The organism is Leclercia sp. UBA1284 (genome assembly GCF_002308415.1).
GTDB classification, from domain to species: Bacteria; Pseudomonadota; Gammaproteobacteria; order Enterobacterales; family Enterobacteriaceae; genus Enterobacter; species Enterobacter pneumoniae.
In genome coordinates this window covers 1-57,671 of the sequence record NZ_DBUS01000004.1, presented here as the reverse complement: position 1 = coordinate 57,671, position 57,671 = coordinate 1, and the positions used below count along the sequence as shown (strand labels likewise).

General features: G+C 54.9%; 52 protein-coding genes and 1 riboswitch (1 of these 53 running past the window's edge). Of the genes, 28 read left to right on the top strand and 24 right to left on the bottom strand.

What is annotated here, in order from left to right; genetic code table 11:
• Together rhaA and rhaB are read right to left on the bottom strand one after the other, a co-directional pair.
• A protein-coding gene (gene rhaA, locus B3511_RS01780; RefSeq protein WP_207292642.1) for an L-rhamnose isomerase crosses the window boundary here: on the bottom strand, positions 1 to 69 show its 5' end (the start). 1,191 nt of this gene lie to the left of the window's left edge; the window shows 69 of its 1,260 coding nt (coding positions 1–69); the start codon lies at positions 67 to 69; the stop codon falls past the left edge of the window.
• A complete protein-coding gene (gene rhaB, locus B3511_RS01775) occupies positions 66 to 1,535 on the bottom strand; it encodes a rhamnulokinase (protein WP_286772237.1) in 1,470 nt (489 codons plus the stop codon). The genes rhaA and rhaB overlap by 4 nt, the downstream gene beginning before the upstream one ends.
• Before the next feature lie 301 nt (positions 1,536 to 1,836).
• On the opposite strand from rhaB, the gene rhaS reads away from it, so the two are divergent.
• The 4 genes from rhaS to yiiM all read left to right on the top strand — a co-directional run bounded on the left by rhaS (position 1,837) and on the right by yiiM (position 5,107).
• Positions 1,837 to 2,673, top strand: a complete 837-nt coding sequence (gene rhaS, locus B3511_RS01770; RefSeq protein ID WP_286772236.1) for an HTH-type transcriptional activator RhaS — start codon at positions 1,837 to 1,839, stop codon at positions 2,671 to 2,673.
• A 71-nt stretch (positions 2,674 to 2,744) separates the two neighbouring features.
• Positions 2,745 to 3,593: an HTH-type transcriptional activator RhaR gene (rhaR, locus tag B3511_RS01765; RefSeq protein ID WP_263616684.1), complete on the top strand. Its 849-nt coding sequence runs from the start codon at positions 2,745 to 2,747 to the stop codon at positions 3,591 to 3,593.
• A gap of 152 nt (positions 3,594 to 3,745) precedes the next feature.
• A complete protein-coding gene (gene sodA / locus B3511_RS01760; protein ID WP_003861999.1) occupies positions 3,746 to 4,366 on the top strand; it encodes a superoxide dismutase [Mn] in 621 nt (206 codons plus the stop codon).
• A gap of 66 nt (positions 4,367 to 4,432) precedes the next feature.
• Positions 4,433 to 5,107 (top strand): 6-hydroxyaminopurine reductase, encoded by a 675-nt coding sequence (gene yiiM, locus B3511_RS01755; protein ID WP_286772228.1) that lies wholly within the window; start codon positions 4,433 to 4,435, stop codon positions 5,105 to 5,107.
• A 100-nt stretch (positions 5,108 to 5,207) separates the two neighbouring features.
• On the opposite strand, the gene cpxA is transcribed toward yiiM, so the two are convergent.
• Both cpxA and cpxR read right to left on the bottom strand, forming a co-directional pair.
• A complete protein-coding gene (gene cpxA, locus B3511_RS01750) occupies positions 5,208 to 6,581 on the bottom strand; it encodes an envelope stress sensor histidine kinase CpxA (RefSeq protein ID WP_040078000.1) in 1,374 nt (457 codons plus the stop codon).
• Positions 6,578 to 7,276 (bottom strand): envelope stress response regulator transcription factor CpxR, encoded by a 699-nt coding sequence (cpxR, locus tag B3511_RS01745; protein WP_040078001.1) that lies wholly within the window; start codon positions 7,274 to 7,276, stop codon positions 6,578 to 6,580. Before cpxR ends, cpxA begins: the two co-directional genes overlap by 4 nt.
• A gap of 150 nt (positions 7,277 to 7,426) precedes the next feature.
• Here cpxR and cpxP point away from each other — a divergent pair, with 150 nt between their 5' ends.
• From cpxP to B3511_RS01715, 6 genes are all read left to right on the top strand, one after another.
• Positions 7,427 to 7,927 (top strand): cell-envelope stress modulator CpxP, encoded by a 501-nt coding sequence (gene cpxP, locus B3511_RS01740; protein ID WP_040078003.1) that lies wholly within the window; start codon positions 7,427 to 7,429, stop codon positions 7,925 to 7,927.
• 153 nt (positions 7,928 to 8,080) lie between these two features.
• Positions 8,081 to 8,995, top strand: coding sequence for a CDF family cation-efflux transporter FieF (fieF, locus tag B3511_RS01735; protein ID WP_286772227.1), 915 nt, complete (start codon positions 8,081 to 8,083; stop codon positions 8,993 to 8,995).
• Between the two features lie 165 nt (positions 8,996 to 9,160).
• Positions 9,161 to 10,123 (top strand): 6-phosphofructokinase, encoded by a 963-nt coding sequence (pfkA, locus tag B3511_RS01730; protein WP_040078006.1) that lies wholly within the window; start codon positions 9,161 to 9,163, stop codon positions 10,121 to 10,123.
• 131 nt (positions 10,124 to 10,254) lie between these two features.
• Positions 10,255 to 11,244 carry a sulfate ABC transporter substrate-binding protein gene (locus B3511_RS01725; protein ID WP_286772225.1) on the top strand — a complete coding sequence of 330 codons (990 nt, stop codon included), beginning with the start codon at positions 10,255 to 10,257 and terminating at the stop codon, positions 11,242 to 11,244.
• Between the two features lie 105 nt (positions 11,245 to 11,349).
• On the top strand, positions 11,350 to 12,099 hold the full coding sequence (locus B3511_RS01720; RefSeq protein ID WP_207292638.1) for a CDP-diacylglycerol diphosphatase: 750 nt from the start codon (positions 11,350 to 11,352) through the stop codon (positions 12,097 to 12,099).
• Between the two features lie 73 nt (positions 12,100 to 12,172).
• The gene (locus B3511_RS01715) at positions 12,173 to 13,477 is read left to right on the top strand and encodes an SLC13 family permease (protein WP_207292637.1); all 1,305 of its coding nucleotides are present in this window, start codon (positions 12,173 to 12,175) and stop codon (positions 13,475 to 13,477) included.
• A 36-nt stretch (positions 13,478 to 13,513) separates the two neighbouring features.
• On the opposite strand, the gene tpiA is transcribed toward B3511_RS01715, so the two are convergent.
• Positions 13,514 to 14,281, bottom strand: a complete 768-nt coding sequence (gene tpiA, locus B3511_RS01710) for a triose-phosphate isomerase (protein ID WP_286772224.1) — start codon at positions 14,279 to 14,281, stop codon at positions 13,514 to 13,516.
• A 111-nt stretch (positions 14,282 to 14,392) separates the two neighbouring features.
• Entirely contained in the window at positions 14,393 to 14,989 is a 597-nt protein-coding gene (locus B3511_RS01705; RefSeq protein WP_207292636.1) for a DUF1454 family protein, read from the bottom strand.
• 113 nt (positions 14,990 to 15,102) lie between these two features.
• Here B3511_RS01705 and B3511_RS01700 point away from each other — a divergent pair, with 113 nt between their 5' ends.
• The gene (locus tag B3511_RS01700; protein ID WP_040078013.1) at positions 15,103 to 15,522 is read left to right on the top strand and encodes a DUF805 domain-containing protein; all 420 of its coding nucleotides are present in this window, start codon (positions 15,103 to 15,105) and stop codon (positions 15,520 to 15,522) included.
• On the opposite strand, the gene fpr is transcribed toward B3511_RS01700, so the two are convergent.
• From fpr to B3511_RS01680, 4 genes are all read right to left on the bottom strand, one after another.
• Complete coding sequence (gene fpr / locus B3511_RS01695) at positions 15,523 to 16,269, bottom strand: ferredoxin--NADP(+) reductase (RefSeq protein WP_040078014.1); 747 nt, start codon at positions 16,267 to 16,269, stop codon at positions 15,523 to 15,525. It lies immediately after the preceding gene.
• Between the two features lie 95 nt (positions 16,270 to 16,364).
• Positions 16,365 to 17,375: a class II fructose-bisphosphatase gene (glpX, locus tag B3511_RS01690; RefSeq protein ID WP_212478592.1), complete on the bottom strand. Its 1,011-nt coding sequence runs from the start codon at positions 17,373 to 17,375 to the stop codon at positions 16,365 to 16,367.
• 123 nt (positions 17,376 to 17,498) lie between these two features.
• Positions 17,499 to 19,007: a glycerol kinase GlpK gene (glpK, locus tag B3511_RS01685; RefSeq protein ID WP_040078016.1), complete on the bottom strand. Its 1,509-nt coding sequence runs from the start codon at positions 19,005 to 19,007 to the stop codon at positions 17,499 to 17,501.
• 21 nt (positions 19,008 to 19,028) lie between these two features.
• Positions 19,029 to 19,874 carry an MIP/aquaporin family protein gene (locus B3511_RS01680; protein WP_040078017.1) on the bottom strand — a complete coding sequence of 282 codons (846 nt, stop codon included), beginning with the start codon at positions 19,872 to 19,874 and terminating at the stop codon, positions 19,029 to 19,031.
• 400 nt (positions 19,875 to 20,274) lie between these two features.
• Between B3511_RS01680 and zapB the strand changes: the two genes are divergently transcribed.
• The 3 genes from zapB (at position 20,275) to B3511_RS01665 (ending at position 21,659) form a co-directional block, all read left to right on the top strand.
• Positions 20,275 to 20,514, top strand: coding sequence for a septal ring assembly protein ZapB (gene zapB, locus B3511_RS01675; RefSeq protein ID WP_040078018.1), 240 nt, complete (start codon positions 20,275 to 20,277; stop codon positions 20,512 to 20,514).
• 93 nt (positions 20,515 to 20,607) lie between these two features.
• Positions 20,608 to 21,276, top strand: a complete 669-nt coding sequence (locus B3511_RS01670) for a hypothetical protein (RefSeq protein ID WP_286772222.1) — start codon at positions 20,608 to 20,610, stop codon at positions 21,274 to 21,276.
• Positions 21,273 to 21,659 (top strand): hypothetical protein, encoded by a 387-nt coding sequence (locus tag B3511_RS01665; RefSeq protein WP_286772221.1) that lies wholly within the window; start codon positions 21,273 to 21,275, stop codon positions 21,657 to 21,659. The genes B3511_RS01670 and B3511_RS01665 overlap by 4 nt, the downstream gene beginning before the upstream one ends.
• Positions 21,660 to 21,697: 38 nt before the next feature.
• Here B3511_RS01665 and rraA read toward each other — a convergent pair whose 3' ends face one another.
• From rraA to priA, 7 genes are all read right to left on the bottom strand, one after another.
• On the bottom strand, positions 21,698 to 22,183 hold the full coding sequence (rraA, locus tag B3511_RS01660; protein WP_046886212.1) for a ribonuclease E activity regulator RraA: 486 nt from the start codon (positions 22,181 to 22,183) through the stop codon (positions 21,698 to 21,700).
• A gap of 92 nt (positions 22,184 to 22,275) precedes the next feature.
• Positions 22,276 to 23,202, bottom strand: a complete 927-nt coding sequence (gene menA, locus B3511_RS01655) for a 1,4-dihydroxy-2-naphthoate polyprenyltransferase (protein ID WP_207293890.1) — start codon at positions 23,200 to 23,202, stop codon at positions 22,276 to 22,278.
• 64 nt (positions 23,203 to 23,266) lie between these two features.
• Positions 23,267 to 24,598, bottom strand: a complete 1,332-nt coding sequence (hslU, locus tag B3511_RS01650) for an HslU--HslV peptidase ATPase subunit (RefSeq protein ID WP_040078025.1) — start codon at positions 24,596 to 24,598, stop codon at positions 23,267 to 23,269.
• Positions 24,599 to 24,607: 9 nt separating this feature from the next.
• Entirely contained in the window at positions 24,608 to 25,138 is a 531-nt protein-coding gene (gene hslV, locus B3511_RS01645; RefSeq protein WP_003862036.1) for an ATP-dependent protease subunit HslV, read from the bottom strand.
• Between the two features lie 94 nt (positions 25,139 to 25,232).
• Entirely contained in the window at positions 25,233 to 26,231 is a 999-nt protein-coding gene (gene ftsN / locus B3511_RS01640) for a cell division protein FtsN (protein WP_286772211.1), read from the bottom strand.
• An 82-nt stretch (positions 26,232 to 26,313) separates the two neighbouring features.
• Positions 26,314 to 27,339, bottom strand: coding sequence for a DNA-binding transcriptional regulator CytR (gene cytR / locus B3511_RS01635; RefSeq protein ID WP_286772210.1), 1,026 nt, complete (start codon positions 27,337 to 27,339; stop codon positions 26,314 to 26,316).
• Between the two features lie 136 nt (positions 27,340 to 27,475).
• Positions 27,476 to 29,671 carry a primosomal protein N' gene (gene priA, locus B3511_RS01630; protein ID WP_286772209.1) on the bottom strand — a complete coding sequence of 732 codons (2,196 nt, stop codon included), beginning with the start codon at positions 29,669 to 29,671 and terminating at the stop codon, positions 27,476 to 27,478.
• 201 nt (positions 29,672 to 29,872) lie between these two features.
• Here priA and rpmE point away from each other — a divergent pair, with 201 nt between their 5' ends.
• Positions 29,873 to 30,085 carry a 50S ribosomal protein L31 gene (gene rpmE, locus B3511_RS01625; RefSeq protein ID WP_040078031.1) on the top strand — a complete coding sequence of 71 codons (213 nt, stop codon included), beginning with the start codon at positions 29,873 to 29,875 and terminating at the stop codon, positions 30,083 to 30,085.
• A 332-nt stretch (positions 30,086 to 30,417) separates the two neighbouring features.
• Positions 30,418 to 31,098, top strand: a complete 681-nt coding sequence (locus B3511_RS01620; protein WP_046886217.1) for an oligogalacturonate-specific porin KdgM family protein — start codon at positions 30,418 to 30,420, stop codon at positions 31,096 to 31,098.
• Between the two features lie 69 nt (positions 31,099 to 31,167).
• On the opposite strand, the gene metJ is transcribed toward B3511_RS01620, so the two are convergent.
• A complete protein-coding gene (gene metJ / locus B3511_RS01615) occupies positions 31,168 to 31,485 on the bottom strand; it encodes a met regulon transcriptional regulator MetJ (protein WP_007369220.1) in 318 nt (105 codons plus the stop codon).
• A gap of 277 nt (positions 31,486 to 31,762) precedes the next feature.
• Here metJ and metB point away from each other — a divergent pair, with 277 nt between their 5' ends.
• From metB to katG, 4 genes are all read left to right on the top strand, one after another.
• Positions 31,763 to 32,923 (top strand): cystathionine gamma-synthase, encoded by a 1,161-nt coding sequence (metB, locus tag B3511_RS01610; RefSeq protein ID WP_040078034.1) that lies wholly within the window; start codon positions 31,763 to 31,765, stop codon positions 32,921 to 32,923.
• Between the two features lie 2 nt (positions 32,924 to 32,925).
• Positions 32,926 to 35,358, top strand: coding sequence for a bifunctional aspartate kinase/homoserine dehydrogenase II (locus B3511_RS01605; protein WP_046886218.1), 2,433 nt, complete (start codon positions 32,926 to 32,928; stop codon positions 35,356 to 35,358).
• A gap of 258 nt (positions 35,359 to 35,616) precedes the next feature.
• Positions 35,617 to 36,504: a methylenetetrahydrofolate reductase gene (gene metF / locus B3511_RS01600; RefSeq protein WP_040078036.1), complete on the top strand. Its 888-nt coding sequence runs from the start codon at positions 35,617 to 35,619 to the stop codon at positions 36,502 to 36,504.
• Positions 36,505 to 36,650: 146 nt separating this feature from the next.
• The gene (katG, locus tag B3511_RS01595) at positions 36,651 to 38,831 is read left to right on the top strand and encodes a catalase/peroxidase HPI (RefSeq protein ID WP_286772206.1); all 2,181 of its coding nucleotides are present in this window, start codon (positions 36,651 to 36,653) and stop codon (positions 38,829 to 38,831) included.
• Positions 38,832 to 38,884: 53 nt separating this feature from the next.
• Here the strand turns inward: katG and gldA are convergent, their stop codons facing one another.
• The 4 genes from gldA to argE all read right to left on the bottom strand — a co-directional run bounded on the left by gldA (position 38,885) and on the right by argE (position 46,192).
• Positions 38,885 to 39,988, bottom strand: coding sequence for a bifunctional L-1,2-propanediol dehydrogenase/glycerol dehydrogenase (gene gldA / locus B3511_RS01590; protein WP_286772205.1), 1,104 nt, complete (start codon positions 39,986 to 39,988; stop codon positions 38,885 to 38,887).
• Between the two features lie 158 nt (positions 39,989 to 40,146).
• Positions 40,147 to 41,880, bottom strand: coding sequence for a phosphoethanolamine transferase CptA (locus tag B3511_RS01585; RefSeq protein ID WP_286772204.1), 1,734 nt, complete (start codon positions 41,878 to 41,880; stop codon positions 40,147 to 40,149).
• A 205-nt stretch (positions 41,881 to 42,085) separates the two neighbouring features.
• Entirely contained in the window at positions 42,086 to 44,737 is a 2,652-nt protein-coding gene (ppc, locus tag B3511_RS01580; protein WP_286772203.1) for a phosphoenolpyruvate carboxylase, read from the bottom strand.
• Positions 44,738 to 45,040: 303 nt separating this feature from the next.
• On the bottom strand, positions 45,041 to 46,192 hold the full coding sequence (gene argE / locus B3511_RS01575) for an acetylornithine deacetylase (RefSeq protein ID WP_040078042.1): 1,152 nt from the start codon (positions 46,190 to 46,192) through the stop codon (positions 45,041 to 45,043).
• An 88-nt stretch (positions 46,193 to 46,280) separates the two neighbouring features.
• Between argE and argC the strand changes: the two genes are divergently transcribed.
• The 4 genes from argC to oxyR all read left to right on the top strand — a co-directional run bounded on the left by argC (position 46,281) and on the right by oxyR (position 50,760).
• On the top strand, positions 46,281 to 47,285 hold the full coding sequence (argC, locus tag B3511_RS01570; RefSeq protein ID WP_040078044.1) for an N-acetyl-gamma-glutamyl-phosphate reductase: 1,005 nt from the start codon (positions 46,281 to 46,283) through the stop codon (positions 47,283 to 47,285).
• Between the two features lie 6 nt (positions 47,286 to 47,291).
• Entirely contained in the window at positions 47,292 to 48,068 is a 777-nt protein-coding gene (gene argB / locus B3511_RS01565) for an acetylglutamate kinase (RefSeq protein WP_006808651.1), read from the top strand.
• A 74-nt stretch (positions 48,069 to 48,142) separates the two neighbouring features.
• A complete protein-coding gene (gene argH / locus B3511_RS01560; RefSeq protein WP_286772201.1) occupies positions 48,143 to 49,516 on the top strand; it encodes an argininosuccinate lyase in 1,374 nt (457 codons plus the stop codon).
• Between the two features lie 326 nt (positions 49,517 to 49,842).
• The gene (gene oxyR / locus B3511_RS01555; protein ID WP_040078048.1) at positions 49,843 to 50,760 is read left to right on the top strand and encodes a DNA-binding transcriptional regulator OxyR; all 918 of its coding nucleotides are present in this window, start codon (positions 49,843 to 49,845) and stop codon (positions 50,758 to 50,760) included.
• Here oxyR and sthA read toward each other — a convergent pair.
• A complete protein-coding gene (gene sthA, locus B3511_RS01550) occupies positions 50,743 to 52,143 on the bottom strand; it encodes a Si-specific NAD(P)(+) transhydrogenase (protein WP_040078049.1) in 1,401 nt (466 codons plus the stop codon). The genes oxyR and sthA overlap by 18 nt on opposite strands.
• Positions 52,144 to 52,339: 196 nt before the next feature.
• On the opposite strand from sthA, the gene fabR reads away from it, so the two are divergent.
• Both fabR and B3511_RS01540 read left to right on the top strand, forming a co-directional pair.
• Complete coding sequence (fabR, locus tag B3511_RS01545) at positions 52,340 to 52,984, top strand: HTH-type transcriptional repressor FabR (RefSeq protein WP_040078051.1); 645 nt, start codon at positions 52,340 to 52,342, stop codon at positions 52,982 to 52,984.
• Positions 52,984 to 53,343, top strand: coding sequence for a YijD family membrane protein (locus B3511_RS01540; RefSeq protein WP_046886226.1), 360 nt, complete (start codon positions 52,984 to 52,986; stop codon positions 53,341 to 53,343). The genes fabR and B3511_RS01540 overlap by 1 nt, the downstream gene beginning before the upstream one ends.
• A gap of 5 nt (positions 53,344 to 53,348) precedes the next feature.
• On the opposite strand, the gene trmA is transcribed toward B3511_RS01540, so the two are convergent.
• A complete protein-coding gene (trmA, locus tag B3511_RS01535) occupies positions 53,349 to 54,449 on the bottom strand; it encodes a tRNA (uridine(54)-C5)-methyltransferase TrmA (protein ID WP_286772200.1) in 1,101 nt (366 codons plus the stop codon).
• Between the two features lie 104 nt (positions 54,450 to 54,553).
• A riboswitch (cobalamin riboswitch) is annotated at positions 54,554 to 54,728 on the top strand.
• 67 nt (positions 54,729 to 54,795) lie between these two features.
• Between trmA and btuB the strand changes: the two genes are divergently transcribed.
• Together btuB and murI are read left to right on the top strand one after the other, a co-directional pair.
• On the top strand, positions 54,796 to 56,649 hold the full coding sequence (gene btuB / locus B3511_RS01530) for a TonB-dependent vitamin B12 receptor BtuB (protein ID WP_286772198.1): 1,854 nt from the start codon (positions 54,796 to 54,798) through the stop codon (positions 56,647 to 56,649).
• Positions 56,594 to 57,445 (top strand): glutamate racemase, encoded by an 852-nt coding sequence (gene murI / locus B3511_RS01525; RefSeq protein ID WP_040078055.1) that lies wholly within the window; start codon positions 56,594 to 56,596, stop codon positions 57,443 to 57,445. Before btuB ends, murI begins: the two co-directional genes overlap by 56 nt.
• Positions 57,446 to 57,671: the final 226 nt, after the last annotated feature.

Genomic DNA, 57,671 nt, shown 5'->3' with positions numbered 1-57,671 from the left:
GACATCCACGCCCACGGCGGCGAAACGCTGTTTAGCCAGTTCCCAGGCTTGTTCTAATTGAGTGGTCATGCGCAAAGCTCCTTTGTCAGTCGGTTTTGCTGAAACTGTGCCCGGTAGCGGGCAATTTCATGGCAGGAATTAGGGGTGAACGTGGTGAGGTTGTCGTTGTGACTGACCAGCGTTCGGAATTCATCGACGCTACGCAGCTCATCCAGGGTCATGAGCTGGATACCGATATTGCCGAGCGTAGAGGCTTCAATCGGCCCGGCAATCACCGTGATCCCGCAGGCGTCGGCGCAAAGCTGATTCAGCAGCGCGTTCTGGCAGCCGCCGCCCACAATGTGCAACTGGCTAAACGGTTTGCCGCGTAGTGCTGCCAGTTCGCTCAGTACGTCGGCATAGAGCAGGGCGAGGCTGTCGAAGATGCAGCGCGCTAATTCAGCCGGCAGATGAGGCACCGGTTGATGGCTTTCACGGCAGGCACTCTGGATTTCGCTGCTCATATTTGCCGGGTTGATAAAACGATCATCATTGGGGTTGATCAGGAAGCGGCAGGGCGCCAGCCTTTCGGTCTCTGCAATCAGCGCAGGCAGGTCGCTGATGGCCTGCTCTTTCAGCACCCGCTGAAGCAGCCAGAGCCCCATAATATTTTTCAGCACCCGGTAGCGCCCTTCGGCGCCGCCTTCGTTAGTGATATTGGCCGCCAGCGCCTTCTCGCAGGTGTAGGGGGTTTTGCTCTCAAAGCCCATCAGCGACCAGGTGCCGGAAGAGAGATACGCCGCATCCTGATCGGCCAGCGGCGCTGCAATCACGGCGCTGGCGGTATCATGGCTGGCGACGGCCACCACCGGGATAGTGTTGCCCTGCGGACTGCCCCATTGGCCAATCACGTTGCCCGGGTGAGTCGGGGTGCCAAACCACTGGGGAGATGCCCCCGTCCAGTTCAACAGGTTCTCATCCCAGGTATCAGAATTGATATTCACCAGCTGCGTGGTAGTGGCATTGGTGTACTCCCAGTTCATGTTCCCGGTCAGCCGGTAGCTAAAGTAGTCCGGGATCATCAGCGCATGGGCAACCTGTGCCGTCAGCTCTGGCTGCTGCTCCACCAGTGCACGCAATTGATACAGGGTGTTGAAAGGGAGAAACTGAATGCCGCTGCGGCCGTAGATGTCGGCTTTACCTAACTGCTCCACGGCGCGGGCCATGACGCCGTCTGTACGGGCATCACGATATGAAACAGGCAGGCCAACGCGCTCACCGTTGTGGCCCAGCAGCACGATATCCACTCCCCAGGTATCAATGCCGATACTGTCGATACGCATACCCTCATCGCACACCTTATTCAGGCCGGTACGGATTTCCGCCTCCAGGCTATCGATATCCCAGATATCAAAACCGTCCTGCTTCTGCAGGCAGTTCACAAAGCGGTGGATTTCGCGTAGCGAAAGTGTGCGCTGAGCAGGTTCATAGCGGGCCAGCATGACGCGGCCGCTGGAGGCACCTAAATCGACAGCCACACAATGGCGAACAGTCATGGTCAGATCCTTTCTTAAGTCATTAGCGGAGAGTGTAAGAAAGGGAAGAAAAACAGACCTTCTTGCCACTGACAGGCAAAATCGGCAGCTGGCAAGAAAGCGAAGGTGAACGTGAGAGAGTTCACAGTTTCCAGTTATCCCCGGGAATTCAGGAGATGTGACCCTGACCGCATTTCCCGATCTTTCCGCGCGTTTCTTAAAAAACCGACAGGCTTTGCGCACTTTGCTGTCAAAAATTTAAGGTGAGTTCGCAGGGGCTTAATTACTATTTTGAGAACATTTCTCATTCGTAGGGGCCGTTATGACCGTACTGCACAGCGTGGATTTTTTCCCTTCTGGAGGTTCGCCAGTCGCGATCGAGCCACGGCTTCCTCAGGCGGCGTTTCCAGAACACCATCATGATTTTCATGAGATTGTGATTGTGGAACATGGCACCGGCATACACGTATTCAACGGCCAGCCCTACACCATTAGCGGCGGTACCGTCTGCTTTGTGCGCGATCATGATCGGCATTTATATGAACATACCGACAATCTCTGCCTGACCAATGTTCTCTACCGTTCGCCAGAGGCGTTCCAGTTTCTGTCGGGACTGAATAAGCTGTTGCCGCAGGAGCAGGACGGCCATTATCCGTCGCACTGGCGTGTTAACCAGTCCACCTTACAGCAGGTGAGGCAGCTGGTAAGCCAGATGGAGACGATGGACGCTGGCGGGGATACCCATGCCATCGCCAGTTATGAGTTGCTGTTTATGCAGCTGCTGGTCCTGCTGCGCCGTAGCAGCCTGATGGAAAAGGCGGGCAATAACGATGAGCGTCTTAATCAGCTGATGGCGTGGCTGGAAGACCATTTTGCCGAAGATGTGTGCTGGGAAACGCTGGCAGATAACTTTTCGCTTTCGCTGCGCACCCTGCATCGCCAGCTGAAACAGCACACCGGGTCGACGCCACAGCGCTATCTCAACCGTTTACGCCTGATTAAGGCACGACATCTGTTGCGCCACACCGATGAGAGCGTGACAGATATCGCTTATCGCTGCGGTTTCGGCGACAGTAACCATTTTTCTACGCTATTTCGCCGGGAATTTAACTGGTCCCCGCGCGACATTCGCCAGGGCCGGGATACGCCGCTTCAGTAACGCGAGGAAAATCACCGTTTTTTCAGCGTAAATGGCCGATAATAAGCGGTTATTAGTCGTTGAGGTGTACCGTGGCCGCTCAGTTGATCCTTCGCAAAGCCGACTTTTTTGCCGGTACCGGCCAGGCCGTTGCCGTGGCGGATCGCTACCCGCAAAATGTCTTTGCCGAGCATACCCATGAGTTTTGCGAAATGGTTTTGGTCTGGCGAGGCAACGGGCTTCACGTGCTTAATGACCGTCCTTATCGCATCACCCGCGGCGACCTGTTTTACATTCGTGCCGAAGATAAACACTCCTACGCTTCTGTTAACGACCTGGTGTTGCAGAACGTTATCTACTGCCCTGAAAGGCTGAAGCTCAACGTCGACTGGGCGGCGGCCATTCCGCGTTTTACTGAGGCGCGCGGCGAACCGCACTGGCGACTGAGCAGTAACGGCATGACTCAGGTGCGACAGGTGATTGCCCAACTGGAGCAAGAGAGCCAGAAGAGCGATCCCCTTGCTAACTCAATGTCTGAACTCCTTTTCGCGCAGCTGGTGATGACGCTTAAGCGCTTTCGTTACGCCACCGATCACCCTTCAGCGAATGAGCAGGAAGCCCTTCTCGACAAACTCATCACCGCCCTGGCGGGCAGCCTGAACCGCAGCTTTGTGCTGGAGAAGTTCTGCGAGCAGGAGCAGTGCAGCGAGCGGGCATTACGCCAACAGTTCCGCACGCAGACCGGTATGACGGTTAATCATTACCTGCGCCAGCTGCGGATCTGCCACGCACAATACCTGTTACAGCACACGGAACTGATGGTGAGTGAGGTGGCGATGCGCTGCGGTTTTGAGGACAGTAACTACTTCTCCGTGGTGTTCAACCGTGAAGTGGGCATGACGCCGGTCCAGTGGCGCCAGCGCAGCCGCAAGGCGGCATGATCGCCCCGTCATTCAGTCATTTATAATAAATTAATAACCACACAAAGAGTGCGGCATTGATAATCATTTTCAATATCATTTAATTAACTATAATGAACCAACTGCTTACGCGGCATTAACAGCTGTGCCGCCCGACACTAATGGAGAGGATTATGAGTTATACACTGCCATCCCTGCCGTATGCCTATGACGCACTGGAACCGCATTTCGACAAGCAGACGATGGAAATCCATCACACTAAACACCACCAGACTTACGTGAACAACGCGAACGCCGCGCTGGAAAGCCTGCCAGAGTTCGCTAACCTGCCGGTTGAAGAGCTGATCACCAAACTGGACCAGCTGCCAGCCGACAAAAAAACCGTACTGCGTAACAACGCAGGTGGTCACGCTAACCACAGCCTGTTCTGGAAAGGCCTGAAAACTGGCACCACCCTGCAGGGCGACCTGAAAGCCGCTATCGAGCGTGACTTCGGTTCCGTGGACAACTTCAAAGCTGAGTTTGAAAAAGCCGCTGCGACCCGTTTCGGCTCTGGCTGGGCGTGGCTGGTGCTGAAAGGCGACAAACTGGCGGTAGTTTCTACTGCTAACCAGGACTCCCCGCTGATGGGTGAAGCAATCTCTGGTGCATCCGGTTTCCCAATCCTGGGTCTGGACGTGTGGGAACACGCTTACTATCTGAAGTTCCAGAACCGTCGCCCTGACTACATCAAAGCCTTCTGGGATGTCGTGAACTGGGACGAAGCTGCTGCGCGTTTCGCTGCTAAAAAATAAGGTTGCATTGACCTGAATGAGAAGCGAGTCTGATGACTCGCTTTTTTTGTATCTGAAGGAGTAGAGATGCACTACCCGGTCAACGTGTTTACAGGCAAGGTAACGGAGTACGAAGGCAGCCGCCCCAGCGCTATCGGCAAAGTACAGGTAGACGGCGAGCTGAGCTTAACCGAGCGCGGTCTCGTGGGTGATGAGCAGGCTGAAAAGAAAATTCACGGCGGGCCGGAGCGCGCGCTGTGCCACTATCCGCGCGAGCATTATGCTTTCTGGATGAACGAATTTCCCGGGCAGGCGGAGCGCTTCGTCGCCCCCGCGTTTGGCGAGAACCTCTCTACCGAAGGGCTGACCGAACAAAACGTCTTTATCGGCGATATCTTCCGCTGGGGTGATGCCCTGATTCAGGTGACGCAGCCGCGTTCGCCGTGCTTTAAACTTAACTACCATTTTGGCATAGAGGATATGTCCGCCCGGCTGCAAAGTGCCGGTAAAACCGGCTGGCTGTACCGGGTGGTGCTGGCGGGGAAAGTGCTGACGGATGCCCCACTGGAACTCGTTTCCCGCGTGAGTGATGTGTCGGTGTACGATGCCTGCGCGATCGCCTGGCATATGCCGTTTGACGATGAGCAGTACCATCGTCTGCTGTCGGCGGCAGGATTGTCCACCAGTTGGACCAGAACGATGCAGAAGCGCCGTATTAGCGGGAAGATCGAGGATAATTCGCGGAGATTGTGGGGGAGGTAACGGCCCCTCACCCCGGCCCTCTCCCCAAAGGGGCGAGGGTGAAAAAACGCACCGGGCAGTCCCCTCTCCCCTATGGGGAGAGGGTTAGGGTGAGGGGGAGCTACGAACGTTTATACAGCGGCAGCCACAGCGTCAACCGCAGACCGCCCAGAGGGCTGTCGTCGGCTTTCACCCAGCCATTGTGCTGCTGCATCGCGGTCTCGACAATCGCCAGACCTAACCCCGTGCCGCCAGACTCGCGATCGCGCGCCTCATCGGTACGGTAGAACGGACGGAAAATCTGTTCGCGATCTTCCGGACTTACGCCCGGGCCGTCATCATCCACGTTAATGGTGATGCCGTCTTTATCGACCGAGAAGGCCACCTCAATCTTCGTATGCGAGTAACGCAGGGCGTTACGCACGATATTCTCCAGCGCGCTTTCCAGCGTGTTAGGGTTACCGTACAGCGGCCAGGGTCCGGGCGGGAAGTTAACGGTAAACGACTTGCCCATCTGCTCAGCTTCAAAGGCGGCGTTGTCCAGCACCTCATGCCACAGGTGATTGGCCTTCACCTTTTCGCTCACCAGCGCATTTTTCTGCTGATTGCGAGACATCACCAGCAGGTCGTTGATCATGCTATCCAGACGGTGCGCTTCCGTTTCGATACGCTCCAGCTCTTTGCTCTCTCCGCTACGGCGGCGAAGCAGGGCGGTTCCGAGCTGCAGGCGCGTCAGCGGCGTGCGTAGCTCATGGGAGATGTCAGATAACAGACGTTGCTGGGTGGTCATCATCCGCTCAAGCGCCGTCACCATCTGGTTAAAACTGGCCCCTGCCGCCAGGAATTCTTGCGGTCCCGCTTCCAGTTCAGGGTGCTGTCGCAGGTTACCCTGCGCCACTTCATCGGCCGCATTTTTCAACTTACGAGCAGGTTTTGCCAGACTCCATGCCAGCCACAACAGCAGCGGCGAGCTGACCAGCATCGTGACAATCAGCAGCAGCAGCGGCCGGTCGAATAGCAGGTTAATAAAATCGGACTGGGAATTGCTTGCAGGACGAATCAGGTAAAGCTGGTAGTTATCTTCCCCGTCACGCACGGAGAAGGGCCCCACCATCTCGACCCGACCATATTTTTTCTTTTGCGGATGGTCGGCGTTATCTGCCTGGCCAATAAAGTTGCGAATGATCTGCATTTCACTGCGTTCCGCACCGATCACGCGCCCTTCGCTGGTCACCAGCAGAAGACGTTGGCCGGGCGGCGCCCATTTATCAATGGCGCGAAAAAGCCTGCGCCACCACATCAAATCATTGGGCGGATCAATAGCGAGCTCCGCTTCTACGTGCTGCTCAATCATGATGCCCTGACGTTGCTCGCTATCGAGAAGCTCCGTCATCTGGCGGGAATCGAGCTTAGGCAGCATCAAGACCAGCATCAAAACCAGTGCCAGCGTCAGCCAGAAAATGGCGAAGATGCGGGCGGTTAAGCTGCCTATCATGAAGCGGAGACCATCAGATAACCACGGCCACGCAGGGTTTTAAACCACGGATGCCCATCCTTACGCTCTGGCAACTTACGGCGCAGGTTAGAGATGTGCATATCAATGGCCCGATCGAACGGCGTGAGACGTTTACCCAGCACTTCCTGGCTAAGGTGTTCACGCGATACCACCTGGCCCAGATGTTGCGCCAGGAGATAAAGCAGGGTGAATTCGGTACCGGTCAACTCCAGCGCCTGGCCGTCAAAGCTCGCTTCCTGGCGACCTGGATTCAGGCTCAGGGAGTCCACTTCAAGGGTTGGCGATCCGGTATCGGTATTCTGCTGCTGCTCACTCCAGTGTGAACGGCGCAGAATCGCGCGAATACGGGCCACCAGTTCACGGTCATTGAACGGTTTCGGTAGATAGTCGTCTGCGCCCAGCTCAAGGCCGAGGACGCGGTCAAGTTCGCTGCCGCGCGCGGTCAGCATAATAACGGGTGTCTGGTGTGTCTGGCGAAGCTCTTTAAGGGTGTCGATACCGTTTTTCTTCGGCATCATGACGTCGAGCAAAAGCAAGTCAATGCTATCGTCAAGGAGACCCAGCGCCTGTTCCCCGTCATGGGCAACTTGTACATCAAAGCCTTCCATGTCGAGCAACTCCTTCAACAGGGATGTCAGCTCTCGGTCATCATCAACTAACAGGATTTTATTCATTGTTTAAATACCTCCGAGGCAGAAATTACGTCATCAAGGCTATCTAATCCATGACTTTACGTTGTTTTACACCCCCTGACGCATGTTTGCAGCCTGAATCGTAGACTGTCTCTCGTTGAATCGCGACACGAAAGATTTTGGGAGCAAGTGATGCGCAAAGTTACCGCTGCCGTCATGGCCTCAACACTGGCGTTTAGTGCTTTAAGCCAGGCGGCTGGAGTCATCACCGGCGATAACAAGTCCTCCAGTGAGGGCATTACGCAACCCAGCAGCCAAAGCCATATGTTTGACGGCATAAGTTTAACCGAACATCAGCGTCAACAGATGCGAGATCTGATGCAGAGGGCAAGACATGACCAGCCCCCTGTTAATGTTAGCGAAATGGAGACAATGCACCGCCTTGTCACCGCAGAAAATTTTGATGAAAGCGCTGTGCGCGTTCAGGCAGAAAAGATGGCGCAAGAGCAGGTTGCTCGCCAGGTCGAGATGGCCCGGGTCCGCAACCAAATGTTCCATCTGCTAACGCCCGAGCAGCAAGCGGTTCTGAACGAGAAACATCAGCAACGGATGGATCAGTTGCGTGAGGTTGCACGGATGCAGAAGAGTTCCGACTCAACGTTTTTCAGTAGCAATACCCGTAGCAACCAGTAAACCCTGTTTTCCTTGCCATAGACACCATCCCTGTCTTCCCCCACATGATGTGGGGGTTTTTTTTGCCTGAAATTCGCGCGCGTTAACTTTTTATTCATCTTATTGGCTCCCCTGCATCCGTTATACTAGCGGCATGTCATGACAGGAGTGTTTATGAATCAATCCTATGGACGGCTTGTAAGCCGGGCGGCAATCGCAGCGACGATTATGGCGTCGGGATTACTGCTGATAAAAATTTTCGCGTGGTGGTACACCGGCTCGGTCAGTATTCTGGCGGCACTGGTAGACTCGCTGGTGGATATTGCCGCCTCGCTCACCAACCTTCTGGTGGTGCGCTACTCGCTGCAACCCGCAGACGAGGAACATACCTTTGGCCACGGTAAGGCAGAATCCCTTGCCGCGCTGGCGCAAAGTATGTTTATTTCGGGTTCGGCGCTGTTTCTCTTTTTGACCGGCATCCAGCATCTTTTCAACCCAACGCCGATGAAAGATCCGGGCGTAGGCGTTGGGGTGACGGTTATCGCGCTTATTAGCACATTAGTTCTTGTTACGTTCCAGCGCTGGGTAGTGCGAAAAACGCAAAGCCAGGCGGTACGGGCAGATATGCTTCATTATCAGTCTGATGTTATGATGAATGGCGCTATTCTTATTGCAATCGGTCTCGCCTGGTACGGGTGGCACCGGGCCGATGCAATATTCGCGTTAGGTATCGGGGTGTATATTTTATATTGTGCGTTACGCATGGGCTACGAAGCGGTACAAGCGCTTCTGGACCGGGCACTTCCCGACGCAGAACGGCAAGAAATCTTTGAAATCGTGATCTCCTGGCCTGGCGTCAGCGGGGCGCACGATCTTCGCACGCGGCAGTCAGGGCCGACCCGCTTTATACAGATTCATTTGGAAATGGAAGATAACCTGCCGCTTGTTCAGGCCCATCTGGTGGCTGAGCAGGTCGAGCAGGCGATTTTGCAGCGTTTCCCGGGCTCAGATGTCATTATTCATCAGGATCCCTGCTCAGTCGTACCCAGGTCAGGCAATGACCATTTGAGCTTTCGTAATTCGTTGTAAAAAAAGTGAGCCAGGCCAGCATTTTGTGGATAAATTACCGCCATTGGGTCTGACCTGAATCAATTCAGCCGGAAGTGATTGATATACTATTTGCAGTATAAATTGGTCGCCAGACGTCTTCCGGCAACAGATTTCATTTTTGCATTCCTAAGTTCAGAGGTAGTCATGATTAAGAAAATCGGTGTGTTGACAAGCGGCGGTGATGCGCCGGGCATGAACGCGGCAATTCGTGGTGTAGTCCGTGCAGCGTTGACGGAAGGTCTGGAAGTTTTTGGTATCTATGATGGTTATCTGGGCCTGTATGAAGATCGCATGGTACAACTCGACCGCTACAGCGTGTCCGATATGATTAACCGTGGCGGCACCTTCCTGGGGTCTGCACGTTTCCCTGAGTTCCGCGATGATCGCATCCGTGAAGTGGCGATCGAAAACATGAAGAAGCGCGGCCTGGACGCACTGGTTGTTATTGGGGGCGATGGCTCCTACATGGGGGCAAAACGTCTCACTGAAATGGGCTTCCCGTGCATCGGTCTGCCAGGCACCATCGATAACGACATCAAAGGTACCGACTACACCATCGGTTTCTTCACCGCACTGGGTACCGTCGTTGAAGCGATTGACCGCCTGCGTGACACCTCCTCTTCCCACCAGCGTATCTCCATCGTTGAAGTGATGGGCCGCTACTGTGGCGACCTGACGCTGGCTGCGGCCATCGCGGGGGGGTGTGAGTTCGTCGTAGTGCCGGAAGTGGAATTCAGCCGTGAAGACCTGGTAGCAGAAATCAAAGCCGGTATCGCGAAAGGTAAGAAACACGCCATCGTAGCCATCACTGAGCACATCTGTGATGTAGATGAACTGGCGAAGTACATCGAAACCGAAACCAAGCGCGAAACCCGTGCGACCGTACTGGGCCACATCCAGCGCGGCGGCTCCCCAGGGCCATACGACCGTATCCTGGCATCCCGCATGGGCGCATATGCGATCGATCTGCTGCTGCAGGGCCACGGTGGCCGCTGCGTCGGTATTCAGAACGAAAAACTGGTTCACCATGACATCATCGACGCGATTGAAAATATGAAGCGTCCGTTCAAAGGTGACTGGTTAGACTGCGCGAAAAAACTGTATTAATCCTCTGGCCCTCTCCGTCCGGAGAGGGCTTTTATTCCCCATCGCTATAACCAATCTTTTTTTATTCTTTAATCAATGGTCCGCTTTCTGGCACGCTTCACTCATCAAATATCACATTAGAGAGTTGGGCGATGAATAAGTGGAGCGTAGGGTTAACATTATTGCTGGCTTCGACCAGCGTTCTGGCTAAGGACATCCAGTTACTGAACGTGTCGTACGACCCGACGCGTGAACTGTACGAACAGTACAACAAGGCCTTCGCGGCACACTGGAAACAGGAAACTGGCGATAATGTCGTGATCCGTCAGTCTCACGGTGGCTCAGGTAAGCAAGCTACGTCCGTCATCAACGGTATTGAAGCCGACGTGGTCACCCTGGCGCTGGCCTATGACGTGGACGCCATTGCAGAGCGTGGTCGTATTGATAAGAACTGGATCAAACGTCTGCCGGATAACTCCGCCCCTTATACCTCTACCATCGTGTTCCTGGTACGCAAAGGTAACCCGAAACAGATTCATGACTGGAACGATCTGGTTAAACCGGGCGTTTCTGTTATCACGCCAAATCCGAAAAGCTCCGGTGGCGCACGCTGGAACTACCTGGCTGCGTGGGGTTATGCCCTTCACCACAACAACAATGACCAGGCAAAAGCGCAGGATTTCGTGAAGGCGCTGTTTAAAAACGTGGAAGTGCTGGACTCCGGCGCACGTGGCGCAACCAACACCTTTGTTGAACGGGGTATTGGCGATGTGCTGATTGCCTGGGAAAACGAAGCCCTGCTGGCGACCAACGAACTGGGTAAAGACCAGTTTGAAATTGTGACCCCGAGCGAGTCAATTCTGGCCGAGCCGACCGTCTCTGTGGTCGACAAAGTGGTCGAGAAGAAGGGGACCAAAGCCGTAGCGGAAGCCTATCTGAAATATCTCTATACCCCGGAAGGGCAGGAGATTGCGGCGAAGAACTACTATCGCCCGCGTGATGAGGCGGTGGCGAAGAAATATGAAAGCACCTTCCCGAAACTGAAGCTCTTCACCATTGACGATGTGTTCGGCGGCTGGGCGAAGGCGCAGAAGGACCACTTCTCCAACGGTGGTACCTTCGACCAGATCAGCAAACGCTAAGATCTGGCGGAAAAGGCGATGACCCGGCGTGAGAAATCCGCCGGGTTTTTTATTGGTCACTTTTTTGCGTTACTCTCTTCTTCTGGTCAAAACAGGGAACGCGAAATGAAAAGAGCAGGGCTTATATTACTGGTGCTGGTGGTCATTGTCGGCGCTGCAGGCGTTGGGTTCTGGATGAAGGCGGGCAACCCGGATGCCCTTCGCCACATCGTGCTTGAGCAGTGCGTACCCAATCAGCAGCAGCATCGCCAGCCCGCGCCCTGCGAGCAGGTGAAAACGGATGCAGGCTACGTGGTATTCAAAGATCGTAACGGTCCCTTACAGTATCTGCTGATGCCCACTTATCGCATCAAGGGTACCGAAAGCCCGCTACTGCTGGAGCCCCATACGCCTAATTTCTTCTGGCTGGCATGGCAGGCGCGCAATTTTATGAGCCGTAAACGCGGCGCGGAGGTGCCCGCCAGCGCCGTCTCGCTCACCATTAATTCGCCAACCGGGCGTACGCAAAACCACTTCCATATTCATATCTCTTGCCTGCGCCCGGACGTGCGCATCAAGCTTGATACGCATCAGGCGCAAATCAGTACTCAGTGGCTTCCCTTTCCCGGCGGGCTGGCGGGGCACGACTATTTGGCACGTCGGGTGACGGAAAACGAACTGGTCAAACGCAGCCCCTTTTTGATGCTGGCGGAAGAGGTGCCGGAAGCGCGCAACCACATGGGGCGCTTTGCACTGGCGATGGCACAGCAGGCTGACGGCTCCTTTGTCCTGCTGGCGACCGAGCGCAACCTGCTACTGCTTAACCGCGCATCCGCGGAAGAATTACAGGATCATCAATGCGATATTCTGCAGTGACCCCACTATAAATAGCGTTGTCTCTGGCTGCCTGTCGCCGTAGACTTGCTGAAAAAAACGACAGGAGACAGGTATGTCGCTCTGGTTTACTCACCCTCTGTTCCTGCCCTCGATCATTGTTGGCATCACCATCGTGCTCTGGGCCACCTCCCTTCTACCAGAATTTATTACCGCGCTGCTCTTCTTTACCGCAGCGATGACCGCCAAAATCGCGCCGCCTGAGGTTATTTTTGGCGGTTTCGCTTCGTCGGCCTTCTGGCTGGTTTTCAGTGGATTTGTGCTTGGTGTCGCTATCCGCAAAACCGGTCTGGCAGACAGGGCGGCGAGAGCACTCTCGACTAAATTGACCGACTCCTGGATGCTGATGGTAGCGAGCGTGGTGCTATTAAGTTATGCGCTGGCGTTCGTGATGCCCTCCAACATGGGCCGTATTGCGCTGCTGATGCCTATTGTGGCGGCGATGGCGAAGCGCGCGGGGATTGCAGACGGTTCACGAGCATGGTTTGGCCTGGCGCTGGCGGTGGGCTTTGGTACCTTCCAGCTTTCGGCGACCATCCTGCCTGCTAACGTGCCGAACCTGGTAATGAGCGGCGCGGCGGAGGGATCGTATGGCATCCACCTCAACTATGTGCCGTATCTGCTACTGCATACTCCGGTGCTTGGCATTCTGAAAGGAGTGATTCTGATCGGCCTCATTTGCTGGCTGTTCCCCGGTGCGCCAAAGCCGCCCCAGGATCTGGCGCCGTCAGAGCCCATGGGACGAGATGAGAAGCGCCTGGCATGGCTACTGGCAGCTGTACTGGTGATGTGGGTAAGCGAGAGCTGGCACGGCATTGGGCCCGCCTGGACCGGGCTGGCGGCGGCCGTGATCGTGATGCTTCCGCGTGTTGGTTTTATCACCGGTGAAGAGTTTTCTGCCGGAGTGAATATGCGCACCTGCATCTATGTGGCGGGTATCCTGGGTCTGGCGATCACCGTCACTCAAACCGGTATCGGCAACGCGGTCGGCGAGGCGCTATTGCAGGTGATGCCGCTGGACAAAGAGAGCCCCTTCACCAGCTTCCTGGCGCTGACGGGCATTACTACCGCGTTGAACTTTATCATGACCGCTAACGGCGTTCCTGCGCTCTATACCACCCTGGCGCAGAGTTTCTCAGATGCCACCGGCTTTCCGCTGCTGTCGGTGATTATGATCCAGGTGCTGGGCTACTCCACGCCGCTGCTGCCGTATCAGGCGTCGCCGATTGTGGTTGCGATGGGGCTGGGAAAAGTGCCGGCAAAGGCGGGGATGTTGCTCTGTATTGCGCTGGCGTTGGCAACCTGGCTGATTCTGCTGCCGCTGGATTATCTGTGGTTTAGCCTGCTGGGGAAAATCTAGGTTTCCTCTCCCCGTTTGGGGAGAGGAAAAAGGCTTTTAGGCCTGTTTTGCTGCTTCAGCCGCTTTCACGATCACTGCGAAGGCGTCTGCTTTCAGAGAGGCTCCGCCAACCAGCGCACCGTCGATATCCGGCTGGGTGAACAGCTCTGCCGCATTCGCTGCGTTCACGGAACCGCCGTACTGAATGATTACCTGGTCAGCGATTTTCGCATCGGCTTTGGCAATGTGGTCGCGAATGAATTTGTGAACTGCCTGAGCCTGTGCAGGCGTTGCGGATTTGCCAGTACCGATCGCCCAGACTGGCTCGTAAGCGATAACCGCGCCTTCAAAGGCCGCTGCGCCCTGGGTTTTCAGCACCGCGTCGATCTGACGTGCGCAAACTTCTTCAGTTTTGCCCGCTTCGTTTTCTGCTTCGGTTTCGCCGATGCACAGAACCGGAATCAGACCCTGCTCTTTCAGCACAGCGAATTTCTTAGCGATAAACTCATCAGACTCTTTGTGATAGGTACGACGCTCAGAGTGGCCAATGATGATGTATTTCGCGCCGATATCTTTCAGCATTTCAGCGGACGTTTCACCGGTGAATGCGCCAGACAGGTTAACGTCAACGTTCTGCGCGCCCAGCACGATATGGCTGCCGTCAGCAGCGCGTTTAGCCAGGTCCAGATACATATCCGGCGGAGCGATTGCAACAGCACAGCCGGTCACGCCAGCCAGCTCTGTACGCAGGTTAGCAACCAGTTCGTTTACCATGTGGCGGCTGCCGTTCAGTTTCCAGTTACCCATCACTAAAGGATGTCGCATTTCAATTCTCCACGCTTAGTCAGCGAATTAAGGAATATGGCCACCCTTCCGGGCAGCATGGTCTGTGAATCAGTATAGAGATTTTCACCCGAAAGGCTTTGCTTTTCGTCATTAATTAGCCCCGCCAAGAGACTCAGATAACGCCAGCTTAATCGGTTCAACGGCGAAGGTCAGGCCTTTTTCACCGTTATCTGCCACAACATAGCGAACCGCGCCCTCTGTCTCGGCGTAATAGCGTTTACTCTTGCCGGCGGTGAGTAGCTTTTGCAATTTTTGCTGACTCTGAATTTTGGTCAGCGCCGGGGTAAAGGCCCGCAGTATGGCACTCATGTATTCCAGCGCTTTCGCTTTTGCCGCCTTCTGCTCTGGCCCCTGAATGGGAAGCCAGGTCACCTGCATACTTTTGATTTTCAGCGTACCGCGTTCCAGCGCCGTGGAAGCGTACAGGTTCTCGTTTATCTTGCTGGCAGCACGGGTGAGATTGGGCGTATCGCGCGCACCATCGATGGCGCGAAATTCATTGAGCGGCAGCTTAGGATTGTTGCTATTAAAGGTTTCGCGGAACTGGCTAATGGACTGATCAAAAGAGGGCGCCCCAGGCATGACATAGGGTGCAGTCGCGGGCGCAGGGGTTTGGGCAGCGCGTACGGAGAAGCCCGCGCTAAGCAGCGTTAAAGAGAGCCAAACAAGGTGAAACCACATCTTCATCGATAAAACCCCAAATTATTACTGCACACGATTAAAACGGTATCCGCCTGGCTTGTCAAAAAGATGCGGCTCCAGGTTAAACTACGCGTCGCGATAATAATCAGGAATCTTACATGACCCTACAGCAGTGGTTGTTCTCCTTCAAAGGGCGGATAGGCCGCCGTGATTTCTGGATCTGGATTGGCGCGTGGATTGCCGCCATGCTGATCTTATTTGCCGCAGCGTATAACGCCTGGCTGACGACCCAGACTGCGGCCTTTGCGCTGGTGTGCCTGCTCTGGCCTACGGCATCGGTGGTGGTAAAACGTCTGCACGATCGCGGTCGCTCTGGGCTATGGGCGTTGCTGGTGATACTGGCGTGGATGCTGTTGGCGGGAAACTGGTCGATGCTGCCGTCAATGTTACCCTGGGTGGTGGGGCGCCTGTTACCGACCATTCTCTTTGTAATGATCATTATCGACCTGGGCGCCTTTGTGGGCACCCAGAGCGAGAATAAGTATGGTAAAGAGACGCAGGACGTGAAGTTTCGCTGATTACCAGTAGTGTTCTGCGGTCATATGGCCCGGTCGGCGGCGAAGGTGTTTCGCCATCTGCCGGGTCTCTTTCAGTAATTGCTGGGTGTCGCGCACCATCTGCGGGTTGCCGCACAGCATCACATGGCTGGTTTCCGCCGTCATCGGCAGGCCAACGGCGTTCTCCAGTTCACCACTCTTGATTAACGCCGGTACGCGTCCGGTAAGCGAGCCTGCAACCGTTTCGCGGCTGACGACGGTCTGAATGGTTAACTTCCCTTCGTAGCGCTTTTGCAGCTCCTGCATCAGGGGTAAATAGCTCAAATCTGCGGCATAGCGAGCGGCATGCACCAGCACGATATTTTTGAAGCGCTCCAGATCCTGGCCGTACTGCAAAATAGAGAGATAAGGGCCGATGGCCGTGCCGGTTGCCAGCATCCATAGCGTGTCGCAGTCCGGGATCTCTTCGAGGACAAAGAAACCCGCCGCTTCACTCACAATCAGCACTTCATCGCCCGGTTTCAGCGCCGCGAGGCGAGGGCTTAGCTTGCCATCGGGCACGGTGACGAGATAGAACTCAAGGTCGGGATTGTCAGGCGCGTTAACGTAAGAATAGGCGCGCTGCACGCGTTCGCCGTCGATCTCCAGCCCCAGCTTGGCGAATTGCCCGGCCTTAAAGGGGTGAACAGGGGCATGAACGGTAAGACTAAATAGTGCATCGGTCCAGAACGTGTTCCTGGTGACTTTCGCTGTTACCCACTCCGCCATGGTCTTCTCCTGTGCAAATATCTGTCTTTATCTTCCTTCCTCATCGCGGAGATTTCCAGCCTGTTGCGGCTGGAAAGCTCGTTTGATCAAACGGTTTACAGAATGTGCGTCTGGACGTTTGGATCTTTGCGGTCGAGGTAATGAATAGATTGGATCCGGCGGATGGTGCGTGATTTACCGCGGATCAGCAGAGTTTCGGTTGTGGCCATATTGCCTTTGCGCGTTATGCCATCCAGCAGATCGCCTTTGGTAATGCCGGTTGCCGAGAAGATAACGTTGTCGTTGCGTGCCATGTCATCCAGCCGCAGTACGGCGTTGGCCTGGATGCCCATTGCGGCACAGCGGGCCAGCTCCTCTTCGCCGATACGGCGGTTCTCTTCAGTATCGCCCTTCACATCATGACGTGCCAGCAGGCGGCCCTGCATATCGCCATCCAGCGCGCGAATGACGGCTGCAGAGATGACCCCCTCCGGTGCGCCACCAATACCGTACATGACATCCACTTCGCTATCAGGCATGCAGGTAAGGATCGACGCGGCCACATCGCCATCCGGAATGGCAAAAACGCGCACGCCCAGCTGCTGTAGCTGCTTAATGGTGGCGTCGTGACGCGGTTTCGCGAGGATGGTGACGGTCAGTTCACTGAGAGATTTACCCAGCGCGGCGGCGACGTTACGCAGGTTATCTTCCAGCGGCAGATTGAGGTCAATGGCGCCTTTTGCTCCAGGACCCACAATCAGCTTTTCCATGTACATATCGGGCGCATTGAGAAACGAGCCCTTATCCCCCACGGCCAGCACAGCCAGCGCATTGGCCTGCCCCATGGCGGTCATGCGGGTGCCTTCAATCGGGTCGACGGCGATATCAACCGCGTCGCCATTGCCGGTACCGACCTTTTCGCCGATGTAGAGCATGGGCGCTTCGTCGATTTCGCCTTCGCCAATCACGATGGTGCCGTCGATGTTGACCTGGTTAAGTACAATGCGCATCGCGTGGACGGCAGCGCCGTCGGCGGTATTTTTGTCGCCACGGCCCAGCCATTTATAGCCTGCGAGCGCGGCAGCTTCGGTGACGCGGGAAAACTCGATAGCAAGTTCACGTTTCATGAGGGACTCGTACAATCAAAAGGAATTGCACGAAGTTTATCACAGAGTGGGAAGGGGGGCGGAGACCGGTGCGGTCTGCGCCCCTCACCCTGACCCTCTCCCGATGGGAGAGGGAATAGAGGATTACTCGTCGTGCTCTTCCCACGCCAGAGCGCGTTTCACCGCTTTTTTCCAGCCGCTGTAACGGTAGTTACGCTCGGTAGTTTCAATACCCGGGCGGAATTCACGTTCGATTACCGCTTTTTCTTGCAGCTCATCGAGGTTCTGCCAGAAGCCGACGGCCAGGCCTGCCAGATACGCCGCACCCAGCGCGGTCACTTCACGCACTTCCGGGCGCTCTACGCGGGTGCCGAGGATATCGGACTGGAACTGCATCAGGAAGTTGTTGGCAACCGCGCCGCCATCGACACGCAGCGCGTGCAGACGAATGCCGGAGTCAGCCTGCATCGCTTCCAGTACGTCGCGCGTCTGGTATGCAATGGACTCCAGCGTGGCACGAATAATGTGGTTCGAGTTCACGCCACGCGTCAGGCCGAAAATCGCACCGCGGGCATACGGATCCCAGTAAGGGGCGCCCAGCCCGGTAAATGCCGGCACCACGTACACGCCGTTGGTGTCTTTCACCTTGGTGGCGAAATATTCTGAGTCGAAGGCATCGCTGATGAGCTTCATTTCGTCACGCAGCCACTGAATGGATGCCCCTGCCATGAACACGGCCCCTTCCAGGGCGTAGTTCACTTCGCCGCGTGGACCGCAGGCGATGGTGGTCAGCAGGCCGTGCTCAGACTTCACCGCCTTCTCGCCGGTGTTCATCAGCATAAAGCAGCCGGTGCCGTAGGTGTTCTTCGCCATCCCTTCTTTGACGCACAGCTGGCCAAACAGCGCCGCCTGTTGGTCACCAGCAATGCCGGCGATAGGAATACGGGTGCCACCTTTACCGCCAATATTGGTCTGGCCGTACACTTCTGATGATTTACGCACCTGCGGCAGCATGGCGCGCGGGATATCCAGCGCATCCAGGAGCTTATCGTCCCAGTCCAGATCGTGAATGTTAAACAGCATGGTACGCGAGGCGTTGGTGTAGTCGGTAACGTGAACGCGCCCCTGGGTCATCTTCCAGATAAGCCAGGTATCGACGGTGCCGAACAGCAATTCACCGCGTTTTGCCCGCTCGCGTGAGCCTTCTACGTGATCCAGAATCCACTTCACCTTGGTGCCAGAGAAGTAAGGGTCAACCACCAAGCCGGTAGCGCTGCGGATGTACTCTTCCATGCCGTCGCGCTTCAGTTTTTCGCAGATCTCGGAGGTACGGCGGCACTGCCAGACGATGGCGTTATAAATCGGCTTACCGGTCTCGCGCTCCCAGACAATGGCAGTTTCGCGCTGGTTAGTAATGCCGATCGCGGCAATTTCATCGGAACTGATATCGGCTTTCGCCAGCACTTCTACCAGGGTAGAGCTTTGTGATGCCCAGATCTCCATCGGGTCGTGTTCCACCCAGCCTGGACGCGGGTAAATTTGTTCAAATTCGCGCTGTGAAACACTGACGATGTTCGCGTCATGATCCATTACGACAGCGCGGGAGCTGGTAGTGCCCTGGTCGAGCGCAACGATATATTTTTTGTCGGTCATGTTTAGAGTCCCGTAGTCAGATTACAGCGAAGCTTTTGATTCAGTAGCAGAGGCGGTGTCTTTCTCCTCAACTACGCAGGTGTCGCACGGCAGGTGGCGGCCAATCAGCTTACGATAGCCGAACGCCCCAAGAGAAGCCCCGACGATAGGGCCGAACAGCGGCACCAGGAAGTAAGGAATGTCTTTAGCACCGGTAAAGGCCACACTGCCCCAGCCCGCGAAGAAGGCGAAGGTTTTGGGTCCCAGATCGCGCGCCGGGTTCATGGCGAAGCCGGTCAGTGGCCCCATTGAGGCACCAATTACCGCAATTAACAAACCAATCAGCAGCGGTGCCAGCGGCCCGCGTGGAATGCCGTTGCCGTCATCACCCAGCGCCATAATGACGCCCATCAGAATAGCGGTAATCACCATTTCAACCGCGAAGGCCTGCACGAAATTAATGTGTGGGTTCGGATAAGTGGAGAAAATTCCCGCCAGATCGAGACTTTCGGCACTGCCGCGCACCATGTGGTGCGTCTGCTCGAAGTCGATGAAAAGATTGTAATAAAGCCCGTAAACTAATGCCGCTGCGCAAAACGCGCCGGCAAATTGCGAAAGAATAAACGGAGCCACTTTGCGTCCATCAAAGCACGCAAACAGCCACAGCGCGATGGTCACCGCCGGATTAAGATGTGCACCAGATACCCCTGCAGTCAGGTAAATGGCCATCGCCACACCCAGACCCCAGATAATACTGATTTCCCACTGCCCGAAACTGGCACCTGCCACTTTCAGTGCAGCGACGCATCCCACTCCGAAGAAAATCAACAACCCGGTACCAAGGAACTCGGCAATGCACTGGCCTTTTAAGGTTGATGTTTCACTCATAATCGGATCCTGAAGAATAATTAATGGTTATTGTTAGCGCGGTCAGCTTAGCGCTGACCACCATGTCCTGTAGACACAGTGTTAATTTATCGTTAACGAGCAAAAACGAGAAATATCGAACTTAAAATGTGTGTGCTGCGTCAATAAAATGAGCGTTTTCGCGCCATGAAGCGCATTTAAGGATAAGTCTGGTGTATGAGACGGACCATTTTGTTAACTAAAGTATTAACAATTAAGGGGTAAGTGACGCGAATGCACCAGGACGAGGCCGAAAAGTGTGTCAAACCGCGATCTACGCGGCTTGCCGCTGGACAGGGGCGACGGCGCTCCATACAATCGGAACATATGTCTTGCGCGTTTACATTGAAGCGTCGCCTTGCAATTCAGGAGAGGTAGGATCATGTCTTTAGAAGTGTTTGAGAAACTGGAATCGAAAGTACAGCAGGCGATTGACACCATCACGCTGCTGCAGATGGAAATTGAAGAGCTGAAAGAAAAAAACAACGCGCTGGCGCAGGATGTTCAGGCTGCACAGCACGGTCGTGAAGAGCTGGAGCGTGAAAACAACCAGCTGCGCGAACAGCAGAGTGGCTGGCAGGATCGTCTGCAGGCACTGCTGGGACGTATGGAAGAAGTGTAATTCCGAATTCGTACAAAAGGCACGCTAAATGCGTGCCTTTTGTATTTTATCGAAATAGATTCGCTTGATACGACAACTCACACGGAACGCGAGATGACGAAACGAAGCGATATTATTGATAACACTGACAGATATATCACCCGGGAATCTCAGTACGGTCTCATTTATACGGAAAATTTAGGGTGGATCGATTTGGGGCACGCCAATCCCGCTGGAGCCGAACGTTTATGGCAACAAATGACGATGCGGCGCGGTGGAGATAATGAATGGTTTGAAGTGACCTACCATCAGAGTATGTCGAAAAAATGGTGGGGGGCTCAGTCTACTACAGGTATATACCGAGGCTTCTTAGTGAGAAGAGGGCTGAGTGACAGGGTATTAAAGGGGGTCGCGTTATCCATCTTTAGGAGTACTTCACATCAGTTTGAGTCATTACAGGCCTTTTGGCCTTATGTCGTCATAACCGACAGCGGATACAGTGCAGAGGATTTAGTTTCCAATCTGTTCGGCTTTTGCCAGGCAGTGGACTACACGGATTACACTTCTTTTCTTCATATCTGTCCCAAAGAGCAGGCATGGCGTATCTGGGATTATTATGGTCCAGTTGGACAGTTTAAGAATAAAAGCGTGCTCCCTTTACTTTTCCCTGACCCTGCCGATACAAGCTGTACACACCAACCCTACTCTGGGAGCCTGCCGGCTTTTATGTCATTGATCGAGCCAGTGGCCGATCCCCATATCATTCGTGAATTGCGCATATGAAGAAATATTTCCTTATTTTAACGTTCTCTGCGCTGGCGATGCTTTATTGTCTTTTAATGACGCGTTCCTTCATGGATGAGGAATACACGCAACGAGATTTTCTTCAATATTATTTATTAACACCTGAACCGCTCAGGCAGGCACCCAGGCTTGCATCGCACTGGTATTTCACCCGTCACGCCGATGAGGGAAGTGGCTTGCAGATCAGTACGCTTACGTTTACGGATATTGAAGGGGATAAAATCCAGTCGATAGCTGAAAAGCTCAACGCTTATATTGATAGCTATCCCGACCGTCGTGTTCAGATGGGGATTGCTGTCGAGGAGCGGAAGGGAACGTATGAAATTCGTATCACCCATTATGAATCGGGTGAGGAAAAATAAAAGAAAAAGGCCATCCGGTTTGCCGATGGCCTTTTTCGTTACTCAATATCCAGGGCATCCTCAGAAAGGATAATCCCGGTATTGTCGGCATACAGATGATCGCCAGAGAAGAAGGTGACGCCGCCGAAATTGACGCGTACATCGCTTTCGCCGATGCCATCACCCGCTGCCCCCACCGGAATGGCGGCGATAGCCTGGATGCCGATATCTAGGTCTTCCAGATCGTCCACCTGGCGCACGGAGCCGTAGACCACAATCCCTTCCCATTCGTTCTGCGTAGCAAGACGCGCCAGGTCGGCATCGATTAACGCACGACGCACGGAGCCACCGCCATCGACCAGCAGAATGCGGCCACGGCCGTTCTGTTCGAGCAGATCATACAGCAACCCGTTGTCCTCGAAACATTTCACCGTAATGATTTGACCGCCGAATGACGACCGTCCACCAAAATTGGAGAACAGGGGTTCCACGACGTTGACATCTTCCTGATAGATGTCGCAAAGCTCGGAGGTATCGTATTTCATAGGCTTAACGCTCTGTTGCTGCGAGTGATTTCAGTATATCGCGCGAAAGGCATTGTTGGCAAAATCATCAATTGTTAATTGATATTTGTCAGTTAACTCAGCGTCTGACTGAGCACAATACCGATAACGAACAACAGGTTAGTCAGCAACGCCCCTTTTACGGTACGTTCGAGCATCGGGGGCATGGCCTCTGCACGTTGTTCGCGCATGACATAACGCGCCTGTTTAATCAGCAGCGGCGCCGCCAGAATAAACAGCCAGCCCCACACGCTCTGCAGCGAAATCAGGTTGAATAACGCCAGGCAACCCAGCGCGCCGATCAGCAGGCAGGCGTGGTAGCGACGGGCATTCACCGGGCCTAAACGCACCGCCAGGGTGTTTTTGCCGTTCACGCGGTCGCTGTCGATATCACGCAGGTTATTAATATTCAGCACTGCCGTCGCCAGCAGGCCGCAGGCGGTCGCCGGCAGGAACAGCGCAGGAATCAGCGTATGAGCCTGCAGATACCAGCTGCCCATTACGCTCAGCCAGCCGAAAAAGACCAGCACTGAAATATCGCCCAGACCAATGTAGCCATAAGGTCGGGTGCCGACCGTGTAGGTAATGGCCGCGATAATGGCGAGCAAACCTAACACCAGAAAGCCGATAAAATCGCTAAAGGTTTTTGATGCAACCGAAACCAGCGCCAGCCCGGACAGACAAATCAGCACCACGGTGATAATCAGGGCTCGCTTCATCTGTTCCTGAGTAATGACCCCTTTCTGCATGCCGCGCAAAGGTCCGATACGATCGGGTTTGTCGCTGCCTTTTACGGCATCGCCATAGTCGTTGGCGAGGTTAGAGAGAATTTGCAGTAAGCCAGCGGTAATCAACGCCAGCAAGGCAACAAGAGGATCAAAATGACCCTGCCACCACGCGAGGGCCGTGCCTACCACAATGGCAGCAAAGGCGAGGGGGAGAGTCTTTGGGCGCAGGCTTTCTAGCCAGGCTTGCGTACGGCTGATTTCAGTCATCGTTATTATGTGCCAATAAAAATGGGGCTTTTCAGCCCCATCGTTTGTGATGAAAATGCAATGAACGCGATTATAGGATAAAACGGCTCAGATCTTCATCTGCTACTAAAGCATCAAGGTGCTTACTCACATAGTCGGCATCAATGGTAATACTCTGACCATTGAGATCGCTGGCATCGTAAGAGATATCTTCCATCAGACGCTCCAGCACGGTATGCAGACGACGTGCACCGATGTTCTCGGTGGTTTCGTTCACCTGCCATGCGGCCTGAGCGATACGTTTGATACCGTCTTCGGTGAATTCGATATTCACCCCTTCGGTCGCCATCAGCGCCTTGTACTGTACGGTTACAGAGGCGTTAGGTTCGGTCAGGATGCGCTCGAAGTCCTCTGTGGTCAGCGCCTGCAGTTCTACACGGATTGGCAGACGACCCTGCAGTTCCGGGATCAGATCAGAGGGCTTCGCTACCTGGAATGCGCCGGAGGCGATAAACAGAATATGGTCGGTTTTCACCATGCCGTGCTTGGTGGAGACGGTGCAGCCTTCAACCAACGGCAGCAGGTCACGCTGTACGCCTTCGCGAGAAACATCCGGGCCGGAGGATTCGCCGCGCTTACAGATTTTATCGATCTCATCGATAAACACGATACCGTGCTGTTCAACGGCGTCGATCGCGTCCTGCTTCAGCTCTTCCGGGTTAACCAGTTTTGCCGCTTCTTCTTCAATCAGCAGCTTCATCGCATCTTTGATTTTCAGCTTACGCGGTTTTTGTTTCTGGCCGCCCAGGTTCTGGAACATAGACTGCAGCTGGCTGGTCATCTCTTCCATGCCTGGTGGAGACATGATTTCAACGCCCATCGGTGCCGCAGCGAGATCGATTTCAATCTCTTTGTCATCCAGCTGGCCTTCGCGCAGTTTTTTACGGAATGCCTGGCGTGCTGCAGAGGGCTCCTGAGGCTGTTCTGCCTGGCCCCAGTTGTTCTTCGCCGGTGGGATCAGGACGTCGAGAACACGCTCTTCGGCCATCTCTTCGGCGCGATAACGGTTTTTCTCGATGGACTGCACGCGCACCATTTTAATCGCAGAGTCGGTCAGATCGCGGATGATGGAATCCACTTCTTTACCTACGTAGCCCACCTCGGTGAACTTGGTCGCTTCGACTTTGATAAACGGCGCATTGGCCAACTTTGCCAGACGACGAGCGATTTCGGTTTTACCGACACCGGTCGGGCCGATCATCAGAATGTTTTTTGGGGTCACTTCGTGGCGCAGATCTTCGTCAAGCTGCATACGGCGCCAGCGGTTACGCAGGGCAATCGCCACGGAGCGCTTAGCGTTGTCCTGGCCAATAATGTGTTTGTTCAGTTCGCTGACAATTTCGCGTGGGGTCATTTCAGACATGGGCGATCCTTACGCTTTAGACGGTAATTCTTCAATGGTGTGGTTGTGGTTGGTATAAATGCAGATATCACCTGCAATATCCAACGCCTTCACAGCGATATCGCGCGCGTTCATGTCGGTGTTTTCCAACAGTGCGCGGGCTGCGGCCTGGGCATACGGACCGCCAGAGCCGATAGCAATCAGATCATTTTCTGGCTGCACGACGTCACCGTTACCGGTGATGATCAGCGACGCGTTTTCATCCGCCACTGCCAGCAGCGCTTCAAGCTTGCGCAGCATACGATCGGTACGCCAGTCTTTCGCCAGCTCAACGGCGGCTTTCACCAGATGACCCTGGTGCATTTCCAGTTTACGTTCGAACAGCTCGAACAGCGTGAAGGCATCCGCAGTACCGCCCGCAAAACCGGCGATCACTTTGTCGTTATACAGACGGCGAACTTTTTTCACGTTGCCCTTCATGACGGTATTACCCAGCGTGGCCTGGCCATCACCGGCAATCACCACCTGGCCGTTACGGCGTACACTTACTATTGTTGTCACGAGCAGACCCCCTGGTTACAAATTCGGGAAACAGATGCCCTGAGCCAGTGCTCAGGGCTGAATAGAATGATAGATGGGGGAGATTTTGGGGGTTTCAACCCCCGGATGCGAGTCGGATACAGTTTGTGTGGCCCGCGACTTTCAGACGGGAAATGGTGCCATCGGCATTTTCTTTGCCTTTCACCGGGCCGATTACCACGCGATTCCAGCCGTTATTGGTGGTGATGCGTGAATCAAATCCTTCAAACGCCAGCTGGGCACGCACGGTTTCCGCCTGCTCTGCCCCTTTAAACGAACCACACTGTACCATCCAGCGACGTTCATCTTTTTTCTCAGCCGTTTGCTTCGGCGCCTCGGTCTCTTTGGTAACCGGTGCGGCCTGCTGCGTTTTCGGCTGCTGTGCGGTGGTATGCGCCGGTGTTTGCAGCAAATCCTGATACGGCTGGGCCGCTTGCTTTTGCGGCTGCGCTTTTGGCTGCTGGGCAGGTTGCGTCTGTACCGTGCGCGTTTGCTGCTGCGGCTGCTGATAAGGCTGTTCCGTCACGCGCGGCTGCGTGCGAGGCTGCTGTACCGGCTGGGTTTGCGACCACTGCTGCTGTTGTTGCTGCTGGACCTGAGCCTGACGCTGACGCTGCAACGTTTGCTGACGCTGCGCGGGCGTTTGTTCATTCCACGGGACTTCGTTCAGCTGCGTTGGCTGCTGGCGCATGTCGGCCTGCATCTGAGCCAATAGCTGACGCTGTTCGTTCGTGAGCTGATCGGCGTTCTTCACCTCCCCTCCGGCGGAGGGTTCGGTTGGCGCACGCACGCCTGGCTGGCGACTTTCCAGCTCTTTGATATAACGCCAGCGCTCTTCAGGTTTTGGCGGCAGGCCGTTTCCGGCGACTTTGCTGCCCTGAAGCGCCTCAGTCTCTTCTTTTTTATGATGCGTAATAAAGTACAGGCCGCCAATAAAAGCCACCACGGCAGCCGCGGCAATTGCGATCATCGCAGGCGAGACAGCAGGCAGGTTCCGTTGCTGTTTCTTTGGGCTACTCTTTTTGCGTCGCGAAGGTGCCGGCTGGCCGCGACGTACATAATCTCGTTGTGCCACTATCGTTTCGCTGTATTTATTCGTTTGTCAGCCCGTCATGTTACTTAAGCGACGGGCCTTTGACCAGATAAGGGAGTCTGATTTACGTCAGCGCCCGCGTAGAACCGCGAACGATCAATTCGCAATCCAGTAAACGCGATCCACTGCTGACCGTCTGGCCGTTCAGCTGATCGAGCAGCAGAAGCATCGCTTCACGGCCAATCTCAAAGCGAGGTTGGGCCACGGTTGAGAGCGGCGGATCGCAAAACTCAGACAAGGAGATGTTATCAAAACCGATGATGGAGAGATCCTGAGGCACCCGCAGACCCTGGCGTTTGGCACAGGATAGCACCCCCAGCGCCATCACATCGCTATGGCAGAAGACCGCAGTTGGCGGTTCCGGCAGCGCCAGCAGCGTCTCTAACGCCAGCCCGCCAGCGGCAAAGGTAAAATCGCCGCGGGCGATGTAGTGGGGATCCACCGTTGCGCCCGCACGGCGCAGCGCCTGGACGTATCCCTGCAGGCGGTAGTGACACAGCGGCATCTCTTCTGGCCCGGCGATGCAGCCAATGCGTTTATGCCCCAGCTCTTGCAGATAATTCACGGCATTAAAGGCGGCGGTGAGGTTATCAATGTGAACCGTCGGCAGCTCCAGTTCAGGCGCAAATTCATTAGCCATGACCATCGGCGGCAGATTGCGTTGCTCTTCGATGCTGGCATCGAAAGGCAAGCGTGAGCCGAGCAGTAACATGCCGTCGATCTGCTTGGTAATGATCAAATCGATAAAGGTCTTTTCCTGCTGATTTTGATGAGCACAATCGCCAATCAGCACCAGATAGCCTTTCGCCGCAGCGGTGACTTCAATACCGCGAATGATTTCGCTAAAGAAGGGATCGCAGATATCCGGCACGATGACCAGAATGGTGCGGGATTCGTTACGTTTGACGTTACGTCCCATTGCCTGAGGCAGATAACCTACCTCGAGAGCCGCCTGTTCTACGCGATTACGCGTAGATTGAGAGACTTTATCGGGGTTCATTAATGCGCGGGATACGGTTGCCGTCGAGACTTTCGCCTTCAGGGCAACATCTTTCATGGTCGCCGGAGCAACCTCTTTCCTGGACTTCAACGTCTTCTCCTCACAGGCGCATCACCGATCTACTGAATTACCCCATTTTTTATCAGATAGTTTATGGAATCGGTTACAGAATTTTCATAAAAAGTGTGATGCACATTGAATTTTACGATCCCCCTCTCATTGCGGTTCAGCTTTCGATGGGATCGACGTCCAGCATCCACTTCACTTTGCGCGCTTCAGGTAAGGTATTGATGAGCGCTAAGGTTCCGCTGACGATGTGCTGTAAGCGAATACGAGAGGGGTGCTGAAGCAAAATCTGCCAGCGATAGCGTCCGCCGCGTTTTGGCGCCAGGGCGGGTACCGGCCCGAGGATCCAGAGCTGATTGTCTACCAGCGGGCTGGCTTGCAACAGATTCCGTAGCTGCTGCAGGAACAGGGGAGCCTGCTGATTATTATGATCTTCTGCCCGGATAATGACATGGCTGGTCCATGGCGGTAACTGCAGCGATTGCCGCTCTGCCAGCGCCTGCTCGGCAAAGGCGTCGTAGCCCTTTTGCAGCAAGGTCTGCAGCAGCGGATGCTCGGGATGGTGAGTTTGCAGCACCACTTCGCCCTGTTTACCCGCACGTCCTGCACGTCCCGCCACCTGGGTGTACAGCTGGGCGAAGCGCTCCGCAGAGCGGAAATCCGCCGAGAAGAGGGCGCCATCCACGTCCAGCAGCGCAACCAGCGTCACGTCCGGGAAGTGGTGCCCCTTCGCCAGCATCTGGGTGCCGATCAAAATGCGGGCACCGCCGCGATGTACTTCGGCCAGGTGCTGCTCCAGCGCACCCTTACGGCTGGTGGTGTCCCGGTCAATGCGTGAGATAGGTACATTCGGGAAAAAGGGGCTGAGCGCCTGCTCAAGCTGCTCGGTGCCTAACCCTACCGGCACCATATGTGTGGAGCCGCAAGAGGGGCACTGGCGTGGTATTGGCCGCTGGCTATCGCAGTGGTGGCAGCGCAAATGATGCTGCGCCTGGTGCAGAGTATAGTAGTGGTCGCAGCGCGGGCACTCGGCGATCCAGCCGCAATCATGGCACAGCAGTGCCGGCGCAAAACCGCGACGGTTGAGAAACAGAATGACCTGGTTATCCGCCTGCAGATGTTGACGCATACGCGCGATCAGCGCTGGTGCTAATCCCGCCTGCACCTGCTGACCTTTTAAATCGAGCACATGCTGCGTCGCCGGTCGGGCATTCCCCGCGCGTCGGGTCAGGCGCAGCATATGGTACTTACGCTGGCGCACGTTATGCAGGGTTTCCAGCGCGGGCGTGGCGGAGCCAAGAATAATCGGGATCTGCTCACTATGGGCACGGTACACCGCCAGGTCGCGGGCGTGATAACGCCAGCCCTCTTGCTGTTTATAAGAGCTGTCGTGCTCTTCATCGATAACAATAACGCCCAGATTCTTAAAAGGGGTAAACAGAGAAGAGCGAGTACCAATAACAATCGCCGCTTCACCATTTTTCGCCTTCAGCCAGGCACTGAGACGCTCGCTGTCGTTCAGGCCGGAGTGCAACACTTCAACCGGCGCATTAAAACGCTCGCGAAAGCGGGCGATGGTTTGCGGCGTCAGGCCGATCTCCGGCACCATCACCAGCGCCTGCTTGCCCTGAGCAAGGACGTTCTCCAGTACGCTAAGATAAACTTCTGTTTTACCTGAGCCCGTTACGCCTGCCAGCAGCCATGAGGAGAAGCGATCCGATGCGCTATGAATAGCGCCTACCGCCGTCGCCTGCTCGGTATTAAGCCGCAGTCGATCACCCGCCACGGAAAAGCCGTTACGCCAGTCCTGAATGGCCGGGGCTTCACTTGCCAGTTCACACAGCCCTTTTTTACGCAGCGCTTGCAGTGCGGCGTCATTAAATTCCAGATCTTCTACCTGATGGCGCCAGATACGCCCCTGACGCAGTGCTGCCAACGCCTGCTGCTGTTTTGGCGAGCGCTTCAGGCTGTTGATATCCACCGCCTGACCCTGCTCGGTGGCAAACCAGTACCACTGAGGGGCATGGCGGGCATTTTTTCCCTGTCGTAGCAGGATCGGTAGCGCATGGAAGAGCACGTCCCCCAGCGGATGGTGGTAATAATCAGCGGCCCAGAGCAGTAACCGCCATACGCTGGCGGAGAAGACGGGTTCGTCGTCCAGCACCTCGACCACGCTTTTCAGTTCGCTTCTCGGCAGCTCACTTTGCTCACTGACTGAGACCACAATCCCTACCCGCTGCTGCTTACCGAACGGCACGTTCACGCGGCAGCCAGCCTGAGCAACCATGCCGTCGGGCAGCAGGTAATCAAAGGTGCGGGGAAGCGGAACGGGCAGGGCAACGTGAGCAACGGGCATCGAATCTTCCTGACTTGAAAAGTGGCGCGTTAGTATACACATTAGTGAAAGGCGGCGTGCGGATCAGTTTGCATCGCCTGGTTAAATTCTGTATGATTCGCCGCCTTTGGTGTACTTTACGCCAAAGAACTTACATTCAACATCGCGTGGTGTCTGGCGTTAGGGCTGGAAGAGCGACGCGGCCTTTACTGAGGTTCTCCCATGAAAAAAGATATTCACCCGAAATACGAAATGATTACTGCAAACTGCTCTTGCGGTAACGCTATCCAGATCCGCTCCACCGTGGGCCACGATCTGAACCTGGACGTGTGCGGTAAATGCCACCCGTTCTACACTGGTAAGCAGCGTGATGTTGCAACCGGTGGCCGTGTTGACCGCTTCAACAAGCGTTTCAGCATCCCGGGCGCGAAATAAGCTTCCAGAAGAAACCGCCTACGGGCGGTTTTTTTTATGCCTGCAATATACTGCCTGAATAATTAACTTCTTTTTATTTAAATTAAAAATCATTATTTTCCATTACTCTCTTTTTATATTTCCCATTCAAATATTTGGCTGGCTTATTCTTTAAAAGAGGGTGATATTCATCTCTGTTTTCTTGATCTCTCTGCCACGCATTTATTCTGGGTGTCCAAATATAAAAGGTTTCCCGCTTCGGGTAATTCTACACTTCGCTCGTGTCTTGTTTTTATTTTGCCATTTCTTAGCGATGGCATTCAGGATTGAATATAGACTTCGAGGGAATTGTTATGAAAATGAAGCCACTTTTATTACTGCTTCCATTTCTATCGTGCGCGGCGCAGGCAGGGTATGTAGATTACCGACACGAGTATTATGATGATGGACGTAACTACGACCGCGTGTACATGTCAAATCGCTTTGGAACGGGCTTTGGCGTGGCGGTCGAAGGTGTCGCGCGTTCTGATAATAAGCAGTCAAACGACGCGCTCAATAATATGGAAAGTAATAGCAGTGAATATACGGCGAGTTATCAGTTTGGCTGGCAAGGTTTACTCTGGCAACCGGGCATTGCCGTGGAGATGGGCGAAGATATGGCAATTTATAAGCCCTATTTACGCGTACAGTACGCTATAAATGAGAACTGGTGGACAGCATTTCGCTACCGTACGGAATATACGCGGCGTAATGCGCAGGGGCGAGATGACCGTATGGTTTATCGCCCAGAAATTTGGCTGGGTTATAATATCGATAATGTCATGCTCGAACTTAACGGACTCTATAAGTTCGCAGATAATGAAAATCTATATAATAATAAAAAAGAGGATTACGAATATAACTTCCGCGTGGCCTATAAAATAGATTCCTGGGTGCCCTTTGCAGAGGTGGGCAATGTCGCGTCCGGATACAACACGGCGACAACCGACGATCGTCAAACCCGTTTTCGTATGGGCTTAGGCTACAACTTCTAAGAAGCCATCCCGCTGAGTCGGCTCAGCGGGATCGCATTTTATCGTCAGGGCTGATTCAGCCTGGCTGCCTTAGTATTCCCACGTATCCGGGTCGATGCCCAGTTCACGCATGATCACCTTCGCCTCTTCCGGAATTTCATCACTGCGCTCTTTGCGCAGATCTTCATCGTTAGGCAAGGGCTGACCGGTAAACGCATGCAGGAACGCTTCGCACAGCAGTTCACTGTTAGTGGCGTGACGCAGGTTATTCACCTGACGACGCGTACGTTCATCGGTGAGGATCTTCAACACCTTCAGAGGAATGGAAACCGTAATTTTTTTTACTTGTTCACTCTTCTTACCGTGCTCAGCGTATGGGCTGATATATTCGCCGCTCCATTCAGCCATGAGATACCTTTAATCCTCTAAGTCATTAATATGAGGCCAACGCCGCAGCGACTGCCGGGGCCGGGGCCATAATCCCGCGTAGTTTACCGTAGAGACGCCGCTGTGACACGGATATTGCCTCTGCGTTATGCGCTAAAGCATATAATTTTAACGGCTATTTGCGTATTGCTCAATCTATACGCAAAGAAGTTTAGATGTCCAGATGTATTGACGTCCATATAATCAATGTTTACTCTGATGCCTGACTTTTCATCCATTAAGCCAGGAAGCCTTCACCATGACGCGTAAACAGGCCACCATTGCAGTGCGTAGCGGATTGAATGACGACGAGCAGTATGGCTGCGTCGTCCCGCCGATTCATCTCTCCAGTACCTATAACTTCACCGGATTTAATGAACCGCGCGCGCATGACTACTCGCGTCGTGGCAATCCTACGCGTGATGTCACCCAGCGTGCGCTGGCAGAACTGGAAGGCGGCGCCGGCGCGGTACTGACCAATACTGGCATGTCGGCTATTCATCTTGTCACCACGGTGTTCCTGAAACCTGGCGATCTGCTGGTGGCCCCGCACGACTGCTACGGCGGCAGTTACCGTCTGTTTGACAGCCTGGCAAAACGGGGTTGCTACCGCGTCTTGTTTGTCGATCAGGGGGATGAGCAGGCGCTAAAACAGGCGCTGGCAGAGAAGCCAAAGCTGGTTTTAGTGGAAAGTCCAAGCAATCCGCTGTTGCGCGTCGTCGATATTGCACAAATTTGTCAGCTCTCAAGGGATGCGGGAGCGATAACTGTAGTGGATAATACCTTCCTCAGTCCTGCGCTGCAGAATCCGTTAGCGCTGGGTGCGGACCTGGTATTGCATTCATGTACTAAATACCTGAACGGCCACTCTGACGTGGTCGCCGGGGTAGTGATTGCAAAGGATCCTGAGCTTGTCACCGAACTGGCATGGTGGGCGAATAACATCGGCGTCACCGGCAGTGCGTTTGACAGCTACCTGCTGCTGCGTGGACTGCGCACCCTGTCGCCGCGTATGGAAGTGGCGCAGCGTAATGCCCAGGCGATTGTCGATTTCCTGAAGACCCAGCCGCTGGTGAAAAAGCTCTATCACCCGTCGCTGCCGGAAAATCAGGGACACGAGATTGCGGCCCGTCAACAAAAGGGCTTTGGTGCGATGTTAAGTTTTGAACTGGATGGCGACGAGCAGACGCTGCGTCGCTTCCTGAGCGGGTTGTCACTGTTTACGCTGGCGGAATCATTAGGGGGCGTTGAAAGCTTAATCTCCCACGCCGCAACAATGACCCACGCTGGCATGGCGCCAGAAGCGCGTGCCGCCGCCGGGATCGCTGAGACGCTACTACGCATCTCAACCGGTATTGAAGATTGTGAAGATTTAATTGCCGATCTGGAAAATGGCTTCCGGGTCGCAGCCAAGGGGTAATCATGAGTGTGATAGCGCAGGCAGGGGCGAAGGGTCGTCAACTGCACAAGTTTGGTGGTAGTAGTCTTGCTGATGTGAAATGTTACCTGCGGGTCGCGGGGATCATGGCGGAATATTCGATGCCGGGGGACATGATGGTTGTCTCTGCGGCGGGCAGCACCACCAACCAGTTGATTAGCTGGCTGAAATTAAGCCAGACCGATCGTCTCTCTGCGCATCAGGTACAACAGTCATTACGCCGTTACCAGAGCGAACTGATCGCCGGTTTGCTGCCTGCTGAGGTGGCGGATGGCCTGATCAGTACCTTCATTCACGATCTTGAACGTCTGGCCGGCTTGCTGGATAGCGGCGTGACCGATGCGGTTTACGCTGAAGTGGTTGGCCACGGCGAGGTCTGGTCTGCGCGGCTGATGGCCGCCGTTCTGGAACAACAAGGTCTTGAAGCCGCCTGGCTTGATGCGCGTGACTTCCTGCGCGCCGAACGCGCTGCGCAGCCGCAGGTGGATGAAGGCTTGTCCTATCCGCTGCTGCAACAGTTGCTGGTACAGCATCCGGGTAAACGCATCGTCGTGACCGGTTTTATCAGCCGCAGCAACGCGGGCGAAACCGTGCTGCTGGGGCGTAACGGCTCTGACTATTCGGCAACCCAAATCGGTGCGCTGGCGGGGGTTAACCGCGTCACCATCTGGAGCGACGTCGCCGGCGTGTACAGTGCCGACCCGCGTAAAGTTAAAGATGCCTGTCTGCTGCCGCTTCTGCGTCTGGACGAAGCCAGCGAGCTGGCGCGTCTGGCCGCACCGGTTCTGCATGCGCGCACCCTGCAGCCGGTTTCCGGCAGCGATATCGATCTACAACTCCGTTGCAGCTACACCCCGGATCAGGGCTCTACCCGCATCGAACGCGTGCTGGCCTCCGGTACCGGCGCACGTATTGTGACCAGCCATGATGATATCTGCCTGATTGAGTTCCAGGTGCCGGCGGGACAGGACTTTAAGCTGGCGCATAAAGATATCGATCTGGTTCTGAAGCGTGCTCAGGTGCGTCCGCTGGCCGTTGGCGTGCATAACGACCGTCAGCTGCTGCAGTTCTGCTATACCGCAGAAGTGGCGGACAGCGCCTTAAAAATTCTGGATGAAGCAGGCCTGCCGGGCGAACTTCGTCTGCGTCAGGGGCTGGCGCTGGTAGCGATGGTCGGTGCGGGCGTCACCCGCAACCCGCTGCACTGCCACCGTTTCTGGCAGCAACTGAAAGGTCAGCCGGTGGAGTTCACCTGGCAGTCGGAAGAGGGCATCAGCCTGGTTGCCGTGCTGCGTAAAGGGCCGACCGAAAGTCTGATTCAGGGGCTACACACCTCGCTGTTCCGCGCGGAAAAGCGTATCGGCCTGGTACTGTTCGGCAAAGGTAACATCGGTTCTCGCTGGCTTGAGCTGTTTGCTCGCGAGCAGACGACTCTGTCGGCGCGTACCGGCTTCGAATTTGTGCTGGCGGGGGTGGTGGACAGCCGCCGTAGTTTACTGAACTACGAAGGGCTGGATGCCAGCCGGGCGCTCGCGTTCTTTAACGACGAAGCGGTCGAGCAGGATGAAGAGTCGCTCTTCCTGTGGATGCGAGCGCATCCGTATGACGATTTAGTGGTGCTGGACGTCACCGCCAGTGAGCAGTTGGCCGATCAGTACCTGGATTTTGCCAGCCACGGTTTCCACGTGATTAGCGCGAACAAACTGGCCGGGGCGAGCAATACCGATAAATATCGCCAAATCCACGATGCGTTTGAAAAAACGGGTCGCCACTGGCTTTATAACGCCACCGTGGGGGCCGGTTTGCCGGTGAACCACACGGTGCGTGATTTGATTGAAAGCGGCGACAGCATCCTGGCTGTCAGCGGCATCTTCTCCGGCACGCTCTCCTGGCTGTTCCTGCAGTTTGACGGTACCGTGCCCTTTACGGACCTGGTGGATCAGGCATGGCAGCAGGGGTTGACCGAACCGGATCCGCGCGTCGATCTCTCCGGGAAAGACGTGATGCGTAAACTGGTCATTGTGGCGCGCGAAGCGGGCTACGATATCGAACCCAGCGCCGTACGCGTCGAGTCGCTTGTGCCTGCAGGATGCGAGGAGGGCTCTGTCGATCACTTCTTCGAGAACGGTGACGAGCTGAACGCGCAAATGGTGCAACGTCTGGAAGCCGCGCGTGAGATGGGGCTGGTGCTGCGCTACGTGGCGCGCTTCGATGCCAACGGTAAAGCCCGCGTCGGGGTAGAAGCCGTGCGTCCGGAGCATCCGCTGGCGGCGCTGCTGCCATGTGATAACGTCTTTGCCATTGAAAGCCGCTGGTATCGCGATAACCCACTGGTGATCCGTGGGCCTGGCGCGGGGCGCGATGTCACCGCTGGTGCCATTCAGTCAGATATCAACCGTCTGGCGCAGCTGCTGTAGTCTTGCTGGTTCTCTCCCCGCCCGGGGAGGGAGCCGTCTTCTCCCTCTCCCTGAGGGAGAGGGCCGGGGTGAGGGCGGACAGACCGCACCCAAACCCCACCATGAACTCCCTTCATCTCCCCTGAGTATTCCTCACCGTCAATGATGATTATTTCTGTTGACGCCACTCCACTTTTCCGTCATTTTTACATCTGGACGTCTAAACGTATAGAAGTTCACAGCATAACAAACAACCACACGCGATTGATGAGGTAAGGTATGAGCTTTTTTCACGCCAACCAGCGGGAAGCCCTGAATCAGAGCCTGGCAGAAGTAAATGGCCAGATTAATGTCTCTTTTGAATTTTTCCCGCCGCGCACCAGTGAAATGGAGCAAACCCTGTGGGCCTCTATCGATCGCCTTAGCAGCCTGAAGCCTAAGTTTGTCTCCGTAACCTACGGGGCTAACTCCGGTGAGCGTGACCGTACGCACAGCATCATCAAAGGCATTAAAGAGCAAACCGGTCTGGAAGCCGCTCCGCACCTGACCTGCATCGACGCCACCCGCGAAGAACTGAGTGCGATTGCCAGAGATTACTGGAACAACGGTATTCGTCATATCGTTGCCCTGCGCGGCGATCTCCCGCCGGGAAGCGGTAAACCCGAGATGTACGCGACCGATCTGGTTGCCTTACTGAAAGAGGTCGGTGATTTTGATATCTCCGTTGCGGCTTATCCGGAAGTGCATCCGGAAGCGAAAAGCGCCCAGGCGGACCTGCTGAACCTGAAGCGCAAAGTGGATGCTGGTGCCAGTCGTGCCATCACTCAGTTCTTTTTCGATGTAGAGAGTTATTTGCGCTTTCGTGACCGCTGCGTCTCTGCGGGTATCGACGTTGAAATCATTCCGGGCATTCTGCCGGTCTCTAACTTTAAACAGGCGAAGAAATTTGCCGACATGACCAACGTGCGCATTCCACACTGGATGTCCAAAATGTACGAAGGTCTGGATGACGATGCAGAAACCCGCAAGCTGGTGGGGGCAAGTATCGCTATGGATATGGTGAAGATCTTGAGCCGGGAAGGGGTAAAAGACTTCCACTTCTATACCCTGAACCGTGCAGAGATGAGTTACGCCATCTGCCACACGCTGGGCGTTCGTCCGGCGTGATCTTTAAAATATCCCAATAGTTTGCAGGGTTTTTAAGCGAGCGATAAGTTAAAAGGAATTAACTATCGAATCTGTGGATCAATTCAACTATCTCTCATCGCTGGTGGTGTATATCGTAACGGTAACACTCTAAAGGGAGCACAGCGATGAGCACGTCAGACGATACTAATAAAGCGTCATCTATGGGTAAATGCCCGTTCCATCAGGGCGGCGTTGACCATAGCGCGGGTGCGGGCACGGGCAATAAAGAATGGTGGCCGAAACAACTCCGCATCGATCTTCTTAATCAGCACTCCAGTCGTTCGAACCCTTTGGGTGAAGATTTCGACTACCGCAAAGAATTTAGCAAACTTGATTACTCTGCCCTGAAAGGCGATCTCAAAGCGCTGTTAACCGACTCTCAACCCTGGTGGCCTGCCGACTGGGGTAGCTACGCGGGACTCTTTATTCGCATGGCCTGGCACGGTGCAGGTACCTATCGTTCTGTTGACGGACGTGGCGGCGCCGGACGTGGCCAGCAGCGCTTTGCGCCGCTGAACTCCTGGCCGGATAACGTCAGCCTGGATAAAGCGCGCCGCCTGCTGTGGCCAATCAAACAAAAATATGGCCAGAAAATCTCCTGGGCCGATCTCTTTATCCTCGCCGGGAACGTGGCGCTGGAGAATTCCGGCTTCCGTACCTTCGGTTTTGGTGCCGGGCGTGAAGACGTCTGGGAGCCGGATCTGGATGTGAACTGGGGTGATGAAACGGCCTGGCTCAAGCACCGTGACCCGGAAGCACTGGCGAAGCGCCCATTAGCGGCGACAGAAATGGGGCTGATTTACGTTAACCCGGAAGGGCCAAATGCCAGCGGTGACCCGCTGTCAGCGGCGGCGGCTATTCGCGCGACCTTTGGCAACATGGGGATGAACGATGAAGAGACCGTCGCGCTGATTGGCGGGGGGCACACGCTGGGTAAAACCCACGGCGCCGGGGAAGCCACGCACGTGGGCACCGATCCTGAGGCGTCCCCAATCGAAGCGCAGGGCCTGGGGTGGACCAGCACGCACGGCACCGGTATTGGCGCAGACGCTATTACCTCCGGGCTGGAGGTCATCTGGTCACAAACACCGACCCAGTGGAGCAACTACTTCTTCGAGAACTTATTCAAATATGAGTGGGTGCAGACCCGCAGCCCGGCAGGGGCGATCCAGTTTGAAGCTGTCGACGCACCGGATGTGATGCCGGACCCGTTCGACCCGTCGAAAAAGCGCAAACCAACCATGCTGGTAACCGATCTGACCCTGCGCTTTGATCCGGAATTCGAGAAAATTTCCCGTCGCTTCCTGAACGATCCGCAGGCCTTTAACGAAGCGTTCGCGCGGGCGTGGTTCAAACTGACGCACCGCGACATGGGGCCGATTTCACGTTACCTCGGACCGGAAGTGCCGAAAGAAGAGCTTATCTGGCAGGATCCCCTGCCGAAGCCGATCTATAGCCCGACCCAGGAAGATATCAACGCCCTGAAGGCAGAGATTGCCGCTTCGGGTCTCCCGGTGAGCGAACTGGTCTCCGTGGCCTGGGCCTCGGCGTCCACCTTCCGCGGTGGTGATAAACGCGGCGGTGCGAACGGTGCACGCCTGGCGCTGGCTCCGCAGCGCGACTGGGATGTGAACGCCGCAGCGGTGCGTGCCTTACCGGCGCTGGAAGCCATCCAGCGCAATGCGAATAAAGCGTCGCTGGCCGATATCATCGTGCTGGCGGGTGTGGTGGGCGTTGAGCAGGCTGCGAAAGCGGCGGGCGTTTACGTTACCGTGCCGTTTACGCCGGGCCGCGTGGATGCTCGTCAGGATCAGACGGATATCGAGATGTTTAACCTGCTCGAACCGATTGCCGACGGCTTCCGTAACTATCGTGCGCAGGTTGATGTTTCCACCACCGAGTCCCTGCTGATTGATAAAGCGCAGCAGCTGACCCTAACGGCGCCGGAAATGACCGCACTGGTAGGCGGCCTGCGCGTGCTGGGCGCCAACTTCGACGGCAGCAAAAACGGTGTCTTTACCGATCGTCCGGGCGTGCTCAGCAATGACTTCTTCGTTAACCTGCTGGATATGGGGACACAGTGGAAAGCGACCGACGACTCTAACGAGCTGTTTGCCGGCAGCGACCGCGCCAGTGGCGAGGTGAAATATACCGCCTCACGCGCGGACCTGGTGTTCGGCTCAAACGCCGTACTGCGCGCGCTGGCAGAAGTTTACGCCAGCAGCGATGGTCACGAGAAGTTTGTGAACGACTTCGTGGCGGCCTGGGGACGCGTCATGAACCTTGACCGTTTCGATCTGCAGTAAACCGACGTCATAAAAAAATCCCCGCTTCGGCGGGGATTTTTTATATCAGACGTTTATTCCCACTCATGCAGGAAACGTTGGCCATACTGGTCTGCTACCAGCAGCGCGGCATAGACCTGATCCGACGTCGCTCCGCCAGGCATGTTATGAATCGTTTCGCCTTCAGCGCAGGCTGCTTCAGCCACCAGGCGCATTTTCACGGGGATATCGGTTTTGATATCCAGCTGTGCCAGGGTAATGGGCAGGCCGACGCTGTGGCACAGCGCCGCGACGGTTTCGATCTCTTCTACCGGTGCGTTCTCCAGCACCAGCTGAGTCAATGTCCCAAACGCCACCTTTTCGCCGTGATAGTAGTGATGCGCATCCGGCAGGGCCGTTAAGCCGTTGTGGATGGCGTGAGCGGCAGCCAGACCGCCGCTTTCAAAGCCCACGCCGCTCAGGTAGGTGTTGGCTTCAATCACATGCTCCAGCGCCGGCGTAACCACGTGTTGTTCAGCGGCCAGCATCGCTTTTTCGCCCTCTTCAATTAGCGTGTTGTAGCACAGTTCGGCCAGCGCCAGCGCGGCACGCGTACATTTGCCGCCCGCCATGGTGGTGGCGCCGCTGCGTGAACAGGCCCGCGCCTCAAACCAGGTGGCCAGCGCATCGCCAATACCGGCTGCCAGAAGGCGTGCCGGGGCACCGGCCACCACGCGGGTATCCACAATGACGATATTGGGGTTATGGGGCAGCATCAGGTAGCGGTCAAACTCGCCTTCATCGGTATAAATAACGGAGAGCGCGCTGCATGGCGCATCGGTTGAGGCGATGGTAGGGGCGACGGCGACGGGCACATCCATAAAGTGGGCCAGTGCTTTTGCAGTATCCAGGGTTTTGCCGCCGCCGATGCCCAGCACGGCCTGGCACTCTGCCCCTTGTGCCAGCTTGCGCAGGCGATCAATTTCATTTTGCGAACATTCGCCGCCAAACGGCACAATCTCAACCTGCAGTTCAGCCTCGTTAAAGCTCTGACGGATAGTCTCTTTGGCAAACCCCAGCACGAACTTATCGCCGACCACCAGCCAGCGGGGAGCCAGCGGTTTCAGGTAGTCACCGAGGCGGGAGAGTACATCCGCGCCCTGGATGTATTTGCCTGGCGATTGAATAATACGGTCCATAACATGTCTCCTTTAGAGAGTGAGGTGACAAACGCGTTTTGCAGTGAGTTAAAACTGACTCTACCGCCGGGGAGGCGAGCATTTGTTGCGCTACATCTAAAGGGGAAAAGATTGGGAATAAAAAAAGGCCACCCTGACTGGATGGCCTTTTGTACAGGTTACTGGTTTCCGACCTGATCGCCATGCGGCAGGCTATCGTAGTCAATCAGTCCATTTTTCTTATACGGATTGCCAATCCAGCGGGTGGTCTCTTTGAATGCCGGGCTGGTGATGGAACGCGTAGAATCGTATCCGTCATAGGTTAGGCCCGCTAAATCTGACCAGGTATGAATCAGCTCAGAGCTGCTGTATTTACGGTTAACATCCTGCGAGAAATCGCGTGGATGTGCGGCTTGCCACTTCTCTGACGTCCAGAGCAGGAACGGCACCGTATACATATGACGCGTTGGATTGTCTTCGTTACGACCCTGAGTCTTGTGCGGCGGCGTGTCATACACCTCCTCACCATGATCGGAGAAGTAAAGCAGGAAGCCGTTCGGATCCGTCGCTTTGTAATCTTTGATCAGGCTGGCGACGACCATGTCGTTATAACGGTTGGCGTTATCATAATCGTTATAAGACTCTTGCTCCTCCGGGCTCAGACCCGCCGGCAGATGATCGGTTTTGCCGTCAAAGTAGCCTTTGTCTTCCGGGTAGCGGAACTTGTACTTAATATGGGTCCCAAGCAGATGCACGATAATGAATTTCTTCGGTGCAGGGTCTGCCATCACCTCTTTAAACGGCGCCAGCACGTTGGTGTCGTATTCACGCGCACTCTGGGTACGTTGCTGGTTCATATAGAACTGTTTGTCGGTCTGTTTAGAGAAGACCGTCAACATGGTATTACGGGCGGTCATCGTCTGCTGGTTGGTGATCCAGAAGGTTTTATACCCGGCCTGTTTCATCATGTTCATCAGCGACGGTTGGGTCAGGTAAAGGTCCGGGTGCTTCTCGTTGGCAAAGGTCAGCGCCTGTTGCAGGATCTCAATGGTGTAGGGACGAGACGTCACCACATTATTAAAGACCGTCAGACCAGGATCGCTTTTGTGCAGCGCATCCAGCTCCGGCGTGGTGTCACGCGGATAGCCATACAAGCTCATGCGGCCACGCTGGGTGGATTCCCCAATCACCAGTACCAAAGTGCGCGGTGCATCGCCCGAGCTGTCTTTAAAATTAGCCAGCGGCGGCAGGGCATCATTTTCATTGAGCAGACTATTCAGTGACGTTAACTGCTGACGATACTGATAATACCCCGAGATAAACTGCCACGGCGCTGCCGGCTCCATACGGGATGCCAGGCCGTTGAGCGTTTTTTCAAATGGCTTATTGTTGATGACGCTATTCATCACAATCGGGTGCAGAATCAGGCCATACAGCAAGGCAAAAGGAACCACCCAGCGCCATGGCGAAGGAACATATACCGGGCGCAGGCGTGTCCACAGGAAAATTGCCGTCGCGGTATAGGCCAGCGCCACGAGAATAATTTTCAGACTGAAGTACTGGCTCAGATATTCACTGGCTTCGTTCGCATTCGATTCAAACATCACGAACAGTACGCTTTGCGAGAACTCCTGCCCATAAATGACGTAATAACTCAGTGCCGCCAGCGAGGTTGCCCACAGCACGACGCCAATGACTGCCGCAATGGCGCGAATACGGGCCGGGAAGAGTATGACCGGGATAAGCCATAACGAGCTGAATAGCAGCGAATCGCGCAGACCGTTGGTGCCGCTGTAGCCGCTAATGCAAATGGTTACCTGAAGTAAGGTAGAAAAGAACCAAAAATAGAGCAGCGCCCAGGCCAGGGCTTTCCAGCTAAACGCAGGTTTAGTCTGGGAGGAGGAGAGTTGCATGATGGTTGCCTGTCTTTAAACGTATCGCCAACGTAGCGACTAAACCTTAAGGGAACCTGAAGCAGAGCGATTTAGACCGCCTGAAGCCGGATGAAACCCATTAAGGGGATAAAAGAGAGGCAAAATATATTGAATTCGAATTGTTTATGACAGAAAAATTTCAGGTAACCCTCGCACAATAGCACGAGGGCACCTAAGTTATTGATTAGCCTGTGTTACGCATGCCTGCTGCCACGCCGGCAATGGTGACCATCAGGGCCTGCTCGACACGGGGATCCGGTTCCGCACCTTCTTCCTCGGCTTTACGGGAGCGGTATAACAGCTCTGCCTGCAGCACATTCAGCGGGTCGGTGTAGATATTGCGTAGCTGGATGGACTCGGCAATCCACGGCAGGTCTGCCATGAGATGAGAGTCGTTGGCGATATCCAGTACCACCTTGATATCGCCTTCCAGGAGTTCACGCAGCTCTTTACCCAGCGTCCACAGCTCGGGTTTCACCAGACGCTGGTCGTAGTATTCTGCCAGCCACAGGTCGGCTTTCGAGAAGACCATCTCCAGCATACCCAGGCGGGTAGAGAAGAACGGCCAGTCGCGGCACATGCTCTCCAGTTCGCTCTGTTTGCCATCTTCCACCACTTTTTGCAGCGCCGCGCCCGCGCCCAGCCAGGCCGGAAGCATCAGGCGGTTCTGCGTCCAGGCGAAGATCCACGGAATGGCACGCAGCGACTCGACTCCACCGGTCGGGCGACGTTTAGCCGGACGTGAACCCAGCGGCAGCTTGCCCAGTTCCTGCTCAGGCGTGGCGGAACGGAAGTAAGGCACAAAATCTTTATTTTCTCGCACGTAGCCGCGGTACATCTCGCAGGAGATATCTGACAGCTCGTCCATGATGCGGCACCAGGCCTCTTTCGGCTCCGGCGGTGGCAGCAGGTTGGCTTCCAGAATGGCGCTGGTGTAGAGCGACAGGCTGCTGATGGTTACCTCTGGCAGACCATATTTGAAGCGGATCATTTCGCCCTGCTCGGTGACACGCAGGCCTCCTTTCAGGCTGCCTGGCGGTTGAGAGAGCAGCGCCGCATGCGCAGGCGCGCCGCCACGTCCGATAGAACCACCGCGACCGTGGAACAACGTCAGTTCAATGCCCGCTTTTTCACAGGTTTTGATCAGCGCATCTTGCGCTTGGTACTGCGCCCAGGATGCCGCCATCACGCCCGCATCTTTTGCGGAGTCGGAATAGCCAATCATCACCATCTGCTTGCCCTGAATAAAGCCGCGATACCAGTCGATATTCAGTAACTGGGTCATCACGTCGTTGGCGTTGTTCAGGTCGTCGAGAGTTTCAAACAGCGGCGCCACCGGCAGGGCATAGTCGATACCGGCTTCTTTGAGCAGGAGGTGAACACCCAGCACGTCGGACGGGGTTTTCGCCATTGAGATCACGTAGGCGGCCACCGATCCTTTCGGTGCATCCACGATCGCTTTACAGGTATTGAGCACTTCGCGGGTGTCGTTACTTGGCTCCCAGTTGCGCGGCAGCAGCGGACGCTTGGAGTTCAGTTCACGGATCAGGAATGCCTGTTTGTCGGCTTCTGACCAGCTTTCATAGTCGCCGATGCCGAGATAGCGGGTCAGTTCGCCCAGCGCTTCGGTATGACGGGTGCTCTCCTGACGTACGTCGATACGTACCAGCGGCACGCCGAAACACTTCACGCGGCGCAGGGTGTCGAGCAGCTCGCCGTTGGCGATGATGCCCATTCCACAGGCCTGCAGGGATTTATAACAGGCGTATAGCGGCTCCCAGAGCTGTTCATTCTGGCTCAACAGCCCTTCTGGTTTCGGCAGGCGCTGGCCTTTCAGGCGCGCTTCCAGCCAGGTCTGCGTTGCCATGAGCTGGCCACGCAGTTTTTTCATCAGGTAACGATAGGGCTCGCTGGCACCTTCTTCACCGGCCAGCTCGCGCAGTTCCGGAGTGGCTTCTACCATCGACAGTTCGGAGATAAGCACCTGGATATCTTTCAGGAACAGGTCGGTCGCTTTCCAGCGGCTCAGCAGCAGCACGTGGCGGGTGATATCCGCCGTGACGTTCGGGTTACCGTCGCGGTCGCCGCCCATCCAGGAGGTAAAGCGCACCGGTACGAAATCGACCGGCAGGCGGTAGCCGAGGTTCTCTTCCAGCTGTTCGTTCAGCTCGCGCAGGTAGTTAGGTACCCCTTCCCACAGGCTGTTTTCCACCACCGCAAAGCCCCATTTGGCTTCGTCTACCGGGCTTGGGCGGTGCTTACGAATTTCATCGGTATGCCAGGACTGGGCAATCAGCTGGCGCAGACGGCGCATCAGCTGGTTGCGCTCGTAATCGACAATATCTTTGTTATCGAGCTGCTTCAGGCAGTTATTCACTTCCACCATTTTGTGAATCAGCGTACGACGGGTGATCTCGGTCGGGTGGGCGGTGAGCACCAGTTCCAGCGACAGTGATTCAACCGCTTTTTTGATGGTCGCTTCGTTGAGATCGGTCTGGTCTTTGAGTTTTCTGAGCGTGCGGGCAATCACTTCCGGGTTGCTGGCCGCTTCGCCATGCGGCGAAATGCTGTGGTACTGCTCTGCGGTGTTCGCCAGGTTCAGGAACTGGCTAAACGCGCGGGCAACGGGCAAGAGTTCATCGTTAGAGAGATTCTGCAGCGTTGTGAGCAGCTCCTGACGATTGGCCTCGTTTCCTGCGCGGGAAGATTTCGACAACTTACGGATAGTTTCAACACGGTCGAGAATGTTCTCGCCCAGGGCATCCTTGATGGTATCTCCCAGCACCTTGCCGAGCATACTGACATTACTACGCAACGCGGAATATTGTTCGTTCATAAAAACCCAGTCACCCCATCATTTTTGTTTATGCCCTTTCAGCAATCTGACGGACATTATTTTGTCATCTCCCTTTATAAAGCCACGTAAAACCCCCGTCGTCAATTGCTGCGAAAACGGTTCAGCAAACGAAAAAATGCAGGCAATTTACGAAATTTAATTCGCTTTGTGTCAGATAAGAGATGCTTATGAGAATGTGATGGAGATCGCGGGAAATTTCCCTTCACTTAACCCTCTCCCACGGGGAGAGGGTATTTAAATACCCTCGTCTCTTTGGGAAGAGAGCAGGGTGAGGGAGCAGTTTTAATGCCAGCAGAAGTGATGCACAACCTGGGTTATCAATTCGCGGGTAGGTTTGATAAAGCGGGTTTCCAGATACTCATCCGGCTGGTGGGCCTGGTTGATGGAACCCGGGCCAAGCACCAGCGTCGGGCACAGGGTCTGAATAAACGGCGCTTCGGTGCAGTAGTTCACTACGTCGGTTTTCTCACCCAGCAGCTTTTCCACCACCTCAACCAACTGGTGGTCAGGCGGGCATTCGTAGCCTGGGATCGGCGGATGCAGCTCAGAGATCGTCAGACGGCCCGGCCAGCGCTCGCTTACCGGGGCCAGTGCTTCATTCAGCAGGCCGTCGAGATCGCTCAGCGTCATGCCCGGTAGCGGACGAATGTCCATATGCAGCTCACAGCAGGCGCAGATGCGGTTAGACGCATCGCCGCCGTGCAGGCTGCCAAGATTCAGCGTTGGGTAAGGGACGGTGAAGGCGTCATAGTGATAACGCTCCTTCAGGTCATCACGCAGCGTCATGATGCGGCCAATGGCATCGTGCATCAGTTCAATGGCGTTTACCCCACGCGCCGGATCGCTCGAATGGCCAGACTGACCCATCACGCGTACCGCGGTGGAGATATGGCCTTTATGGGCGCGAATCGGCTGCAGGGAGGTAGGCTCGCCAATAATGGCGCAATCAGGGCGGATTGCGGTGTTTTCGGAGAAGTAGCGTGCCCCCGCCATGCTGGTCTCTTCATCGGCGGTCGCCAGAATGTAGAGCGGCTTTTTAAGCGTCGTCACGTCCACGTCACGCAGTGCATCGAGAATAAAGGCGAAGAAGCCTTTCATGTCGGCGGTGCCCAGCCCGTAGAGTTTGTTCTCATGTTCGGTCAGGGTGAAGGGATCGCGCGTCCAGCGGCCATCGTCAAAGGGTACGGTATCGGTATGCCCGGCCAGTAATAAACCACCAGCCCCCTGGCCGGTACTGGCCAGCAGATTGAACTTGTTGCGCGTACCGGGAACGGGCTGAACTTCCACCTTAAAGCCGAGATCGCTGAACCAGCCTGCAAGCAGATTGATTAAAGTCTCATTACTTTGATCCAGCGCTTCTTCCGTTGCACTGATTGACGGTGTGGCAATCAGGGCGCGGTAAATCTCGATAAATGGTGGCAAATTCATTTTCATTGTTGACATACCTTAGGTCGTGATAGTATCAATATTCATGCAATAAATGTGAATAAAAATACACTAACGTTGAGCATAAAGGAACCCGATGTTGAATACGCTGATTGTAGGTGCTAGCGGCTATGCGGGCGCAGAGCTGGTTAGCTACGTGAATCGCCATCCTCATATGACCATAACCGCTTTGACCGTGTCAGCGCAAAGCAATGATGCCGGAAAATTAATTTCTGATTTGCATCCGCAGCTTAAGGGCATCGTGGATCTGCCGCTGCAGCCGATGTCCGACATCAGTGAATTTACCGACGGCGTGGACGTGGTGTTTTTAGCCACCGCACATGAGGTCAGCCACGACCTGGCACCGCAATTTTTGGCGGCCGGCTGCGTGGTATTCGACCTTTCTGGTGCGTTCCGCGTTAACGACGCCGGGTTCTATGAAAAATATTATGGTTTCACGCATCAGCACCCGGATCTGCTTGAAAAAGCAGTGTATGGCCTGGCGGAGTGGAGCGCAGAGAAAGTAAAAGAAGCTAATCTGATTGCCGTGCCGGGCTGTTATCCGACTGCAGCACAGCTTTCGTTGAAACCGCTGATCGACGCGCATCTGCTGGATCTGACCCAGTGGCCGGTGATCAATGCCACCAGTGGCGTGAGTGGAGCCGGGCGCAAAGCCGCCATCTCTAACAGCTTCTGTGAAGTGAGCCTGCAACCGTACGGCGTGTTCAATCATCGCCATCATCCGGAAATTACCACCCATCTGGGCGCAGAGGTGATTTTTACTCCGCACCTGGGCAGTTTCCCGCGTGGGATCCTCGAAACCATTACCTGCCGCCTGCAGCCGGGCGTGACGCAAGAACAGGTGAAAGAGGCCTTCACGCATGCCTATGCAGATAAACCGCTGGTGCGTCTGTATGACAAAGGTGTGCCGGCGCTGAAAAACGTCGTCGGCCTGCCGTTCTGCGATATCGGCTTTGCCGTCCAGGGCGAGCATCTCATTGTGGTGGCGGCAGAGGATAACTTACTTAAAGGCGCTGCCGCGCAAGCCATGCAGTGTGCCAATATTCGTTTCGGCTTCCCTGAAACGCAGTCTCTTATTTAAGGTGTGATGATGAATCCATTAATTATCAAACTCGGTGGCGTACTGCTGGACAGTGAAGAAGCGCTGGAGCGTCTTTTTACCGCGCTGGTGAACTACCGTGAGTCGCATCAGCGTCCGCTGGTGATCGTGCACGGTGGCGGCTGCGTAGTGGATGAGCTGATGAAAGGGCTCAACCTGCCGGTGAAAAAGAAAAACGGCCTGCGCGTTACCCCTGCCGACCAGATTGACATCATTACCGGTGCGCTGGCGGGGACGGCCAATAAAACGCTGCTGGCGTGGGCGAAGAAGCATCACATTGCTTCCGTTGGCCTCTATCTGGGCGATGGCGACAGCGTAAAAGTGACCCAGCTCGATGAAGAGCTCGGCCACGTTGGACTGGCACAGCCTGGTTCGCCTAAGCTGATCAACACTCTGCTGGAAGGCGGGTTCCTGCCGGTGGTGAGCTCTATCGGCGTGACCGAAGAGGGCGAGCTGATGAACGTCAACGCAGACCAGGCAGCTACCGCGCTGGCGGCAACATTGGGCGCAGACCTGATCCTGCTCTCTGACGTGAGCGGCATTCTGGACGGCAAAGGCCAGCGTATCGCGGAGATGACCGCAGCAAAAGCCGAGCAGCTGATTGACCAGGGCATTATCACCGACGGCATGATTGTGAAAGTGAACGCGGCGCTGGATGCTGCCCGCACGCTGGGCCGCCCGGTAGATATCGCCTCCTGGCGCCACGCTGAGCAACTGCCGGCGCTGTTCAATGGCACGCCGATTGGCACGCGTATTCTGGCATAACCATTTATTGATTTACCGCAGGCCGGGAACGCGACGCGACACCCGGCAGAACTAACGAATAAAGGAAGCATGTTATGGCACTTTGGGGTGGGCGTTTTACACAGGCAGCGGATCAACGTTTCAAACAGTTCAACGACTCTTTGCGCTTTGACTACCGCCTGGCCGAACAGGATATCGTCGGCTCTGTGGCCTGGTCCAAAGCGCTGGTCACCGTGGGCGTACTGACCGCAGACGAACAGCTGCAGCTGGAAGAGGCGCTGAATAATCTGCTGGAAGAGGTGCGTCTGGATCCACAGCAAATCCTCCAGAGTGATGCTGAAGATATACACAGCTGGGTGGAAGGCAAGCTGATCGACAAAGTCGGCCAGTTGGGCAAAAAACTGCACACCGGCCGTAGCCGTAACGACCAGGTGGCGACCGATCTGAAGCTGTGGTGTAAAGAGACCGTCGCTGAGCTGCTGGCCGCGACCCGTCAGCTGCAGAGCGCGCTGGTGGAAACCGCTCAGAACAACCAGGACGCGGTGATGCCGGGTTATACCCACCTGCAGCGCGCGCAGCCGGTGACCTTTGCTCACTGGTGTCTGGCCTACGTAGAGATGCTGGCACGTGATGAAAGCCGCCTGCAGGATACGCTGAAACGTCTGGATGTTAGCCCGCTGGGTAGCGGTGCGCTGGCTGGCACCGCTTATGAAATTGACCGTGAACAGCTGGCAGGCTGGCTGGGCTTTGCCTCCGCCACCCGTAATAGCCTGGACAGCGTCTCTGACCGCGACCACGTGCTGGAGCTGCTCTCCAATGCCTCAATCGGGATGGTTCACCTGTCGCGCTTTGCCGAAGATCTGATTTTCTTCAACTCCGGTGAAGCCGGGTTTGTTGAGCTGTCAGACCGCGTGACCTCCGGCTCTTCTCTGATGCCGCAGAAGAAAAACCCGGATGCGCTGGAGCTGATCCGCGGCAAGTGCGGCCGCGTACAGGGCGCGCTGACCGGCATGATGATGACCCTGAAAGGGCTGCCGCTGGCGTACAACAAAGATATGCAGGAAGACAAAGAGGGGCTGTTCGACGCGCTCGACACCTGGCTGGATTGTCTGCATATGGGCGCACTGGTGCTGGATGGCATTCAGGTGAAACGTCCGCGTTGCCAGGAGGCGGCCCAGCAGGGTTATGCCAACTCGACCGAGCTGGCAGATTACCTGGTAGCGAAAGGCGTACCCTTCCGTGAAGCGCACCACATTGTGGGCGAAGCGGTGGTCGAAGCGATCCGTCAGGGGAAACCGCTGGAGGATCTGCCCCTGACTGACCTGCAGAAATTCAGTGCGGTGATTGGGGAGGATGTTTATCCGATTCTGGCGCTGCAGTCGTGCCTGGATAAGCGTGCGGCCAAAGGCGGCGTATCGCCGAAGCAGGTGGCCAAGGCTATTGCGGATGCGAAAACCCGCCTGGTCTGATTAGTGCGGGCTGGTGCCCTCACCCCGGCCCTCTCCCACGGGGAGAGGGAGCAAATACTAAAAATGGCAACTTCGGTTGCCATTTTGCTTTTATCCCGAGGCTGTTTTACGCAAAAAAAATGCGGACCACGGGGTCCGCAAAAGTTCACGTTGGCTTTAGTTGTTCGAGTTTGAGAGAAACTCGTTTGACGGGCGGGGACGTCAAGGGTCAAACACGTACCGCCTCGTCTATGTGGTGTATTATTCAACAGAATGCTTGATAGGGATAATCGTTCGTTGCTATGCTATCTATCGCCATGAACTATCGTGGCGACGGAGGATGAATAATGAATATTCGTGATCTTGAATACCTGGTGGCGTTAGCTGAGCATCGTCATTTTCGCCGCGCGGCAGACTCCTGCCACGTTAGCCAGCCTACGCTGAGCGGCCAGATCCGCAAACTGGAAGATGAGCTTGGCGTGATGCTGTTGGAGCGCACCAGTCGTAAAGTGCTGTTCACTCAGGCAGGTCTTCTGCTGGTGGATCAGGCGCGTACTGTGCTTCGCGAGGTCAAAGTGCTCAAGGAAATGGCAAGCCAGCAGGGGGAAACCATGTCCGGCCCGCTGCATATTGGCCTGATCCCTACCGTTGGCCCGTACCTGTTGCCGCAGATTATTCCGCTGCTGCATCAGACCTTCCCGAAACTCGAAATGTATCTCCACGAAGCGCAAACCCATCAGCTGCTGGCGCAGCTGGATAGCGGTAAGCTCGATTGCGCCATTCTGGCGCTGGTGAAAGAGAGCGAAGCCTTTATCGAGGTGCCGCTGTTTGATGAGCCAATGATGCTGGCGATCTATGAAGATCACCCGTGGGCGAACCGCGATCGCGTGCCGATGGCCGATCTGGCCGGGGAAAAGCTACTGATGCTGGAAGACGGTCACTGCCTGCGCGATCAGGCGATGGGCTTCTGTTTCGAAGCGGGGGCGGATGAAGATACTCACTTCCGCGCAACCAGCCTGGAGACGCTGCGCAATATGGTGGCAGCGGGAAGCGGTATTACACTGCTGCCGGCGCTGGCCGTACCACGCGAGCGCAAACGTGACGGCGTGGTCTATCTGCCGTGCATTAAGCCTGAACCGCGCCGCACTATTGGTCTGGTTTATCGTCCGGGGTCACCGCTGCGCAGCCGCTATGAGCAGCTGGCAGAGGCCATCCGAGGGGCGATGGATGGCCATTTCGATAATGCGTTAAAACAGGCGGTTTAAACCGTTCAGTGCAGCGACCCGATAGGCTTCTGCCATGGTCGGGTAGTTAAAGGTGGTGTTAACAAAGTATTCAATCGTGTTACCACCCCCTTTTTGCTCCATGATGGCCTGGCCGATATGAATGATTTCCGCGGCGCGTTCACCAAAGCAGTGGATGCCGAGGATCTCTTTCGTCTCGCGATGGAACAAAATCTTCAGCGTACCCACGCTCATCCCCACGATCTGCGCCCGCGCCAGATGTTTAAACTGGGCACGACCGACCTCGTAAGGCACCTTCATGGAGGTCAGCTGCTGTTCGGTTTTACCCACAGAGCTGATTTCTGGAATGGTATAGATGCCGGTCGGAATATCCTCAATCAGATGCGCCGTCGCTTCACCTTTTACCAGTGCCTGTGCGGCAATGCGTCCCTGATCGTAGGCCGCAGATGCCAGACTCGGATAGCCGATGACATCACCAACCGCGTAGATATGCGGTAGCGCGGTCTGGTACATGCTGTTGACCTTCAACTGGCCACGGCTGTCGGTCTCAAGGCCGATGTTTTCCAGCGCCAGAGAGTCGGTATTACCGGTACGGCCGTTAGCATAGAGCAGGCAATCCGCTTTCAGCTTTTTGCCGGACTTCAGGTGCATGATCACCCCGTCGTCGCAGCCTTCGATTTTCTCGTACTCTTCGTTGTGACGAATCACTACTCCACTGTTCCAGAAATGATAGGAGAGGGAGTCGGACATCTCTTGATCGAGGAACGCCAGCAGACGGTCACGGGTGTTGATGAGATCAACTTTTACATCCATGCCACGGAAGATTGACGCGTATTCACAGCCAATTACCCCTGCGCCATAGATGATGACGTGGCGAGGTTCATGATGCAGGCTAAGAATGGAGTCGCTGTCGTAGACGCGTGGGTGCGAGAAATCGACGTCTGCCGGACGGTACGGGCGGGAGCCACAGGCAATTATAAATTTCTCTGCCGTGAGGGTCTCGACAGAGCCGTCGTGGCACTCCAGCGCCAGCGTGTGTTCATCCACAAAATGGGCATTCCCCTGCAAGATCTCGCAATGGTTACGCTCATAAAAACCCTGACGCATCCGTGTTTGCTGGTTAATCACGTTATCGGCATGATTCAGGATATCGGCAAAAGAGGAGCGAAGAAGTCGGGAATGGTCGCTGTAAAGAGGGTTCTGGTTGAATTCAATGATGCGGCTAACGGCGTGGCGGAGGGCTTTCGAAGGGATGGTGCCCCAGTGGGTGCAACCGCCGCCAACATTATGGTAGCGCTCTATCACCGCTACTCTGGCTCCCTGTTTAACCAGTCCCATAGCAGCGCCTTCGCCGCCGGGGCCGGAACCAATAACTATTGCGTCGTAATCGTAGGAATGTGGCATGGCAAGGCTTACCTGTTCTTATACATAAAAGCAACAGAATCATAACATCATTGCCAGAGTAACCCAATTATCGTTGTGCTTTTTTCGCGCAGTGGAGCACAAACCGCGCGTAAACAATCATTAACAAAGCCAGGCAAATCGATTAATTTTAAACTCTGGTATAGTGCCAGCAGGGCTTTGGAAGGATTCAATTATCGTGATGGGCGTAAGAGCACAACAAAAAGAGAAAACCCGGCGTTCGCTGGTGGAAGCGGCATTCAGTCAACTGAGTGCTGAACGGAGTTTTGCCAGTTTGAGCCTGCGCGAAGTGGCGCGCGAGGCCGGAATTGCGCCAACGTCCTTCTATCGTCATTTCCGAGATGTGGATGAGCTGGGACTGACCATGGTGGATGAGAGCGGCCTGATGCTGCGTCAGCTGATGCGCCAGGCGCGCCAGCGTATTGCCAAGGGCGGTAGTGTCATTCGCACCTCGGTCTCTACCTTTATGGAATTTATTGGCAACAATCCCAACGCATTTCGTTTGCTGTTGCGTGAACGTTCCGGTACTTCGGCCGCGTTCCGTGCCGCCGTGGCGCGTGAAATTCAGCATTTCATCGCGGAACTTGCCGACTATCTTGAACTCGAAAATCATATGCCGCGTGCCTTCACGGAAGCGCAGGCCGAGGCGATGGTCACGATTGTTTTCAGTGCAGGTGCTGAAGCACTGGATGTGGGTATTGAACAACGTAAGCAACTCGAAGAGCGACTGGTATTACAGCTGCGGATGATCTCCAAAGGCGCGTATTACTGGTATCGCCGTGAACAAGAAAAGATGGCACATCAAATCGACGAAGGTGAGTAATGAAACATTCAGGTCAGGATAAAGGTACGCTGTTGCTGGCATTGATCGCTGGCTTGTCTATCAATGGTTCTTTTGCCGCTATTTTTAGCTCCATTGTGCCATTCTCGATCTTCCCTATGATTGCGCTGGTACTCACGGTGTACTGCCTGCATCAGCGTTATCAAAATCGCACCATGCCGGTCGGGCTTCCGGCGCTATCAGCGGCGTTTTTTGTCCTGGGCGTCTTGCTCTATAGCACCGTGGTGCGCGCAGAGTATCCGGACATCGGCTCTAACTTCCTGCCGGCCGTACTCTCTGTCGCGCTGGTGTTCTGGATTGGCATCAAAATGCGTAGCCGCAAGCATCACTTGCCGGAGTAAGCGTTTTATTTAGCCGTCAGTAACACACCACACTCCATATGGTGGGTGTAGGGGAATTGATCAAACAGAGCCAGACGTTCAACCTTGTGCGTCTGGCTTAACGTTTCCAGATTCTTACAGAGGGTTTCCGGGTTGCAGGAGATATAGAGGATACGCGGATACGCCTGCACCATCTTCTCCGTTTCACTGTCCAGCCCACTACGTGGGGGATCGACAAAAATCGTCTCGCACTGGTAGCTCTTAAGATCAATGCCCTGCAAGCGGTTGAATTCACGCACGCCATTCATCGCCTGCGTAAATTCTTCTGCGGCCATGCGGATAATCTGCACGTTATCAATGTGGTTCGCTGCAATGTTGTACTGCGCCGCCGCCACGGACGGCTTAGCAATCTCGGTTGCCAGCACCCGTTCAAAGTTGCGTGCCAGCGCCAGCGAGAAGTTACCGTTACCGCAGTAAAGCTCAAGCAGATCGCCCGTTGACCCTTCCGTCGCATTCAATGCCCATTCCAGCATCTGTATATTCATAGCCGCATTCGGCTGAGTAAAGCTGTTCTCAACCTGGCGGTAGATCATCTCTTTACCTGCCACCGGCAGACGTTCGTCAACGTAATCCTGGTCGAGCATAATTTTGGTTTTGGTAGCACGGCCAATAATGTGGACGTTAATGTTTTGCGCCCGCAGCGCGTCGCGCAGAGCTTCTGCCTGCTCACGCCACTCATCGTTTAGCGCTTTGTGATACAGCAGTGAAACAATGGCCTGATTACTTTGCGTGGTCAGATAGTCAATCTGGAACAGTTTATGACGCAGCACCGGGTTATTACGTACCCCTTCAATCATCAGCGTCATTAATTGATTAATTAATTCACTCGCTGCGGGGAACGTGTCCACGCGAATTCGGGATTTGGTCTGCTGGTCGAAAATGATGTGATACAGATCGTCGCCATCGTGCCAGATACGAAATTCGGCGCGCATACGATAGTGGCTGACCGGCGAACGAAACACCTCGGGAACGGGCGCTGCAAAAGGGGTCATCATACTTTGCAGGCGGACGACCTTCTCGGCCAGTTGCGCGTCGTACTGATCTGTCGGGAGGTGTTCGGGGGTCATGATGCGTCCTGAGTGAGAATGAATTACGCGGGGATTGTAGGGATTGTGCAGGGGATGTCCAGATTTAATGGCTAATAGCTATCTGGACATCTATACGTGTCTAATTGTAGCATTCTGTTTCCGGTCTCAATGAGTGAAAAGGGAATCCAGTGGAAATCTGGAGCTGACGCGCAGCGGTAAGGACTGGCGGGATGAATGTTGTAGACACTGTGAAAATGGGAAGTCTTCATCCATATAACGCCACCCAGCCCGAAGACCTGCCGGGATCACGTCGCATTTGGTTTCATCATCGCGTGCTATAGATGAGGCCTGCGGCATCCTTCTTATATTGTGGATGCTTTTTACAATGATTAAAAAAATATCGCTGTGTACGGCGCTGTCCGTCACGGCATTTTCGGGCTGGGCGCAGGATAACGCCAGCACGATGGTGGTGACGGCAAACCGTTTCGAGCAACCAGTTAACTCTGTCTTAGCCTCAACGGATATCGTAACCCGTGAGGATATCAACCGCTGGCAGTCTAAAGATCTTATTGATGTGATGCGTCGTTTACCCGGCGTGCAAATTGCACAGAACGGCGGGATGGGGCAATCAAGCTACGTCTATATTCGCGGGGCGGAAGCTCGCCATACGCTGGTTTTAATTGACGGTATTCCGCTGGCAAAATCCGGTATCACGGGGATTTCTGATTTTAGCCAACTCCCTCTCTCTCTTGTTCAGCGCATTGAATTGATTCGCGGGCCACGTTCGGCAGTCTATGGTGCCGATGCGATTGGTGGCGTCGTCAATATTATCACCCAAAATTCACAGCCTGGCGGCAAAGTTCAGGCGAGTATGGGGTCTCATCATTATCAGCAGTACGATGCTACTGTGCGCCAACAGCTGGGCGAAGCGACGCTGGCGACGATCGCGGGCTCCTTCACCGAGACCCAGGGATTTAATGTTCAGCCCACCTCTACCTACTCCGGTGACCGCGATGATGATGGTTTCCGTAACAAAACCTTCTGGGCGGGCCTGAATCATAATTTTACTCAGGAGATTTCCGGGTTCGTTCGTGGTTATGGCTATAGCAATAACACAGCCTATGACGCGGGCTATGCGGGGGGGAGTGATAAACGCCAGGTTTATAACCACACCTATGAAACCGGTCTGGCATGGAGCCATGATAATTACTCGACGCAACTGACGGGGAGTTATCAGAAATACAAAGATTACAACTACTCCAGCGTGTCAGGGATGTATAACGCCGGCACATCGCTCGACAATATGACGCAGAAAAACGTCCAGTGGGGTAACAGCCTGGCGGTAGGCTACGGCACGGTAAGCGCGGGCATTGACTGGCAACAGCAGAAGTTGACGTCAGAGGATCTGAGTAATTCCGATGATTATAAGCGTGACAATACCGGCTATTACCTGACTGCTCAGCAGAAGCTGGACACGGTGACGCTGGAAGGCTCCGTTCGTGGGGACGATAACGAACAGTTTGGCTGGAATGGCACCTGGCAGACGGCCGCAGGCTGGGAATTTGTACCTGACTACCAGCTTACTGTCTCTTACGGAACGGGGTTCCAGGCACCAACGCTGGGGCAGATGTATGGCCAGAGCCGTCTGTTCATCACCTCGAATCCAGATCTGAAAGCGGAAAAATCGGGTCAGTTCGAAGTGGGCGTTCAGGGGTTAACCGGGCCTGTTAACTGGCGCCTGGCCGCTTACCAGAACAAGATTAAGGATCTGATCGATTACTACTCCCCTGATTTTGGCTTCACGGGAACCTATTTCAATACCCAGTCCGCTACGATTAAAGGCGTAGAGCTGAGCGGTGACTTTGAAACAGGCCCGGTGACGCACCGTCTGAGCGCTGAATATCTGGATCCGCGTCGAGACTCTGATAACGAGGTTCTGGCACATCGCTCTCGCCAGCAATATAAGTATCAGCTGGACTGGGCCATGTTCGGGTTTGATATGGATCTGTCTTATCAATATTTCGGTAAAAGCTATAACAACAACTCGAATCAGTTCTCGAGCGTGCAGCGCCGCATGCCATCTTATAGCCTTTTAGATCTGTCAGCTTCATATCCTGTCACCTCTCATCTGACAGTTCGTGGTAAAATAGCCAACCTGTTCGATAAAGATTACGAGACAGTTTATGGCTATCAAACTGCAGGACGGGAGTACACCTTGTCTGGCAGCTACACCTTCTGATCCACGCCCTACCGTGCTGGTGTTTGACTCCGGCGTCGGTGGGCTGTCGGTCTATGATGAGGTTCGGCATCTCCTGCCGGACCTTCATTACATCTACGCTTTCGATAACGTGGCATTCCCGTACGGAGAGAAGAGCGAAGACTTTATTGTCGAGCGCGTAGTGGAAATCGTCACGGCCGTACAACAACGCTACCCCCTGGCATTGGCAATTATTGCCTGTAATACGGCGAGTACTGTCTCTCTTCCTGCCCTGCGCGAGAAGTTTCCCTTCCCTGTGGTCGGCGTGGTCCCTGCGATTAAACCAGCGGCTCGTTTGACGGCCAATGGTGTGGTTGGCTTGCTTGCAACGCGCGGGACGGTAAAGCGTCCTTATACGCGTGAGCTGATTGAGCGCTTTGCCAATGAGTGCCAGATAGCCATGCTGGGTTCTGCCGAGCTGGTCGAAATCGCAGAAGCGAAGCTGCACGGTCAACCGGTGCCGCTGGAAGAGTTACAGCGCATATTGCGTCCGTGGCTGCGTATGGCTGAACCTCCAGATACCGTTGTATTGGGTTGTACTCATTTCCCGCTATTAAAAGATGAACTGCTTGCCGCGTTACCGGAAGGGACTCGCCTGGTGGACTCCGGAGCGGCCATTGCACGAAGAACAGCATGGTTACTTGAAAATGAAGCGCCAAATGCAAAATCTTCTGATGCGAATATCGCTTACTGCATGGCATTGACTGCAGAAACTGAGCAACTTTTACCCGTTTTACAACGTTATGGCTTCGAAACGCTCGAAAAACTGGCGCTATAGCACCATTTTGCGCAAAAAAGAGACGGTTGAACGTTTTTTTTAAAAGAGGGGTTGTCAACGTCTGAGAACTCCCTATAATGCGCCTCCACTGACACGGAACAACGGCTTACAGGCCGCCGGGTTAGCGGGGTTCAGAGATGAACGCCAACAGAGAAAAGCGAAAAATAATTGCTTGACTCTGAATGAGGAAAACGTATTATACGGGACCTCGCAACGGTGAGCTGAA

Coding starts and splice junctions, on each gene's coding strand:
- B3511_RS01540 (WP_046886226.1), top strand. CDS start 52,984: ATGAAACATTCAGGTCAGGATAAAGGTACGCTGTTGCTGGCATTGATC.
- B3511_RS01680 (WP_040078017.1), bottom strand. CDS start 19,874: ATGAGTGAAACATCAACCTTAAAAGGCCAGTGCATTGCCGAGTTCCTT.
- sthA (WP_040078049.1), bottom strand. CDS start 52,143: ATGCCACATTCCTACGATTACGACGCAATAGTTATTGGTTCCGGCCCC.
- cpxP (WP_040078003.1), top strand. CDS start 7,427: ATGCGCAAAGTTACCGCTGCCGTCATGGCCTCAACACTGGCGTTTAGT.
- metF (WP_040078036.1), top strand. CDS start 35,617: ATGAGCTTTTTTCACGCCAACCAGCGGGAAGCCCTGAATCAGAGCCTG.
- B3511_RS01665 (WP_286772221.1), top strand. CDS start 21,273: ATGAAGAAATATTTCCTTATTTTAACGTTCTCTGCGCTGGCGATGCTT.
- B3511_RS01605 (WP_046886218.1), top strand. CDS start 32,926: ATGAGTGTGATAGCGCAGGCAGGGGCGAAGGGTCGTCAACTGCACAAG.
- pfkA (WP_040078006.1), top strand. CDS start 9,161: ATGATTAAGAAAATCGGTGTGTTGACAAGCGGCGGTGATGCGCCGGGC.
- tpiA (WP_286772224.1), bottom strand. CDS start 14,281: ATGCGACATCCTTTAGTGATGGGTAACTGGAAACTGAACGGCAGCCGC.
- trmA (WP_286772200.1), bottom strand. CDS start 54,449: ATGACCCCCGAACACCTCCCGACAGATCAGTACGACGCGCAACTGGCC.
- murI (WP_040078055.1), top strand. CDS start 56,594: ATGGCTATCAAACTGCAGGACGGGAGTACACCTTGTCTGGCAGCTACA.
- B3511_RS01670 (WP_286772222.1), top strand. CDS start 20,608: ATGACGAAACGAAGCGATATTATTGATAACACTGACAGATATATCACC.
- B3511_RS01725 (WP_286772225.1), top strand. CDS start 10,255: ATGAATAAGTGGAGCGTAGGGTTAACATTATTGCTGGCTTCGACCAGC.
- rpmE (WP_040078031.1), top strand. CDS start 29,873: ATGAAAAAAGATATTCACCCGAAATACGAAATGATTACTGCAAACTGC.
- argE (WP_040078042.1), bottom strand. CDS start 46,192: ATGAAAATGAATTTGCCACCATTTATCGAGATTTACCGCGCCCTGATT.
- argB (WP_006808651.1), top strand. CDS start 47,292: ATGATGAATCCATTAATTATCAAACTCGGTGGCGTACTGCTGGACAGT.
- hslU (WP_040078025.1), bottom strand. CDS start 24,598: ATGTCTGAAATGACCCCACGCGAAATTGTCAGCGAACTGAACAAACAC.
- cpxA (WP_040078000.1), bottom strand. CDS start 6,581: ATGATAGGCAGCTTAACCGCCCGCATCTTCGCCATTTTCTGGCTGACG.
- yiiM (WP_286772228.1), top strand. CDS start 4,433: ATGCACTACCCGGTCAACGTGTTTACAGGCAAGGTAACGGAGTACGAA.
- ppc (WP_286772203.1), bottom strand. CDS start 44,737: ATGAACGAACAATATTCCGCGTTGCGTAGTAATGTCAGTATGCTCGGC.
- argH (WP_286772201.1), top strand. CDS start 48,143: ATGGCACTTTGGGGTGGGCGTTTTACACAGGCAGCGGATCAACGTTTC.
- B3511_RS01715 (WP_207292637.1), top strand. CDS start 12,173: ATGTCGCTCTGGTTTACTCACCCTCTGTTCCTGCCCTCGATCATTGTT.
- fpr (WP_040078014.1), bottom strand. CDS start 16,269: ATGGCGGAGTGGGTAACAGCGAAAGTCACCAGGAACACGTTCTGGACC.
- oxyR (WP_040078048.1), top strand. CDS start 49,843: ATGAATATTCGTGATCTTGAATACCTGGTGGCGTTAGCTGAGCATCGT.
- sodA (WP_003861999.1), top strand. CDS start 3,746: ATGAGTTATACACTGCCATCCCTGCCGTATGCCTATGACGCACTGGAA.
- gldA (WP_286772205.1), bottom strand. CDS start 39,988: ATGGACCGTATTATTCAATCGCCAGGCAAATACATCCAGGGCGCGGAT.
- B3511_RS01720 (WP_207292638.1), top strand. CDS start 11,350: ATGAAAAGAGCAGGGCTTATATTACTGGTGCTGGTGGTCATTGTCGGC.
- argC (WP_040078044.1), top strand. CDS start 46,281: ATGTTGAATACGCTGATTGTAGGTGCTAGCGGCTATGCGGGCGCAGAG.
- cpxR (WP_040078001.1), bottom strand. CDS start 7,276: ATGAATAAAATCCTGTTAGTTGATGATGACCGAGAGCTGACATCCCTG.
- btuB (WP_286772198.1), top strand. CDS start 54,796: ATGATTAAAAAAATATCGCTGTGTACGGCGCTGTCCGTCACGGCATTT.
- metB (WP_040078034.1), top strand. CDS start 31,763: ATGACGCGTAAACAGGCCACCATTGCAGTGCGTAGCGGATTGAATGAC.
- glpX (WP_212478592.1), bottom strand. CDS start 17,375: ATGAAACGTGAACTTGCTATCGAGTTTTCCCGCGTCACCGAAGCTGCC.
- glpK (WP_040078016.1), bottom strand. CDS start 19,007: ATGACCGACAAAAAATATATCGTTGCGCTCGACCAGGGCACTACCAGC.
- fieF (WP_286772227.1), top strand. CDS start 8,081: ATGAATCAATCCTATGGACGGCTTGTAAGCCGGGCGGCAATCGCAGCG.
- B3511_RS01585 (WP_286772204.1), bottom strand. CDS start 41,880: ATGCAACTCTCCTCCTCCCAGACTAAACCTGCGTTTAGCTGGAAAGCC.
- B3511_RS01705 (WP_207292636.1), bottom strand. CDS start 14,989: ATGAAGATGTGGTTTCACCTTGTTTGGCTCTCTTTAACGCTGCTTAGC.
- B3511_RS01620 (WP_046886217.1), top strand. CDS start 30,418: ATGAAAATGAAGCCACTTTTATTACTGCTTCCATTTCTATCGTGCGCG.
- rhaS (WP_286772236.1), top strand. CDS start 1,837: ATGACCGTACTGCACAGCGTGGATTTTTTCCCTTCTGGAGGTTCGCCA.
- priA (WP_286772209.1), bottom strand. CDS start 29,671: ATGCCCGTTGCTCACGTTGCCCTGCCCGTTCCGCTTCCCCGCACCTTT.
- rhaB (WP_286772237.1), bottom strand. CDS start 1,535: ATGACTGTTCGCCATTGTGTGGCTGTCGATTTAGGTGCCTCCAGCGGC.
- metJ (WP_007369220.1), bottom strand. CDS start 31,485: ATGGCTGAATGGAGCGGCGAATATATCAGCCCATACGCTGAGCACGGT.
- katG (WP_286772206.1), top strand. CDS start 36,651: ATGAGCACGTCAGACGATACTAATAAAGCGTCATCTATGGGTAAATGC.
- rraA (WP_046886212.1), bottom strand. CDS start 22,183: ATGAAATACGATACCTCCGAGCTTTGCGACATCTATCAGGAAGATGTC.
- zapB (WP_040078018.1), top strand. CDS start 20,275: ATGTCTTTAGAAGTGTTTGAGAAACTGGAATCGAAAGTACAGCAGGCG.
- B3511_RS01700 (WP_040078013.1), top strand. CDS start 15,103: ATGACCCTACAGCAGTGGTTGTTCTCCTTCAAAGGGCGGATAGGCCGC.